We start from the raw sequence: 57,671 nt of genomic DNA, 5'->3' as shown, positions 1-57,671 counted from the left end.
CATTTTTTACTGACGTTACTAACACCGCAACTGCACCATCAACCTCAGTGGTGCAATCAGCCTTGCGGAAAGGGTCTGCAATCATCGGGCTATCCAAGTAATCCTCAAAGGTCAGCGGCTTTTGGATAATCGCACGCTCATTCAGCAGCGCAAACTTTCGCTGAGCAATGGGGACTGCAGCAATATCTTCGATGGTTGCACCTGTCTCAATCATGTAACGGCGTGCCCACATCGCTGCAAAGGAAGGCTGTCCCATATACCCAATCGGATCGCGAAATTGAGCTGCTTCTCCAGCCACCGTCATACCGCCAATTCGTTTGCCGCTTCTGCCATTCAGTGCTCGAAACACCAGGATATTTTCAGCGAGCCCCGCTTCTATGGCCATGGCTGCAAGCATGACAGCATAGGCAGGAGCTTGACCTCCTGTATTCAAATTGAGTATATAATTCTGTTTCGGCAAGGCAAGTGCGGTCGCCACTGATTCACTAGAGACGGAGTCCCCGAGTACACTAAAGCTAACCACTCCGTCTATATCTTTCAATTCCAAACCCGATTCAACGACTGCATTGACACAAGCATCTGACGCAAGTTGAAGAACGGACTTGCCAGATTGTCTTGAAAATTCCGTATAGCCTACTCCTGCTATCGCGGTGTTCCCTAGAAATGATGGACGTTTTTTCGACAACAATATCCCTCCTAAATGAATCTCCTTAATTTACCGAAATGGCTCCTTCATATTCATGGTTAGTTGAGTGATAGAGTTAGAGGAAAAGGAGCCAATGAATGTACACATTATTGTTTGCTGGAAAACTGTCTTACTTCCTGTTTGGCAATTGCCTCCCGGTGAACTTCATTTGGTCCATCAGCTAAGCGAACAATACGAGCGTAAGTCCAATGTCTGGCAAGAGGAAACTCTTGGCTGACACCTCCGCCGCCATGAACCTGAATGGCACGATCAATTACTTTTGTAGCAACTTCAGGGGCAACCACCTTAATCATGGCTATTTCTTTCTTTGCTTCTTTATTTCCTACTTTATCCATCATATCTGCTGCTTTTAAAGTTAAGAGTCTTGCCTGATCGATTTCAATACGTGAATCCGCAATCCATTGACGAATAACGCCTTTGTCAACAAGTGTACCTCCAAAAGCAACCCGCTCTTGGGCTCGTTTTATCATTAGTTCTAGCGCTCTTTCAGCTAAACCAATCATCCGCATACAATGATGGATACGGCCTGGCCCCAGTCTTCCTTGCGCAATCGCAAAGCCTTTCCCTTCACCCCAAAGGATATTACTTACAGGAACACGGACATTCTCAAACAAAACTTCGCCATGTCCATGAGGAGCATCATCAAAACCATAAACATTAAGATTACGAACGATTGTTATGCCTGGAGAATCTGCAGGTACTAGAATCATAGATTGTTGTTCATATGTCGGTGCAGTCGGATCCGTTTTACCCATAAAAATGAAAACTTTACATCGGGGATCTGGAGCTCCAGATGTCCACCATTTACGACCGTTTATGACATACTCATCCCCATCTCTTACAATACTGGATTGGATATTTCTTGCATCAGAAGAAGCAACAAGCGGTTCCGTCATGGCAAAAGCAGATCTGATTTTGCCTTCGAGAAGAGGAACAAGCCACTGTTCCTTCTGTTCCTCAGTCCCATATCGGTCGATTACTTCCATATTCCCTGTGTCTGGGGCACTACAATTAAACACCTCTGGTCCTAAGTAAGGAGAGCGGCCCATGATTTCCATTAACGGAGCAAATTCTAGATTCGTGAGTCCATAACCGTATTTACTATCGGGCAAAAAGAGATTCCATAATCCTTTTTCTTTTGCTTTTTCTTTAAGTTCATCTACGATTGCCGGTATTTGCCATCTAGTCGGGAATTCATTTAATTGCTGCTCATACACTTTTTCAGCCGGATACACATATTGCTCCATAAATTCCGTAACTTCAGCCTGAAGTCTCTTTACCTTGTCTGTGTACTCAAAATTCATCGTTTCATCAGCTCCTTTTTTATAGAACGAAAATATTTAACCCCATATTTCGTGATTTCTTCCACTTCACCGCGCTCCACCAGCAGGTCGAGATGACCTGTTGCTTCATAAACAACTAACATTAATTGTTCCTTCACCGTCTTTGGTGAAAATAATTCCTGAACAATCTCAAACCCAGTTTTGAATTTTTCGCTTATGATACCTTTTATCACGGCTGCACGTTTTTCAATATCGTCCAATCGTTCCTCAACAAGTTCTTGCAGGTTCATCACTGGTGTGCCGTGACCTGTTAATATCGTATCAATGGGGATTTCGACGCATTTTTTTAGATTACTCATGTATTGGATTAACGGAGTTGCCCTATTTTCACTTGGTGTTAGAGGCGGCTCAATCGCTGCATTGGATGAAATGTGTTTAATAATATGGTCTCCTGCAATCAACAACTGATCACTTTCCCGATAGAAGGAAATGTGACTTTGGGCATGCCCCTTTGTCTCAATAATTTGCCACTCGGGTAATCCTGGTATGGAATCTCCTTCATTTAGTTCCACGGTAAGATCCACATTGCTGCAGGACAATTGCTGTAATTTTTCGAAAAACAGTTTGCCTGTTCCACACAGTTGTGCTGGCAAGCCAAATTCAGAAAGAAACCGATGAAAAAATTCATGGTGCCATTCCACAAACTGTTTGTCTGGCAGCAGCCAAGGGCGATTATTCGGGTGTCCTAATATAGGGATGGGATGGCACTCTAAAATACGGTCTAACAACCCAACGTGATCGATATGATGATGTGTCAGCAACACCTGGTCAATATCATGAAGGGTTAACTGCAATTTCTCTAATGACTTTGTCAACATGGCCCAATTTTTTGATAAATTGGCCCCAGTATCGATAAGCGTTAATTTCTCGCCAAATAGTAAATACGTATTTATTGACCCCACGGGTGAGCCAGTGTCGAGTTGTATTAGCTCTATTCCTTTATTGGATATGTCGGACATAGGCATCCACCTCAAGAGTATAAGAATTTTCCAATGTGTTTTTTTAAAACTTAAAAGATGAATCATTTTTCAATATCAGACACTTTGTATGAAGGAGATTTAGCTTATAGGCTAAACAATCCTCCATGCTGTTGAACTCACTTGATATCTACATATGATTAGGCAGCCATAGTGCCATATTAGGAAACAGCACCAACAAAACGAGCATAACGATGATTGGGACGACAAAACGTAATGCTCCCTTGAAGATATCTTCAAGGCGCAATTCTGGTACTGCCCCCTTTAAAACAAAACAATTCATTCCTACCGGTGGTGTAATCAACGCAAGCTCGATAATCACGACAATCCAGACGCCGAACCAAATCAAATCAAAACCCAAAGCTTGGATGATAGGAACGATAATTGGCATGGTAATGACAATCATCGCTAATGAATCCATTACACAGCCCAATACGAAATACATCGCTAGAATCAATAGCATAACAACCCACCATGGAACATCCAATGAAGTAATAAAAGAGGCCAAGTATTTAGGGAGACCTGTTAAGGCCAAGAAATAATTTAAGATAAACGCGCCAATGATAATGGCAAACAGAAAACCCGTGGATCGAAGTGTTCTTTCAAGAGCCGTAATCAAGGATTTTAGGTTCAATTTTCTTTTGGCCATGGCAAGGATGACGGAAACTGCTGCTCCAACTCCGGCTGCCTCCGTTGGACTAAACCATCCCGCATACATGCCGCCTATAACAATAGCAAATAATACCAATATCCAAAGAGTAGACTTTAAGGCTACAAGTTTTTCCTTCCAAGAGTATTTCATATTCATATCAGGAGCTAAATGAGGCTGAAATTTAACTGTAATTAAAATCGTCATTATAAATAGGACAGTTAAAACAATGCCTGGGATGATACCAGCAATCAATAGCTTCCCGATGGATTGTTCTGTCAGGATTCCATAAATGATGAACGCTCCGCTTGGAGGGATTAGAATACCCAATGTGCCTCCTGCAGCGATGGTTCCGCTGCTGAATTTGTCATTGTACCCAGATCTTTGCATCTCCTTGTGAGCGATAACCCCCATGGTTCCTGTGGATGCCACACTCGAACCGGAAGCTGCAGCAAATAAGGCGGAAGCACCGATGGTGGAAGTAGCTAGACCTCCTTTGAAATTGCCAAACCATTTACGAAAAGTATCAAATAAATCCGTGCTGATCCCCGAGATAAATAACAGCTCTCCCATTAACATAAACATCGGAACAGTACTAAATGTATAACTAAAGCTTTGTGTCCATGTAATCGATTCAATGGCAGATTCAAGGGCAACCGGTCCTCGAAGGTATAGAATTCCCAATATGCCAGGCAGAGTCATAGAAATGGCAATCGGAACCCTTAAAAACATTAGTACAAACATTAAAAGAATCGCTAATAGTCCCAACATCTCAAATGACACTGACTTCACTCCCCTCTTGTTCTTGTTCCACAACTTTTCCAGTCGTAAGTTCAACGATGTTGTTGATAATTTTCACCAAGGACTCCAATCCCCAGAGGAAAAAGCCAATTCCTAGTAAAAATTGAAACGGGTAATGCGGAACATGGAGAATCGTGGTAGAAACTAAAAAGGTATGAAGAGCCTTTAATCCTGCTCCAATTTGAATCGTGCCGACAACAAAACAAATGGCACTTACTAAAATGTAACCGAAAATATTAAATGCCGCCTGTACTCGTTTATTAAACCGGTCCACTAACAAACCGACCTTTATATGCGCATCAACACTTTCCGAATAGGCAATCCCTAATCCTACCAAGACGACCATCATTAATTGCACAAGTTCGTAATCTCCAATTATTGGTTTGTTGATAACACCTCTGGAGATTACTGAGCAAGCAATCAATGCCATCATCAAAAAGATTGTTATGATGGCTCCCCAACGAATAATGGCTGTTAAACCCTTAATAACCTTGAATAATAGATTCATTTCAGCACCCCATTTCAACTAGTAAGTTCAATCACTCTTTTACTTCTGATACACTATTTGCAAGGTTTGCTGGAAGCTTCACAGCATAGACAGTTGTTATAGCCCCTCAACTTGGGCCATAATCCGCATCCCCCCATCTACGCGAATGATCTCTCCGTTAATCATTTCCATTTCGTCAGAACAAAGTGTGAGGATGACCTTTGCAACATCCTCAATTTCCATGGGCCGCTTAAAAGGAATGTTCGACTGGGCTGCCTCAATACGTTGGTGAAAATTTGGGTTGAGTTTTCGTAAAGACTCAGTATTTAATGTACCGGGAGAGATGGTGTTGGAGGTTATTCCATATGGTCCGAACTCTACCGCCATATATCGGATAAGAGCTTCCATCGCAGCTTTAGGTACACCGATAGCTGCATAGTTCTTAACAGCTAATTCTGAACCTAGACTTGTGATGGCAAGGATTCTGCCCCACTGCTTTTCTTTCATATGCGGAGTTAATTCTTGTGCCCCTATAAGCAATGGGTTCAAATTAATATTAAATGCATGGCTCCATAATTCAGAATCAATGGTTGAAAGGCTTGATTTAAAAGCGTGAACGGCATTATGTATAAAAATGTCGATACCACCCAATCTTGCTATAGCCGTTTTACAAAGATTAGCCATTTCCTCAGTATTGCCAACGTCAGCTTTAATGATCTCTACCTTTGTTCCAAACTTTGAAACTTCTTTAAATGTTTCCAATGCACTACTTTCATTATGATAATAATTAATGACGACATTTGCTCCATCACGGGCAAAAGCGATGGCTAATTCTTTGCCTAAACCTTTTGAACTGCCCGTTATTAAAACATTTTTATTTTTCATCCCAGCAACCCTCACTTTCTAAAAAACTATATTTTATTAGCTGTTTAAATACAGTATGCGCTTTCAAAATAGAAGGAAACTAATGAAGGCAGCAACACAATTTGATATCTGATTCAAGTTTCACTTATATTCATATTTTATAGCTGCCCATATCAATAGTCAACATTTTTTCTGCCAATTTGAAAAATTATGTTTATTCCAAAAAGTATTTTATAATGCTCCATAAATCTAGAAAAACCCTTTTTTATTGCTTGATAATACCATGCTTCAAGAGATCCATAACCTCATCTAAAAGGGCATCATCTATATCCTCATCATTCCATAATATCCAGTTCAATCCAATATAATTGGTAATTCCCATGATACTATATACAATCACTTCTGGATTTAGGGGTTTAATCTCCCCCTTCCTAATAGCGATTTCTATGGAGCTTATATATGAATCCGCCAGTTTTTCAAACATATTGCGATGAAGTTCCTTGTTTACAAATTCGGCTTGCGGGAATAAGCTATACCAATGCGGTCGTTCCTTGACAAATTCAAATAAAGCTTTTATCCCCTCTCTTTCTATCTCAATTCTATTTTCCAGCCCTGATATTCTTTTCCTAATTAACCCAATTAATTTTTTTTGCATTTCCCACAGAAGTGATTCAAAGATTTCATACTTTGACTCAAAATAGGTGTAAAAATTTCCAAGAGATACTCCTGCATGTTGTGTAATTTCCGTTATACTGCTTTGGTGGTAACCATTTTTTCCAAAAACGTATTCAGCAGACCGCAACAATTTTTCTTTTGTCTTAAGTCCTCTGTTAGTTTTTGGCAATAGATTGTTTTTTTGCACTTTTGGCCTCCTGACTCATGTTTTAATGTTAACTAGGAAGTCATAACATTCATTAGATCTTAAATGGTTTTTGTGTTAATTATTTCGTAGGAATATTCCATTAAGCTATCAATCGATTGATTTAGACTACTAAACCGTGGATCTGTCGCTGAACCCTTCACCCATCTGTAATAAATTTGCTGCATAACCACAGCTGTTTTAAAATAGGCAAAAGCCAGGTAAAAATGTAACGCTGGAATATCTCTACCTGACTTCAAAGCATAACGCTCAATCAGGTCGTTTCTTGAAAGGAATCCAGGTTGGGATGTGACCGAAGGCAAGCTAGTTTTCAACTTTTCACTATCACCCGGTTCTCTCCAATAGCTTAGTGAGATAGCCAAATCAAAAATCGGGTCAGCTATGGTAGACATTTCCCAGTCAAAAATAGCTTCCACCTTTCCCAAGTGCTGATTTGAGAACATCATATTGTTCATTTTATAGTCATTGTGTATAACAGATTCTCCATAAGATAAGGGAATATTGCTTGTGAACCACTTGGCGAGTTTATCAAACTGGGGTACTTCGTGAGTTTTACTATTCTCATATCGTTTTATCCAGCCATGTACTTGTCTCTCTAAAAACCCCTGAGGTCTTCCGAATGACTCTAATCCGATTTCCTTATAATCTAGTTTATGTAACTCAGCAAGTGTATCAATAAATGCATAGGAAATCTGACGACCCCTCTCTTCTGTTAAATGAATACCCGCTGGTATACTTGTATCGAAAACAATTCCATTTTTTCGTTCCATTACATAGAATGGCACACCAATTACTGATTCATCGTCACAAAACAGATAGGGTTTTGGAACATAGGGAAATACTGGATGTAATTTGTTTAATAGTGATGACTCTCTTTCCATATCATGTGCTTTTGGCGGCAATGGTCCACCAGGAGGGCGGCGCATAACAACCTCTTCACTTCCACAGCGAATAAGGTAAGTCCAATTGGAAAATCCAGCAGAGAATTGATTTACCTCAATTGGTTGGTTGGGCCAATCAGGGAAATTTTTTAACATAAATGCATGAAAATTTTCCTCGTTAAAATCCTCTCCTTTTCGTATGGAAGTAATCACATCATTTTGACTTTCCATCTTATTGCCACCTTTCATCTATTTAAATAGTTTTATAATTTTACCTTGTCAAAAAGAACCTCCATTTGTTATCCAAGGAGTATGCAGCAAACAATCTTTGTTATTTGCTGCTTATCCTTTTTACACAAAATGCTAATTGATTCTTTCAATAATAGTTCCATTGGCCATTCCGCCGCCCTCACAAATTGCTTGAAGACCAAACCTTCCTCCTGTTCTTTCTAAATCATTCATCATGGAGATCATCAATTTGGCACCAGTAGCTCCAAGCGGATGCCCCAATGCAATTGCACCGCCATTTGGATTTAGTTTCTGAGGATCAGCCTTTATCTCTTCTAACCAGCACATTGGGACCGAAGCAAAAGCTTCATTTACTTCATACGTATCCATGTCCCCAATGGTCAGGTTTGCCTTTTGCAGGACCTGTCTGGTTGCTTCAATCGGGCCAGTCAACATCAATGTAGGATCCGAACCGACAACCACCCTGGCAACAATTCGGAAACGCGGCTTTAATCCTAACTCTTCAGCTTTTTCCCTAGACATCAACAGGACAGCAGCGGCTCCATCGCTCATTTGACTAGAATTGCCGGCATGGATTTTTCCGTTTTCCATAAATGCCGGTTTAAGTGTTGCTAGTTTTTCAATGGTTGAACCCTTGCGCGGCCCTTCATCCTGTGTAACAACGGTTGTGGTCCCATCCTCGAATGTTACCTCTATTGGCATGATTTCCCGGTCAAAACGCCCTTCTTCTTGGGCCTTAAGTGCACGATGATGACTTTCTAAAGAAAATTCATCTAATTGACTTCTCGTAAATCCCCATTTGTCTGCAATCCTTTCGGCAGATAACCCTTGGTTAATCATCTCATATCTAGTTGTGAGTTCTTCACTCCAGGTGGAATTTTTGCGTGTTGAACCCATTGGCACCCGTGTCATGCTTTCCACACCGCCGGCTATCACAATATCCATGTCCCCGCTCATAATGGCCTGGGCCGCGAAATGAATAGCCTGCTGACCGGAGCCGCACTGACGGTCGATGGTGGTGGCTGGCACGTGAATAGGAAAGTCCGCCATCAATACTGCAGTCCGGGCAATATTATAGGTCTGTTCTTCCGTTTGTGACACACAACCCATAATGACGTCTTGGACCATTCCCGGTTCAATACCTGCACGGTTTACTAATTCCTTTAGGACTTTTGCAGCTAATTCATCTGGACGAACAGTGCTAAGAGCACCCTTTCGTTTTCCAACAGGTGTTCTAACTCCCTCTACTATAACAACTTCTCTCATTTTTCACGCCTCCGAAATTTTATAGCCCCATCCGCTTAGCAATAATCGTTTTCATAATTTCATTTGTGCCGGCATATATCGATATGGCTTGAACGTCTCTAAACCTTCTAGCAATCTCGTATTCTTCCATATAACCGTAGCCCCCATGCAGCTGCATACATTGAGTGGCGACCCTTTTGGTCATTTCGGTTATCCACCATTTCGCCATAGAAACCTGTGTGACGACTTCCTTTTTATTAATATGATTGACAATCAAGTCATCTACAAACGTTCTCGCCATTTGGATCTCTGTTGCCATTTCAGCGAGTTTAAACTGTGTATTTTGAAATTGGCTGATTGATTTTCCGAATGCTTTTCTTTGTTTGACATAATCAATAGTTATTTCGAGCATTTTTTCCGCTTGGGCCACGCTTCCAACCGCAACTAGGAGCCTTTCCTGCTGTAGTTTCTCCATTAAATAGTAGAAGCCTTTTCCTTCCTCACCCAGTAGGTTCTCTGCGGGGACCCGGGCATCCTCGAAAATAAGTTCAGCTGTATCGGAACTGTACTGTCCTACTTTTTTTAGCTGCCTGCCTTTTGAAAAACCCGGAGTATCACGTTCCACTACAATTAAACTAATTCCCTTATAGCCGGGTTCAGCTTTTAGGTCGGTCTTGCATGCCACTACGAATAAGTCACCTGTGATACCGGTTGTAATAAATGTTTTCTCACCATTTAATATATAGTAATCCCCATCTTTAACCGCCGTGGTCCGGATGCCCGCCACGTCGGAGCCTCCTCCCGGTTCTGTCATGGCAATTCCTGTAATAATATCACCGCTTATGCAGCCTGGCAGCCAGCGCTCCTTCTGCTCTTCATTGCCAAACGTGTTAATGTAGGGAACGACAATATCATTATGGTTATTAATTCCCACCAAACCGCTGCCTACTCTTTCCAATTCCTCATTGATAATAATGGAATAGCCGAAATCAGCATTGGCCCCGCCATATTTCTCATCCACCCATGGGCAGAGAAAACCTTGTTCCCCCATCTTCTTCCAAAATGACCGGGGAATCCTTTTTTCTTCTTCCCACTGCTCAAAATGAGGGATTGCTTCTTTTTCTAGAAACTTCTTTAAGGCACGTCTAAAGATTTGGTGTTCTTCATTTAAATAGGTCGGACTCATCATTCTGCTCCTTTTAATAAAATTTGAAATTCTAAGCGTTTTCAACTAATCTACTACTTTACTAAAATCGTTACACAGGAGTTTCCTCCAGCCCCTTCGCTGTGGCTTAACGCAACCTTTGCCCCTTGGACTTGATTAGGGCCGGCTTCTCCCCTGAGCTGCCAAGTAATCTCTGCAATTTGTCCAAGCGAGGATGCTCCCACCGGTTCCCCTCTGGAAAGGATCCCTCCGCTCACATTGATGGGGATTCTGCCACCAAGAGAGGTCTCACCAGCTAACGCCCTCGGCCCGCCCTCTCCGATTGGACAAAAGCCTAATGACTCAGAATAGATAATTTCAGAGCCGGCATCTACATCTTGGATTTCAGCTACATGTATATCCTCAGGTCCCAGCCCAGCCATTTTATAGGCAGATTGTGCTGCCCTTTCCGCTAAAACCGGATAGGAGGCCTGGGCCGGAGCTGATACAGCGGGTACGAACATATCCCGTCTTCTCCTTGTTTCTAGAACAGAAGCTGCTATTGTCACATAATTTTTCGTAAAGCGCTCTGCGGTTTTCTTATTGCAAATAACGGCAGCTGCTCCACCATCATTCGGTGCACACAGCATATACAGTGTCAATGGATCACAGACCATCCGCGATTGGAGGATTTCTTCAACTGATAGTTCTTTTCGGAACATGGCATATCGATTATGAACAGCATGTTTATGACTTTTATAAGCAATATGAGCGAGCTGTTCTTTGGTTGTACCATATTTCACCATGTGCTCATGAATATTTAGGGCAAAATATAGCGGATTCGCCCCTAACCCTGTAGATTCCTGCCAATGGTCATAACCAGCCCCATGCAAGAAGCCTCTCGGACTTTTCTCAAAACCAACTGCCAGGACGATATCGTACTGGCCGGATTTAATGGCTTGGTATGCCAAGCGCACCGCGGAAGCCCCGCTGGCACAGGCATTTTCAACGTTCACGATTGGAATGCCTGGTAATCCTAACCTTTCCAAGACATTGTGACCAGATGCTGATACTTCATAAACATTGGCACAAAATGCCGCCTGAACATCCTTCATACTCATATTTGCATCCTTCAATGCACGCTGCGCAGCAACGGATCCTAAAGTTCGGTAATCCTTGTCATTGTATCTGCCAAACTCGTGCATACCCACACCTGCGATGACGACCTCTGTCAAGCTAATCCCTCCCCGTTATTGAATGGGTTTAAATTTATATGTCAAAAATTCTTTTTCGTCTTCTATAAAAGCGGTATCCATGACAATTTCGATATCCATGCCCGGAATTAAACGGTCAATGTTCTTTTCCGTCATAACCCCTAAAATTCGAATGCCCTCCGGAAATTCTACAATTCCAACCGTATAGGGAACAGTTCCCTTGAATCCCGGCGGAGGTGACGTGATCCCCGTAAAACATACCAATTTACCTAATGAACCTATTGTTTTCTCTTCCATGGTATCTGTACAGCATTCAGGACAATAATCTTGCTTGGGGAAAACTAATTCTCCGCATGCTGAACAACCAGAAACAACTAGCATTGGTGATGGGGATGTCCATTGAAATAAGCCGTCTTTTACAGGTACTTTTACTAAACCTTCCATTAAAGTTCATTCCTCCTTTATTAAGGATCATACTTTTAAAGCCGTTTTATTTGAAACTCACCTTATAATTTAAAAAGTGAATCAACTTTCAATATTAGTCACATCCTTCCAAATTATAACCAAATGAGGGGGGACCCTCCCTGATTTGAGCCTTTTTCAAAGATAGTCTGATTGAAGCGCTTTCTTTTATCTGATATATGAATCAACTTTCAAATTATAACTTAATTTTAATAACTCATTTTATTATTGTCAATATTTTTTCTGATAATTTAGAATTGTCGAGATAAAATATAGTAGATCTCCACCCAGATTGGGTAAAATCTACTATATTTTGATCTCACATTTTTATTCAGACAGGCTACATCGAAAACGGTGGTTCTACTCCTTCTTCTTTCATGATTCGCAAGAACCCATCCATTAACTTTTGCCCATCATAGCCTTTTTTGTTTGCTTCATTGATCCATTGCTTCCATACTCCCTTTGCAGGTTCCATAAATCCTTCTAAATCTTCACTATTTGGTTGAATAACTTCACCTTTCCCTTCTACTTCTTTTGATAGCTGGCTTATGGCCTGGTCCATTGTTTTCAAAAAGCTTCCTTGCCATAGCTCCATTAATTTAGGATTGAATTCCTCATCAAAGCGCTTCTGCATATCTGGGGTTAAGCCTTTGTATTTATCCAAATTCATGATGGCAACTGCAGAAACCCCTGATATCGGCAAATTAGTTATATATGGTGCCGGCTCATAAATCTTAGTAGAATAGGCACCCGCAGGAGCATAAAGACTGACATCCAAGGTTTTCCTGTCAAGAGCAGAATATAAATCTTCGATCGCCACTGATACTGGCGTACCGCCCCAGCCTTTAATAATTGGATCCCAGTTAGCTCCTTGCAGCAAAATCCGTTTCCCCTTTAGGTCCTTGACTGATTTAATAGGTGTTGTACTAAATATGGTTAAGGGGTCACTAGAATAAACACCGAGTAATTTTACACCCATTTTTTCAAATTCCGCTTTAACATATTCATTTACAAGTCGCTCTGCTACTTTTACTTTTTTCTGATAGTGATCTTTCGCATTAATGAAAGCAAATGGTAAGTCTAAAACGGTCATTTTAAATAATGGGGTGTCAGGATAGTACTGGGCAACAGTGTAACCAATATCATAAACCCCGCCACTTACGTCCTGAAGTGATTGTTGAGAACCCCCAAGCACCGATCCCCCTTGCACGTCGATATTTACGACACCATCTGTTTCGTCCCCAACTAATTTTGCCCAAGGTTCAAAAGCGTTTGTTTGTGTATGATGGGTTTCAGGAGTCCAGGATCCAAATTTTAAAGAAATAGATTTTTGTTCACTATTTCCTTTTTCTTCACCTTTCGTTTCATTTCCTGAGGAAGGGTTCCCTCCACAAGCTGCCAAAGCAAAGATCATCACGACGAGTGTAAAAACTGTAAATGTTAATTTAATGGTCCTATTCATCCAACGCACCCCTCTTTTCTATATTTTTAATATTCTGAATTATAAGGGTAAAAATTTTTAGTACCTTGTACGCCTGAAGGAAAAGTGAAACTGCAAAGAATCTACTTTTCCTCTCAAGTTATGAATCTTAAGAAACCTATAACTATATAATTTACAAAACTATGGCGCTGAAATGCCAAATTTGACAAAATCCATAATGTCATCAATTAATTTATCGTCAATTTCTTTTCCATCCCATAATATCCATTTCATACCTAGGTAATTAGTAATTCCCATGAAGCTGTAAACGAGCATTTCGGAATTAAGGCTTCTAATTTCCCCTTTTTCCATTGATTCTTCAATCCGGTTAATATAGGACTTTGCAAATTTTTCCATCGTCTTCCGATGCAGTTCTTTATCTACAAATTCTGCTTGAGGAAATAGACTGTACCAATAGGGGCGTTTTTTTACAAATTCAAATAAGGCTTTAAAGCCTGCTCTTTCAATCTCAATCCTATTATCAATTCCTTCCGTTCTTTCTTTGATAAACAATAATAATTCCCGTTGCATCTCCCAAATAAGCGCTTCAAATATTTGATATTTGGACTCAAAATAAGTATAAAAATTCCCAAGTGAAACCCCAGCATTTTGTGTTATTTCCGTAATACTGCTTTGATGATATCCATTTTTCCCGAATATATATTCTGCAGACCGTAATAGCTTATTTCTAGTCTGTATTCCTCGATTGGTTTTTGGTTTGAGATGATCAATTGACACTTAAGGTGCCACCTCCAAAAAATTATAATATGAATCAACTTTCAATTATTATGATAAAAAAAGAGTTTGTTTAACAAACAATCCTGTAGTGGTTGCTGCTTTCTAACCATTTACAACACTTGAATCGGGTTTCAAATTTATTTTATATAAACAGGTAAGCGCTGTCAATTTTATTTTCCGAATGCTTACAATTCAATTAATATTTATTCCGGTAAGTTCTCTTTTTAAGATTTTTCCGATGGAGGATTTCGGCAGGGAATCTATAAATCTTATAATTCGCGGGATCTTATAATGCACCAGATATTTTTGACAATGGTCTTTTATATCATTTTCATTGAGAGCATATTTGCAAACGATAAAAGCTGCTACTTCTTCTCCTAACCGTTGGTCCTCTAACCCGAGGACTGCACATTCGACAATGCCATCATGCTTATACAGAACCTCCTCTATTTCCCTGGGATAAACATTATAACCTCCACGAATAATTAAATCCTTTTTCCTGTCAACAATATAAAGATAGCCCTCTTCATCTTGATAGGCAAAATCACCAGTGTAGACCCAACCGTCTTGAATCACCTCATTTGTCTCAGTTGTGTTATTATAGTAACCTTTCATTGCATTGGGTCCCCTAAACACCAATTCACCGACTTCGCCCTGAATAACCTCTACTCTATCATCGTTCATTATTTTGACCTCTACCCCTGGAATGGGTAAGCCAACCGAGCCTATTTTTTGTTTACCCTTGTAGGGATTTGTTGTGATTTGAGCGGTACTTTCTGTCTGACCATAGCCTTCCAAAATATCAACTTTCATCAGGTCCTTTACCTTTTTGATTACTTCGGTTGAGATACTGGCTCCGCCCGACGCGCAAATTCTTAACGTAGAAAAATTCAAATCACTTATAATAGGAGATTGGACTAACATGGTGTACATAGTTGGTACACCAAAGTACATAGTGATTTTTTCATTAACAATGGTTTCAAGGACATCATCAGCATGAAACCGTTCTATTATTTGAACAGTTGCGCCTTGTACAAAGGGAGCCAGCATGCATTGAAGATTTCCATAGACATGAAATAACGGCAAAGTACAAAGGACACGATCATTAGAGGATACTTGTAAAATGGCTGCTTCAGTTATGGAAAGCCAATTCAAGTTTGCGTGTGTAATCATGACCCCTTTGGGACGGCCTGTTGTACCTGAAGTATAAATAATGTGTGCTGTATCATCTGGATTGCACCGAACCGGTAGAAAGTCAGCTCCCGATTGTAGCAGGTCATGCCCTTTTATAACTTTTTTCAGATTGATATTCTTTTCGAAACAAACTACTTTTTCTAGTGTCTTAACTTCATTTTGTATTTCCAAGACCGTAGAAATTCCTAGACCATCTGTTAAAATACCAACTGAATCAGAATTATGAAGTATAAAGGTTACTTCATTTGCTTTAAATAAAGGATTAATGGGTACTACCGTTGCTCCGATTGATAATATAGCATAGTAAGAAATGATATATTCAGGGGAGTTTTGCATCATTAAACCAATATTTGTATTTCTCCTAAACCCTTTTCGGTTCAGCCCATCAGCCAAACGTAAAACATCTTTTATTAACTCTTCGTATGTTATGAGTTGGTTTTGAAATTTAATGGCAGGCTGATTAGGTAACCGATTGGCTGTGGAAATTAATAAATCAACGATATTCATCCTATTCCTCCTTTAAATCACCAACCTATTCAGCTGTAACACCGCCATCAATACTAATGGTTTGGCCCGTCATGAAATTAGAGGCATCGGAAGCTAAGTAAAGGGCAATATAGGCAATATCACTTGGCGCTCCTAATTTTCGTAGTGGGATCATTTTCAGCATTTTCTGTAGCAGATGTTCATCTCCAATTTCTTCCGTATTGATATCGGTACTAATTAGTCCTGGAGCAATACCATTAACAAAGATTCCATATCTGGCCCATTCCGAGGCTAGTGATTTTGTTAAATGTATGACAGCCGCCTTACTTGCACCATATGGGGCAATACGTTTAAACGTCTTCAAGCCGCCGATTGAGGAAACGTTAATAATCTTACCGTTCCCTTGTTCCATCATGATTTTTGCTGCTTCCTGACAGGAAAAGAATAATCCCTTAATATTAATGTTAAACATAAAATCCCAATCATCACTGGTAACTTCAACAGATGGCTTCGTAATACTTACACCGGCATTGTTTACTACAATATCCAATTGCCCAAATTCCTCAACAACCGTTTTATACAAGTTTGTAATTTCTTCTAAATTAGCTATGTCACATCTTACACCTAATGCCTTCCCGCCCTTTTGAATAACCTCTTCTGCAGCATTGTTACAGTCATCTATATTTCTGCTTGCAATGACAACTGTGGCTCCCTGGGCTGCAAATGTGTTTACAATTTCTTTACCTATTCCACGGCTCCCGCCCGTAACTAAGGCGACTTTTCCCGTTAAATCAAAGATTGTTTCCAATTCAGTAAACCTCCTACTAATTAATTATGATCTTTGATATTACTTTGGATATAAACGAAAAGTGAATCAACTTTCATAATTAATTTTAAGTCCCAGCTATCGTTCTTGTCAATTTGAATATTGAATATTATAACTTTTCAAAATTATCAGCATAGGATCTTAGTTTTGTCTTTAAAATTTTTCCTGAAGCATTCCTTGGTAACTCTTCTAAAAATTCAACATAGCGCGGTTTTTTATAGCTGGCAATTCTTTCGGCACAATAGTGAATAATATCCTGTTCAGACAGTTTCTTTCCTGGTTTTGGGACGATATATGCTTTTACCGTTTCACCCCACTTTTCATCTGGTACACCAACTACTGCTGCTTCAAAGATATCTGGGTGTGTATATAATACTTCCTCAATTTCCTTCGGATAAATATTCTCCCCACCGCTAATAATCATGTCCTTTTTACGATCTACCACTGTGAGATACCCATCTTCGTCATAGGTAACGAGGTCGCCACTATGAAACCAACCACCTTTAAAGGCTTCTTCAGTAGCAGCCGAGTTATTATAGTATTCCTTCATAACAGTGGGTCCTCGATAAATGATTTCTCCCACTTCCCCCGGACAGCAATCATTCATATCTTCATCTACTACCCTTACTTCTATATTTGAAAATGGAAGCCCAACAGACCCGGATTTAATGAGAGAATCACCAGCCTTCAATGTGGAAGTACTAAAGGTCTCCGTATGCCCAAAAGTATCGTAAACGCTTGCATTTGGAAAGTGTTCCATCAATTTTTTCTTAAGCTCAAGTGGTGTAGTGGCAGCAGCTGTGCAAATAACTCGTATACTCCCAACATGATATTCTTGAAAATTAGGAACTTGTAGTAATAAATTCCACATTGACGGAACCATAAAGGCATATGATACCTTCTCTGCATCAAATGTTTCCAGTATAGCATTGGGGTCAAATTTACTATGTATAATGGACGTCCCGCCAACTAAAACAATCATGGTCATAGCAGAAATTCCGCCGACATGAAACAGCGGGGTGGTAATGAGCTGAACTTCATCTTTGGTAAGTCCACATTCTAGTGTCATATTAACAGCATTCATAAATGCATTTTTGTGAGTCAATACAGCCCCTTTAGGCCTTCCTGTTGTTCCGGAGGTATACACGATAAGCAAGTCATCGTCATCATCCAGATATTCCAGTTTCGGCTTTAACGTGCTTTTAAACATGCTATCATAAAATAAGAATCCATCCTCCTTTAATGCATCAGAGGGATTAACAATGACCACGCCTGATAATTTTGGAAGTTTACTGCGAATTTCCTTTATTACATAGGTAAAATCATCATGAGCTACGAGCATTTTAACATCGGAATTACCCAATATGTACTCTACTTCACTTTTTTGCAATCTAAAGTTTACAGGGACAATGACGGCCCCGATTCGAGCTAAAGCAAAAAGTACCTCAATAAATTCGATAGAATTATAGAGTAGTACGCCTACTTTATCGCCCTTGAATATTCCCCTTGATTGGAACCATCCGGCTATGTTGTCAACCCTGCTTTGAAGCATCCCATATGTCATACGGGTATTATTATGAACTAAGGCAGTTTTTTGAGGAAATCGACGGGCTGATCTATTTAACATTTCATCAGCTAATAATTGCTTTGCTCTTTGATATTCCATCATTTATCCACTCCTCTATTTTGGTCATAACCTTCGTTTAAAAGAAATAAATAATCATATTTTCCCAATCCCATCATTTTATGGAAATAATTATATCTGAATATTCAGTATGTATCAAGCTACATCCTTGCATCATTACGACAGAAGGTTATTCATTTATTTAGATTTAGGTAATGACATGAGTACTTAAACTCCAAATGGAACGATACTAATATGTCCGTCGCCCTACTCTATATGTCATTACCTTTTGAGCAACAAAAAAATCCATGGACATTTACAGCAAACGTTTTATCCCCTTTTATTAATTTGCTAAAGCACCCCCATCAATAGCCAAATAGTGGCCCGTCATATGAGATGCAAATTCGGATCCTAGGAAAAGAACTTTATGTGCAATCTCTATAGCCTCGGCATACCTGCCATCTGGAATCGCTTTTTCCCGTGATGATAAGAAAGCTTCCGGATCGGATGGAGAGACCCCTTTCTCGATGGAACGCATCATACGGGTATGAACAGCACCAGGACAAATGGCATTTACACGAATCCCTTCCCGTGCAACTTCGAGTGCAACTGTCTTTGTCATTCCTATCACAGCGTGTTTACTCGCAGTATAGGCAACAAACCCAGGAGAACCGACCAGTCCTGCGGCCGAAGCAGTGTTAATGATCGCTCCACTTCTTTGACGAATCATTTCAGGTAATACATATTTCAACCCTAAGAATACGCCTCTGACATTAATATCCATCACTTTGTTGAATACTTCTTCCGGATACTCTGTCGTAGGCTTGATAACCCCCTCCCAACCTGCGTTATTAGAGAAAACATCAATTCGATTGAAGCGGGCGATGGTTTGATTCACATAATTTTTTACATCGGAAGAATTGGAAACATCAGCATTGATGAAGAGGCCTTCCCTTCCTTCCTTTTTAATCCGGGATACCGTCTCCTCCCCCATCTTTTGGTCAATATCAACACAAACTACATCTGCACCTGCTTTGGCAAACTCTATACATATAGACCTGCCAATCCCTGATGCTCCTCCTGTCACTAATGCAACCTTGCCGGTATAATCAATCTTCACTTTGTCCACCTCTTTATTTATTTATTTATTTATTACGCGCTAAAACCACCATCAACGTTAATAATTTGACCATTTACATAGCTGGAAGCATCGGATACAAGGAAGTCCACGACATCGGCTATTTCTCTTAGCTGCCCTCTACGTGATAGTGGAGTTTGAGCAAGAACGCTATTTACTAGATTTCGAGTAATGTCATCTCCTGCATCGAATTTCTTATGAATACTGTTCGTTTCGGTTACCCCCGGAGCGACCCCATTCACCCGAATCCCATCTGGGCCATATTCACGTGCAGCCATGCGCAGCAGTCCTTCGACAGCCATTTTTGGAATCGTAGACATTCCATCATATTCAATGGTCCTGCTAATCACATTGGTTAGAAAAAGGACAATCGAGCCTCCCCCCTCTTGCTGGAGTAGTGGAATTCCGTGCTTTAAAATATTATAGGTGCCAATCACATCTGTTTCGATGATGGAGCGAAATAAATCATCATCATAATCTGTAATTTTCTTAATTTTAAATGGTGTGCCGGTTGCGGAAACGATAGAATCAATTCCACCCCATTGGTCTTCTACTAAGTTGTAAAAGGAACGGACAGATTCGGGATCAGTGATCTCAACTTTACCAATTTCAGCTTTGCCGCCTGCCTCACGGATCGCTTTAGCTGTTGCTTCTGCTTTTTCCTTATTGGTTCTATAGGCAATCGTAATCGCTGCATTTTCAGCAAGCTTCGTTGAAATTGCACCACCTTGTGCACCGCTTCCTCCAAAAATGACAATTCGTTTTTGTTTATTAATGTTTTCCATTACTACTTCACCCCTTAATAGATTAATAATTTACACGTTACAAATTAACGAAACACTTGATATCCGACACGTTCACGATCCCATGTGTCGTTCGTAATGCCTTCTTCGCGCAGCTTGTATTTTTGAACTCTTTGAGAAGGCGTCCGAGGGAATTCTGACACGAATCTTACAAAGCGAGGGAGGGCAAAGTAAGCCATTCGTGGCTGACAAAAATCCAGCAGTTCCACTGGTGTTAGCTCTTCCCCTTCTTTTACAATGACAACAGCCAACACTTCTTCTTCACCCAGCTCTGATGGAACACCAATTGCGGCTGAATCAAGGACCTTTGGATGATCATTAAGAACTACTTCCACTTCAAAGGAGGAAATGTTTTCACCACGTCTTCTGATAGCATCTTTTTGCCGATCGATAAAATAGATATATCCATCTTTGTCCATTCGGCCCCGGTCCCCAGTATGTAACCATAAATTTTGCCAGGTTTTTAACGTGGCTTCCGGCATCTTATAGTATTCTGTAAACATGATGCCAGGTTCTTTCGGTCTGACAACGATTTCTCCAGCTACACCTGGCGGGCATGGATTATCCTCTTCATCATGAATCTCAACCTCATAATAAGGAGCGGCTATTCCACAAGAGCCCTTGCGGAAGGATTCGGATGGGTTGTTGGTTACTGTTCCACCCTCAGTTAAACCATATATTTCACTGATTTGAACACCGTATCGGTCTTGGAAGTCATCATATAGGTCGAGTGGAGTTGGTCCACCGAAAGCCTTCCGTACGAAATGTTCTCTATCTTCGGGGCGTTCAGGCTGTTTCATAAGGATGGTGATCAATGATCCCATGAAATTAAAGGCGGTTATTTTCTCGATACGGCAAATATCCCAGAATCTTGATGCAGAGAACTTATCATGTAAAACAACATCGCAATCAGCTAAAAGCGCTGCCATAACGGTCGTATAACGGGCATTTGCATGAAATAGCGGGAATACAGTAAACAATCGGTCATTGGGACCATACTTCATGACATCACAACAGTTTGAAGCATTCTTAAAATTAGACCGATGGGTGAGGACAACTCCCTTGGATGGCCCTGTCGTTCCCGAAGTAAACAGGATGATGGAAGGGTCGGTTGGTTTAATCTCTACCTCTATAGGTGCATCACTTGCTTTTTCAAGCATAGTAGCAAAGGAATGAGTAGAAATCAGACCTGGAACTGCTTTTTCAGTATCTCCTACCACAATGACATGACGGAGATGGGTGAGATTGTCTAGTATATCAATTAATCGATCAACCCATTGTGAAGAAATGATAATGGCTTGACACTCAGCTTTATTTAAAATATACGTCAGCAGGTGCCCACGGAAAGCAACATTAATAGGTACTTCCATTACACCAATCTTAGCCAAGCCTAGCCATGTATATAAAGCTTCCGGACAATTTGGAAGCATCGAAGCACAGGTTTGACCTTTTGTGAGTCCCAAATCGGTGAGATAATGGGCCACTTTATTCCCATTACAATTGAACTGATGATAGGTAACATCCTCCTGTTCGAAGCGGACAAATCTCGTGTGGGGTTTGGCGGACGCACGGTGTTCAACTAGTTTTCCAAATGTTTCGGTTCCACTGTACATAGTTTCACTCCTTTTAACATTCTTCTCCATCCATTTACCGTCGATTATTTTATTTTATAAGCCTATTCAACCTTTCTAGTATATTGGCTTGCGCCTTGACCTCCATCGATTGGAATCACGACACCATTAATAAACGCTGCTTCTCCTGATAAAAGAAAGGCGACTAAACGGGCCACTTCTTCTGGCTTGCCGAGCCGTTTAGCGGGGATTCCCTCAGCATGTTTCTTTGCCAAAGCTTCCCAGTCTTCGGAATTCATAGATTTAAAATTTCCAATCAGCATATTTGTTGCAATTGGACCTGGTGCAATCCCGTTTACGCTTATACCAAACTCTGCGTATTCGATTGCCGCTGCTTTTGTTAATCCGACTACTCCGTGCTTTGCCGCTACATAACCAGGCTTATTTAAGATTCCGCGTATTCCTGCAACAGAAGCAGTGTTAACAATGTACCCCTCACCCTGTTTCTTCATGATCTCAAGTACATATTTCAGCCCATAAAAGACACCATTCAAGTTAACATCTATTAATTTTGAGAATAGCCCGCTGTCATATTCAGCAGTTGGGGCATTTCCACCGGCAATACCGGCATTATTGAAAAAGCCATCAATTTTACCGTACTCACGAATGGTATTGTCAACATATCCTTTTACATGTTCCTCATTGGTAACATCCGCTGTCAAAACGATGATTTGGATATCGGGTGAATTCTCCAAAATCTGACCTTTTGTCTCATGAAGTGTCTCCATGTTTTTGTCCACAAGAGAAAGCTTTGCTCCCTCAGCAGCTAATTGAATCGCTGTCGCACGGCCCAAGCCTGAACCTGCACCCGTTATTAACACAACTTTATCGGTAAACCGTTTAAACATCATGATCAGCCCCCTGCTAGTTTCATTGCATATCAATTCCATTTTTACTATTTTTATAGTCCGGTGAATCATCCTTACATCAATTTCAGATTGTTCTTGCAATCCTATGTGCCTCGAGGATGGCATTGTTGATTCGTCGAGGTGAAACAGAATCACCCACAGCATACATCGGGATTCCTAAACCACTAAGCTCCTTGGCAAGGGTATTTTCTTGCACTCTTCCTGTCTCGATTACGACTAAATCAGCTTTTAAATCAGACTCTTGCCCGGTTAGGATATTACGGACCTTGATAACATGGTCATCAACACTTGCCAATTGGTGGAAGATCATAAAGTTCACTCCTGCAGCCCCAAGTCTTTTGAGAAGTGGCTGGATGCTCTCATGGGGAATGGATGCCCCAATTCCACTCGATTGGGTCACGTAGGTAACGTGAAGTCCATTCGTGGCAAGGCGCTCTGCTACACTTAATGAAGGCCAAAATCCTGACCCATCATCAATAACTATCGCATTCTCACCCGCTAAATCTGAAAAATCATTTTCTTTAAGTGCTTCAATTACCGATATAACTTTCGTAGAAGTATTTCCAGATACTTGAGGGGATTCTGGCACTGCACCAGTAGCTAAAATGATTGAATCAAAGCCGGTTAAATCTTTTGCATTAGCTTGTTGACCGAGATGGATTGTAACACCCAATCTTCTGACTTCAGCTTCCAAGTAATGGATTATTTCTAATAATTCACCACGATGCGGTTCTTTGGAGGCAATGCGAACCTGGCCTCCTAATGAGGTTTCTTTTTCAAAAAGGACAACAAAATGTCCTCTTAAAGCCGCAACTCTTGCTGCTTCTAGTCCAGCCGGTCCTCCTCCGACTATAGCAATTCTTTTGGATGGAAGACTGAGTTGGATATCCTTACCTAATTCACCTTCACGTCCCGTTACAGGATTCACGGTACAAAATAGGTACGGATCAAAGGCACGACATTCTTGATTGCATCCGATACATGGGATGATTTCAGCACTTCGGCCTAGTTTGGCTTTGTTTGGCCATTCGGGATCGGCTATAAATGCACGAGCAGAGCCGACCAAGTCAGCGTAACCGCCTGCTACTATTTCTTCAGCCATCATTGGACTTTTAATCCGTTGACTGACGAGTACCGGAATATTTGTAGATTTTCTAATTGCTCCTGCGGCTTCAACAGCAATTCCTTGAGGTGTAGTCAAATCTTTAACGTACGCTCCACGAATCCCTAAGGTAATATTCAGATAATCTACATGAAAAAGGTCTCCAAGCTTGTTAACAATCTCAAGGGTATCTGACAGATGCAGTCCGTCACTAATCTCTTCATCAGCACTTAAACGGATTCCGAGCACAAATTCAGGATCTGTAGATTGGCGAATAGCTTCAATGATCTCCACCAGGAATCTCATTCGCCCCTCTAAAGAACCGCCATATTTATCTGTTCGATCATTTGTTGCTGGTGAGAGAAATTGGGCCACTAAATAGCCATGGGCAGCATGGATTTCGACACCATCATACCCTGCCTTATTCAGATGTGAAGCTGATATCGCAAAGGCATCAATGATTTCAGCTATATCTTCATGAGTTAATTCAACCGGTCGGTATTGAGCTCGTGGGGATTTGATGGAGGATGGTGCTCTTAATGGATGGTCCGATTCTCCCCCAATCATTTCACGCCCTAGGTGCAATATTTGACCAATTACCTTTGCACCATGAGCATGAATGACCTCTGCCCTTTGGTGGTATTTAGGGACAGTTTCCTCCAGGTATGCTTCACTCAGCATCCGCCGCCGAAGCGTGGAACTCGGGTGAACGACTGTTCCCCCAGTAATAAGGAGCCCAGCTCCACCACGAGCAAGCTTTTCCCAGTAAGCAAGATCTTCATCAGTCGGAAGCCCATCTACTATCTTTGCAGTCGCATGAGCTGTTGCGACAACCCTGTTTTTTAGTGATAGTGAACCAAGTTTAAACGGAGAAAATAAATGCGGGTAATTTGCCACTAGACATTTCATTCCTTTCTGATTAATACTTAATGGTAATATTTTTAAGTTGCTTGTAAGGAAACGTTTTCATCTTTTGGAGCTCTACCATTCTAATAGCTGATTCCTTTTTCTAATTAGCACGTGTTTATTTGAAACAGAGTTTAATTTCTAATACATGTATCACTTTTCAAATTTATTTAGAAAATAACAACTCATTACCCCTCAAAAACTACATAGGTTGATGAGACAAAGTTTTGTTTTAACTAAACTTACCTTTCCTACTCCCTTCATTCACAAGTGAATATACCATTATATGCCAATATATCGGACACCTTCAGGCTCCCACTTTCCTTCAAGCAGCTCGGGTCTTGGCATGTAGGAACGAATGGACAAATAGAAGGGCCCATTTGGAGCTGGAAGCCAATTCGTATTTTCAGTCGAAGGAGTGTGCTGAACTGTAATAGTCACAGAGCCATTTCGTCCGTACTGAAGACCTGTAGTTCTGTTATTGATGCAATAACGGTTCATGTTATTTGGGGAAAGTTCTTTCGTATTTGCATCATATAAGGTAACTGACCAGAAAGCATCAGCGGGTGGCGGAGACTCCATATGCAAGACATATCGTCCCTTGGATCCGTCAAGCGGGTACCCATTTTCATCATAAAATGTTACAAATGACTGATTTTCTTCCACCACATTCGCGCCTAAGCCAACATAATTCACAGCTGCCCTGCTAAGGTAATTGAAGCCATATGCACCTTTACTATTCGTTTTTACCCAATTCGTCTTAAGAGGAATACCTAGCTGGGACTGAGAACTAGAGATCACTTTCATGGCATCTCCATAGCCAGCAATCATGCCCTCCTGACTTTCTGGGTCCAAGTTATCGAAATCGAACGGTATCTGTGTCCTCCAATACCGAGTGTGCGATAACGATAAGTTAGCCCATCCTCTTGCGCTGGCTTCCCGTTTGAACGAAGGACGAAATCTAGAATCTTAAAAAAATCAGCGGGTCCATCCAATTCTGCTTGTGGATAGGTACCACCAAACAGGGAGAGTTCCTCGCTCTCCTGCACATCAGACGCGTAGGGAGTAATATTCACCGACTCTTGAAGGGCGTGGACTTCAGGCAGGTCAAACTCGTTAAGCGGGAAAATCCGCATAAGAATCCATTGATAGGGTGTAGAGACCTTAAACTGCGTGATACCTGGAGAGAGTTCCCCTTGCCAATCTGTTGTTGTGACGAGAAAGCTTCCAGCATTTGATCGATGCGTTCTTTGACTTATGTTTGCTGTATTTCCGTACATGTCCAGTAATTGAAGAGTGTAATATCTCTCCCCAAAAGCAGGTATTTCTATTAGAAGAGGCCCTTTGGTCAAATTCAACCATGCATTTGAGTAAATCGTATCCACGTTCGGTGACTTAAAAGCCTTGTAACCGGGTTTTGCCAACTCTCGATCATGGACAAATTTATTAAAACCAACATAATCAGAGCTTTCATGGTTGATGGCTTGCCGGTACATCTCCCGATACTGATACACACTCACTAAGCCATAAATCGTTGCATCCATGCTTAGCATACGTGTGTATGTGACTCGGGAAGAGCTTTCACTAGGCAAGTTATCCGGGTGAAGCACAGGCGCATATTGCTCCACTTTTGAAACATCATAGCCTGAAGTATAAAAACCCTTTATCTTTTCCATGCAATTTACCCCCTCACGTAATCAATTTTGTCAATGCGACATAAAGTCTGGCAGCCACATGACCATTTCCGGGAATATCAATAGTAAAATAATGACTACCAACTGTATGACCATAAAAATCATGCAACCCTTGAAGATTCTAAAAAGGTTAACATCTGGAGCAATACTTTTTAACGAGTAAACAACAAGCCCAAATGGCGGACTGACCATTCCAACCTCAATCATCCCAACAACGATAACACCAAACCAGATCCCATCATACCCTAACTGGGTAATGATAGGATAGTAGATTGGAATGGTTATGAGCAGCATCGTTACACCATCCAAAAACATCCCCAATACATAATAGGTTGCTAATATTCCCAACAAAATGAGAAAAGGTGGAAGATCTAAATTTGAAACCGTATTTGAAATCAGTAGTGGGAGGCCTGAGAAAATAAGTAGCTTGGAAAAAACATAGGCACCAAGAACTAGAAAGAGAAGTGAAACGGTTATCGAGGCGGATTCCACACAAGCGCTGACAAATTTCTTGAAGAATCCTTTTCCAGTTCTAATTACTAATAAAATCAAAGATATAAAAGCACCCCAGGCGGCTGCTTCTGTCGCGGTAAAAAATCCTGTAAACATGCCGAAAAAGATGGTTCCAAATATCGCGATGACTCCCCATGTCTTCGGCAATACACTAAATTTTTCTTTCCATGTATAAGTTTCATTGACAAGCGGTGCTACACTTGGTTTAACTTTTGCAATCACAATAATACCTAACGTAAATGCAACTACGAGAATAATACCTGGGACAATCCCACCAATCAGGAGCTTTGAAATAGATTCTCCCGTAGCAAGCCCATATAACACCATCATTCCACTTGGAGGAATCATGGAAGCTAGCAGACCTCCTGCTCCACAAGCACCAAAACTTAACGTATCACTATACCCGTTCTTCCTCATTTCTGGAATAGCCAGTTTTCCCATTGTAATAGCTCCTGCTGTACTAGAGCCGGAACAAGCAGCAAACACAGATCCAGCCGCTATGGTTGTAACTCCTAACCCTCCTGGTAATTTTCCTAGCCATCGGCGCGCTACATCATAGCCATCCTTGGCAATCCCTGCGGATAACGCAAACGCTCCAATTAGTATGAACAATGGCAATGCTGCAACATCATTTGATAAGACTCCACTTAATGGAGAAAGGTGAATTACAGAGTTTGCCACATCAAAACCCTTAAGATACCAGATTCCGGCAAACCCAACAATAAATAATGAAAACGATATAGGCACTTGCAGGAATATCAGTACAAGGAGTAGAATTATGGCAAGTATGGAGAACATCATACCTCTGGCACCTCCGGTTTCTCATTCTTCATAGGATCAGTGGACCCGTCATCCGGTTTTGAGAATAGTGCTTTAATCTCCTTTACTAAATCAAAAAATAGCTGAATGGTAAGTAAACCCAAACCCAATGTCATCACCAGTTTCAATGGAAGTATGGGAATCTTGGTAATACCTGCTATGACCTCACCATTGACATACGATTCATAGGCTTTTCCTCCATAGATGTAGGTTATCCAACCAAAAAACACCAAAGATGCGGCGTAAACAACCATAGAGATAAAATGGACGATTACGTTCGGTAAATATTGACCAAGAATGTTAACACTGATATGCTGTTTGTCTGTTTGGGCCTTACTTAGACCAAGAAAAATAGTCATTCCTACTAGGACCCCTTGTAATTCAAATACTCCATAAATTGGTGTTTTTAGCCACCTCATAATGACATCAAGTACAACGGCAAACATCATGACAATAATAATCACTGTCGAAAGAACACTGCAAATATAGGAAATCCGTTCAAATATTTTTTGGGCAAGTCCAAGACCTTTCATCCATTTACCCCCCTGAAAGAAACTCGATTGTTATTAAACATAGAATCTGCTAGCCACACAACTTCCTTGTTGGCAGCTAGCAGTCTATAAAAACGCTGAGGTTAAAGTTCCCCTTTTTTCTCCTTCTCCAAGAATTCTTCAATTATTGTCTTACTTGGGTTCTTCTTGTGGTATTCCTCCAGCAGCTTCTTTGCTTCTTCCACTTTTTTTCTAACATCCTTATATCCAGCTGCTTCTGCAGCTTTTATTGCCGGTTCCCATACAGCAGGCGGGTTAATCGCTTTTTGCCAGCGGGAGGCTTCTTCAGGTGAAAGCTGGACAATACGTACATCATTTTCCCTAGCTAACTTAAGGCCCTCGATCGCATCGTTAAAGTACGCCTCATGTTCCACTTCAGAAGGGAGTGAGCTAATTTCGGCAATAACCTTTTTGACGTCATCAGGCAGGCTGCTATAGACATCTCCATTAAATGCTATTCCAAACCACATAAATGCACCATTATGACGGAAGTCAGTAACCTGCTTTGAAACTTCAGCCATTTTATTTGATAATAGAGCATAGGGTGGAAATGGAACCACGTCAACGGTTCCCTTTTCAAGTGCCCCATAAGCATCCGCAGAAGAAATTTGCACCGGGACCCCACCAAGATTTTTCGCTGCTAAGGAATCTGCTTCCCCAAGTCCTCTTATCCTTTTGCCTTTAAGATCTTCAAGCTTATCAAATTCAAAATTACTCATAAATACATTATTACTGCCGTTAAACCATGCTACTGGTTCAACGTTATATTTTCTCCACTCCTCTTGTAATTCAGGCATTTCTTCCCACAGTTGTTTTTGAATCTCTGCTGCGCTTGTAGCTAAATCCTCAAGGAATACCGGTTGGAGAGCATTCGTCAGCGGTGTTTTAGTTGGATTATAAGCATTTGAAATAAAAGCAACATCAACAATTCCATCCTTTAACCCTTCAAGTGTGCTGGCTGCATCCATGGCCACACCACCATAGGAAATTTGCTCAATTTTGACTTTTCCGTTCGTTCTTTTTTCCAGCTCTTCCGCCCATGCTCTGAGTCCTTTTGACTGTGCAGCACCTTCTAAAAGCGCTGTGGAAACTGTAAGCTTTATCGTTTTTTCGCTATCTTTATTCCCACCTTTAGAAGATTGCTGACTACCACTAGATTCGTTTGAACATCCAACTGCAACTAACATAAAGAGCAAAAGGATCATAAAACTGACGGTCAATTTTTTCATTAATAAATCCCCCTTTTATAAATAGTTAGGCGAAATTTTACATGATTGATAGGATTACTTGTTTGTCTTACTGGTCTAATACTCTTAGGCAGTGTATTGAAAAAAGGATTCGTTTTCTTATTAATAAGTGAATCACCTTTCAGATTAAATACAAAAAAAATACAGGTTAAATTTTTGCTGGCCAATGAGGTTAAGGCATTTAATCCTTGATAATAAACTCATGAATCAAATTAATACATGAATCATCTTTCAGTTTTAGTAATTAAAAAAACTGGTTATATTTTGCTAGACCAATAGGTTAAGGCAATTTAAATCGTGATATATTTCGCAATGAATCAAATTAATACATGAATCATCTTTCAGTTTAAAATAAAAAAAATTGTCGGAAATCCCTTTTTCCAGGAATAACTTTTAAACAGCAATTTAATCAACAATTCCTTTTGATAGCGTTTTCATAAGTTAATATAAAATAGTTTTTGTTAAGCACCACCTACCTAAAATAGTATGGTATTACAACTATACTCTTGGACTACTACGATAGAACGCTTTACTCTAAATTTTTCACTCAACTACTAAAGGTAAAAACTCTAAGGATTATATCCCTCCCTTTGACTTTTAGGAAGTGTCCTTGTTTTTCATGCTACAAATATCATATTAACTTATGATAAATTTGTCAATTATGAATTTTCAGTTTTTTATGAAGATAAACATGAACTATTTAAACTGCTCAAGTAAAATAGTTTTAAACACAACTAGGAAATAATCAGCCACCCCCTGAAAAAGTACAGGGGGTGTTATGAATAGAATCTGCTATTGAATAGTGGCCTTCGGTTTGAGTCTGTGCTTTAACACCTTTCCACTTGCATTTCGTGGTAATGTATCAAGGAATTCTACTTCCGCAGGCAGCTTATATTTGGCTAGTTTGTTTTTGCAATAGGCTGTGGTTTTCAATTATAATTCAGTGTGATAAAAGCGGTCCAGAAATAGACCGTTCCCAATGAGGGGAGCGGCATTTGGCGGGATCAACCGCCAAATCAAGGATGGATTTTGCTTTATAGTTATGAATCACGAATTACGTGGTGAACATTATCTTTCACCCTCGATGCCCCACTGTCATATTTTGCTTTTCTCCAATTCCTAGTTTCTTAGAGAATGATAGGCTTTGTGGCAGTGTGATGGAGGCGAAACTAGCTAGGATCGCTAGGATGCCTGCAGCACTGAACGAAAATAGATGTGTGCCAAACATTTCATAGCCCCAGCCTCCGAGGAATGACCCGATGGCTGCCCCAATCTGGTGCCCAACGAAATAAGCCAATCCATTTAAAATGCCTAATAGCCTAACTCCATATAAATCACTTAAGATGGCGGTGGACATGGCTACAGAACCCGCCCATACCAATCCCCCAACCGCGGAAACAAGAAAGAGCTGCCATGTGGCCATCGACAACACCAACCCGAAAAATCCCAGGCCGCGGACAAAAAATACGAGAAACAAAATGTTTTTTCGCGGAAAACGGTCTGCGAGCTGCCCTAAAAAGATGGTACCGAAGATGGCGACAATTCCGATCATTCCCACTCCAAAGGAAGCCGTCATAGGCGAAAAATGATGGTCCATCAGCATCGGGACCCCGTGGGAGCCCAATAAATTCATTCCAAAGCCGCAAGCAAATAAGGCAAAAACAATTTTCCAATAGGTTAGTGTCTTAAGAGCATCCTTTAAGGTGAGATCCGTCGGGGCTTCCTGTCTAATTTTTCCTCGGGCAGTCCCCGGCCTATCAGCCCCTTCCGGAACATCCTCCTTCATGATAAAAAGGGCTGAAGGAACGACAAGACAAATAAATATTCCGCCAAATAATAGAAGCGTATTGTGCCAGCCAATCATGCCGATCAACCAAGTTTCAACAGGTGTCATCACGGCAATCCCAGCCATACCCCCTGTCGTTAAATAAAAAAGCGCCTTCCCTCTTTGGCGAACAAACCATTTGCTAATAATTGGCGACAAGCTGACACTGCTTAAAAAGCCAAGCCCGATCGACAGGAACACTCCATAAGAAAGCAGAAAGGAAATCATTCCTGTTGATAATACCGTCCATACAATCGAAATACAGACAATAGTCAGCCCAGTCAGCAGCAAAATACGAGTATTAAAGGCCTTTAATAGAATTCCCGCGATGAGCATTCCGATTCCATATGCAATCATTCCAGCCGAAACAATAAGTGAAAATTCAGTCCGTGACAACCCTAAATCACTCATAATCGGATTGACAAAAGGTCCGATTCCCATCCGCATTCCTGTTGTAAGTAAAACAATGATGCCGGCAAAGATGACAATATACCAGCCAAAGTATAGACGTCTATTATGATTCATGGGATACCCCACCTATGAATTTAATGACATACATTTCAAATAACCTCCGGCAGTCGAAATTCTCTTAATACTATGAATATATACATAAATTATCCTTTTGCATAGAAAATGTTATTGAAGTTCACTAGGAACTGTATCTATTTTTGTGTAGGTATGATGTGACTAATTAATAAAGCATATGAAAAGCCAGGTCACATTCCTCAAATGTTATGTTTAATACCATCATTTGGTGGAATGTTCCCTATGCTTATTCTGATTAGAAGAACAAAAAGAAGGTCTAAACATCTAGTACTTAAGACTTTTTTGTTTTCTTTCAAAATAATAAAATATGTCTTTTGTCCAATTACATAATTTTACAAATGAAACTATAATTGTTCTATAACAGAAGTAAAAATTAAAGGAGGATATTATGAAAAGATTCTTATTGCTTTTTACCGTTTTACTTGTTGCCTTGGGCACCGTTCAGTTCCCGGCAACAGCGCAGGAAACTTCAAAGAAGAATTATATCGTGGTGCTTAAATCAGCTCAAACTGACAGTGCTTCAATACATACACTAAAGGAATTAGGCGCGGAAATCATTTTCGAGGCACCTCAAATCGGAGTTGTCAATATCAGCTCGGATGACCCTTCCATTTTGCAGAAGCTTGAAGGAAACTCAAAAGTCCTTGCTGCGGCAGAAGATGTAGTAATCCGTACTGCTGATGAAGAAGCCGAAGCCTTGAACCTTCAGGAAGCTGAAAACGCAGCAAGTGTTCAAGCCGATTTATACGAACAATATCAATGGGATATTAAACGGGTGACTCAAAATGGTGAGTCCTGGAACATCAATCCGGGAAATAAGGACACACTTGTGGCCGTCATTGACACAGGTGTCGATTTTAGCCATCCGGATCTAAAAGATAATCTTGTGTTCGGTAAAGCATTTTTTCCAGGTGCGTTACCAGGGGATGAATTAAAGGATTCCGGCTCACACGGGACCCACGTTGCAGGAACAATTGCGGCAAATGGCAGAGTAAAGGGGGTAGGTCCGGAGCTCGCCATTGCTTCCTACCGTGTAGCAGACAACCGGGGCAGGATGAACTGGACCGGCATATTATCAGCCATCACCACAGCTGCTGACGATGGTTCAGTATCCGCGAACTTAAGCCTTGGTACGTACAGCATTATGAATGATAAACAGGATCGTGCACTCCACTTATCCTCTCAAAGGGCCGTCCAGTATGCACTTCAAAAAGGAATGCTGATTGTCGGCGCCAATGGCAACGACGGAATGGACCTTGGTAAGCGGATGAAAACAGAAAAAGGAACGGGAAAGGTATACGATGGCCCGCTATTCGACACTTTCACGAGTATTCCAGGCGTAGTCAGTGTTTCGTCAACCACGAACCGTGACACTTTGGCATACTACTCAAATTATGGGTCATCCAATGTTCATCTTGCGTCTCCAGGCGGAGACTACGGCCCTTACTGGCCAAACCCGGAGAGTGATACATCCAAGCGTGACCTGGAAGCAAGGACACTTTCCACAATCCCGGTTGCACAAGGCTCTTACGGCTGGAAAATCGGAACAAGTATGGCAGCGCCTAAGGTCGCAGCAGCTGTCGCTCTAGTGAAGGCGCAATTCCCTCAATTAAAAGCACAACAGATTGCCACCCGTCTTCAGCAGACTGCAGAAGATTTAGGAAAACCAGGCCATGATCAATATTTTGGTCACGGGTTGGTCAATGTGTATAACGCATTGCAATAAAAATAAAGGGTAAGGGCGTGTGTTTCGGCACACGTCTTTTTCTTTTTCCTGTTTTAAGTGTCCGCTCCGGATTATTGAACTGCACCCCCATATGCGGATCCAGCCGACAGATAATTCCGTCGACATTTTTCTGCAGACATTCTCGCGGCTATTATAGTCCTTAAAATAGCCGAAATGGGTATGGTGCTCGGCGTTCGTTCGTTTCGTGTACCCAAGTTTCCAATCAAAAATCAACTAAATGTAACCTGATAGTTAAGAACATGAAAACTAATTATGCAATAATTACTATTCGGGGATTGTAAAAAGAGATTAAATCCGCTATTATTGACCCGATATTAACAAGGTAATAGTTTACGAAGTTTTACATCCTAGGTGGTGCTAAATTTGTCACGGAAGAAAAAGAAAAGAATTAGATGGGGTAGAGTGTTTGGGGCTCTTATTCTATCAAGTATCTTTATAGTTGGTCTTTATTCAATCTATCAGTACATAGAAGGAAAAATTAAAGTCCTTAACGAACCGCTTAAAAAAGCAGAGGGAAAACATACTTTTAAAGGAGCACAAACGGAAAATAAGCTAGATGCCATAAATGTTCTTTTATTAGGAAGTGACTCGCGGGGAGAAAAACAGGCCCGAACGGACACGATTATGATTGCCCATTATGATCCGCAAAATAATGCATTTAAACTGATTTCGTTAATGCGTGATATGCGTGTCAATGTCCCTGAACATGGCCAGCAAAAACTAAATGCCGCTTTTTCTTTTGGTGGTCCTGAATTACTAAGGCAAACCATAAAAGAGAATTTCAATCTGGATATTCATTACTATGCCATTGTTGATTTTCAAGGATTCGAAAAAGCGGTCGATCTCCTAGTACCAAACGGAATTGAAGTAGACGTACCCTATGAAATGTCCTATGGCATTGGAATCACAATAGACGAGGGTAAACAACGACTTCATGGTAAAGAGTTGTTAGGCTATGTCCGGTTCCGTCACGATCGTTTAAGTGATTTCGGACGAATTCAAAGACAGCAAGAAGTCCTTTCCAAATTAAAAGAAGAAGCACTAGATACGCAAAGCATTATCAAACTTCCCGAGCTAGTAGGAATTTTAAATAAACACATTGATACTAATATGGATAGTTCCACGCTTATGGCGGTTGGAAAAGATCTTCTCACTAATCATAGTGGCAATGTAGAAACATTACGCATCCCTGAGGATGGCAGTTTTGAAAGTAAACGTTATAAAGGGCTTGGTGAAGTCTTAGAAGTGGACTTCGATCAAAATAAAGAAGCACTTTCTACTTTTTTAGAAGGACAAGGCACTGCACAAACGGAAGAATAATTCCTTCGATCCCGGAAAAATGCCCGCCAAGACATGGCTCTTAGCGGGCATAATTTGTGTTGGTTCACTGCAATGCATCTGTGAAAATTAATGGAGAAAATGATGCTGCCAGAATCGGCCCTCTGGTTCTAATAGTTTTTGATCAGCATTTTATCTATTCCACGAACTTTATCATATGAATTTAATAGTTTCTCCGGTACCAAGGTTCTGCCATATTCCCAGGCATTCTCTTCTATTTGAGATAGAAGCTGTGCTTTTTCTTCATCTCCACCATACAGTAATGTCCTTAAATCATGTTTGTTTTTCTTAAAATCCAAATAATAGCCGAGCTGATGATAAAGTATAAGCTTAACACAGTCTTCATCTGTCTGTTTAATTTTAAAATTTATATTTGCTATGTATCCATTTATTTGCAAGTAGTTAAACTTAATAGTATTGGTCGATACGTTATAACTCATCGGTGCAGGTAATTGATTGTTTATCTCATAATTCATATCCAATTTATGCTCTTCTAAAGTATTTTTTATAATCTCTTCAATATCCCAAATATAAAGCAACTTATCATTCACTTCCCTTCCAAAGACTTTTCATTTTTCTGCCTTCTTCTCATTATTTTTAAGAAAAGCAAGAGTAATGTAAATCCTCCTTTATACCTAGGCAAGTTAAAACGAACCTTCTTCATCCCGGCCAATTCATTTTTAATACCTGCTTCCTCCTGCTAGATGATTCCCTTTTTATCTATTCCAAGTAAAAAATGATGGGCTGCCCGCCCATCATTTCCCAAAGGTATTCAAAAAGATCACCCTGTCTATTTAGCAGTAAGGGCACGAATTTCATCAATTGCACGATTGAAGAAATCCTGCAGTTTTTGTAAAAATGACTGTCCCTCATCTGATTTTAAAAAATTGTTCACCTTTTCTGCTGTATCACTTACCTGGTTCTTAACTTGGTTCCAGTCAATGTCCATGCCCTTCAGTTTGTTGAAGAAATCTACTAAGGTATCTAACTCTTCATTTGTTAAAGTAATCCCAAGCTCGGTGGCAGCTTGTTGAATGATTTCACGAATGTCAGCTTCTGTTTTTGGATCGTTCTGGGCGATTTCCTCTTTGACTTTCCCCATTAGAGCAGCAGCTTTGTCACCTCCAATGGAATCACCAAGCTGTGCGGTTTTCACCATTTCTTCATTGGCTGCTTGTTTCACTTCTTCAGGAATTTGTTTGTTTGTAGATGTTTCATAGGCTTTCATGATTCCTGTCAAAGCCGCAGTACCTGAAACAGAATAAGGCGCGGTAATTTTGATGGTGGCATCCTTTACTCCTGCTGTCATCAAGGCATTAATGTACATTTCATCCGTCACCCATGTGATATTGTTACTTTGAACCTTTAACCCGGAATCCTTAGCATCGATAGTGATGCTAGCTGACGAAATCGCTTTGTTCCCTATTTGAGCCTTCGGAATATACTCTCCTAAATATTCATGCTCTTCTTGATTGGATACGGAAATACTTTGTACGTTTTCCGGTACCCCTAATTCACTCAACATATCATTTTTTTGCTGTGATGTTAGGTTTTCTCCTAAAGTCACAATGACATCTCCTTCAGATGCGTCTGCAAAGCAAATCGAAGGAATAGAAAAAAGCATCGCTATAGCAAGCAGCATTGCCTGAAATTTTAGTTTCATAAATAGACCTCCTTCTTTACGTGTAACCATCCCATTTAAATGGATCGTGTTTCGCTGGGAAGTGGATGCCTCTTTTTCATAAGTGCTTTTTAAAAAAACAACTTCTGAAAATGTGGCTTTGGATTATCATAACATTGGAGGCTTATTATTTCATGATAAGAAAAGGTAACATTTATGCTGATTCCGTTAAGATTCTTTCACGCTAGATAAAAATGTTTCAACCTTTCGATAACCCATAAATAATCTTAAAAAATATGACTATATGATTGCAAATACATGTTAGAGGTATTCTTTTTGTAAAGAAAAAAGCTGCCGGAGCAGCTTCTAAGACAATACTAATTGACCGTTCCTATGAACGCATGATCTTCTAAAGAATTTCTTTTTTAGGAGAGGTGCTGATTAGCTTTAACTCTCCACTTTTCGGGATTAATTCACTGATGTTTTCAGTTTTTTCATCCCATTTTAATTCAATTTTCTCCTCTACGACATATTCCTTATAGGAGCAATTAAAGAGTTTACGAGCCACTTTCCCTTTATGACCAATGAGGTTGAACCAGTTTTGCCCGATATAAAATGGATTGGTTAGGATGTAATCAACGATGAAAGATATACTGTCTTTTTCTTCAGCCTGATCAAATTTGGTTTTAGAAGAAAGAGCCAAGATAAAATAGTTTTTAGACTGATCCAATTCCAATAATTGCAGATGATATTTCCCGACCTGTTTTTGATTGAAATCCATTATGACTGTTCCGATACTTTTTTCAACATCTACTTCAAATTTACTTGCATCTTTCCAGGTCGTCAAACGAGAGTCAAATAAAGACAGTGTTAGAATATAATAGGCCGCATACTTGTTAGGATCATATGCTTCATTCACAACGGTCTTTTCATCTTCTGGTTCAACGATAAACTTTTTATAGTCAGCAAAGAAATTATCCATCAGTCGTATACCTTCTTTCGAACCTTGATTAAACTCCTGGAGTAGATGACTTGTTTATATAATATATTCCCTTAAAAAAACCAAAAATCCTGCTTCTTCCTTCAACAATCTACATCATTCACTATTTTTAATCAAAAAGTCCTATTAACAGGCAACATTAAAAAATCGGTTAATCTAGAATGAGACCCTTTTTTATTTCCATTACTTATAATAGTGACTTCATACGGTGTCTGACCATCTTTATATAATTTTTGTTTCCCAAAAAGCCGCTTGAGCTTCCTTCTGACTCCTCCATTCTTACAATCTCATAAATTGATGTATTGACTGAGGATTGGCTAATGAGTCGATATTTAAGGCTTTTTCTATAGGGGTTCCCATTAAGATTTTCTTGATCGGCACCTCCATTTTTTTGCCATTTAGTGTACGTGGTATTTCTGTAACGGAATAAATATGGTCAGGGATATGCCTTGGTGAACAGCTTTCCTTGATTTGACGGTTTAATGCGTCCTTTAGCACTTGATCTAATTCATTACCGCCTCTTAAAACAACGAAGAGCAATATTGCCGACGTTCCTGTATCATTCGGCACATCCACTACAAGACTATCAAATACGCTGGGATGACTCTCGACTGCAGAATAGAATTCACTAGTGCCCATACGGACTCCTCCACGGTTTATGGTGGCATCTGATCGTCCGTAAATAATGCAGCTTCCTAAAGACGTAATCTTAATAAAATCCCCGTGTCTCCATACATTTGGAAAGTAATCGAAGTAGCTTTGTTTGTATCTTTTATGTTCCGGATCATTCCAAAAATAAATCGGCATCGAGGGCATTGGTTTACTAATCACTAATTCGCCGATTTCTTCCACTACTTCTGCCCCATTTTCATCAAATGCTTGGACAGCTGCCCCTAATGTCCGACATTGAATCTGTCCAGCATATACTGGCTGTAACAGTGTGCCTCCCACAAACCCGGAACAAATATCCGTTCCGCCACTTGAGGAAGAGAGCCAGACATCCTGTTTGACTTTTTTATATACCCATTGGTAAATTTCTGGCGTTAACGGCGAACCAGTTGACCCGATACTTTCTAAATGTGTTAAATTAAAGGTTTTTCCTGGTTCAATCCCATTTTTTATACAGGAAGATAAAAATGTCGGACTTGTACCAAAAAAGGTCATTTTCGTCCTTTCAGCAAATTCCCACAGTCGGGAGGCGCTTGGATAAGCGGGATTTCCGTCATAAAGAAGGATTGTTGCCCCAGACAATAGACCGCTAACCACGACATTCCACATCATCCAGCCGGTCGTTGTGTACCAAAAAAAGCGATCTTCTGGCTTTAATTCCAAATGAAACGCTCCATTTTTTAAATGTTCAAGCAGAATACCACCTTGACTATGTACAATTCCTTTTGGGATGCCTGTTGTTCCAGATGAATACAAAATCCATAGAGGATGGTCAAATGGGACGCGGTTAAATTGTAATTCCCCTGTTGCGTAATCCTGTAAGAACTGATTCCAAAGCAATACACTACATTGGTCTTCTCGGAGTTCATAACTTCGCAAATAAGGAATAATAATCGTTTTTTCAACAGATGGCAAACCTGCAAGCAATTGCTGAATGGATTCACTCCTATCAAAATCTTTCCCATTATACCGATAACCATCGACAGTAAGAAGAACTTTAGGCGTAATTTGTGCAAATCGATCAATTGCACTTTTACTTCCAAAATCGGGAGAGCAGCTCGACCAGATGGCTCCAATACTCGCACAGGCTAAAAAGGAAATTACCGTTTCAGGAATATTTGGAGCATAGGCTGCAACCCGATCGCCCGATTCAATACCAAGTGATTTGAGACCGTTCGCAGCAGCTGCTACACTTTCATATAATTCCTGCCAGGTGATAGACCTTTGAACATGGGATTCTGACTCAAATAAAATGGCCTCTTTTTCCGGATTGAAGGTCCGAAAAATATGTTCTGCGTAATTTACATTTGTACCTGAAAACCATTTTGCTCCTGGTATGGAATGAGGATCCAGAACCTTTGAATACTCTCCTGAATAATGAATCGAGAAATATTCCCAAATCGATGACCAAAACCCATCAATATCGTTTGTTGACCATTCCCACATGGCTTGATAGTCTTTCATAACCAAACCTTTATTCTCTGAAAGCCATTTTAAAAAATTCGAGCTATTTGACTTTGCTTGTCTTTCAGCCGATGGCTGCCAAAGCACTTCTTCTTTGTTAATAATCGCTGTCATATTTAATTCCCTCTTTTCATCTATAGATAATTGTTAACTGATAAAAAAAGTCCTCAGTACCGGTAAAAATGGCTACCTGTATGAGGACTCTACTATTCATAAATAAAAAGTTTATACCCTATCTTTCGCCACCAATCCTGTCGCCTTCGACCCAACAACCGTGGGTTCCATTATTTACTCGTTCAGGCAGGATGATTGTCGCAATCGGACCAGCTGCAATATCTTGTGCATCAAAAATGACACATTCTGAACGATTCTCATTTAAATCCGTTATGATATTAATTAAATACCCATCGTCTTCCTCGGTAGCACCAGGGCGCCGGGCAATTTGCGGTTCACTGCCATATCGATTGTCACCATATTCATATCGGGTTGAATTCCCAGTGAATAGATCATATTTTTTCAACCCGGCAAATAGCCAATCTCCCTTTTTAAACAATGTGTTGTAGCTATACCGATACTGATAACCAACATAATCATTGCTTACGACTGGGAACTCTGTCACTTCATCATCAATACACTCTTCAATTGTCTTACCCGTTCTAAGATTAAACCGCCATCTGTACATATGTGTTTGAGTGGTATGCTTATCAAGGTGGCGAGCAATTTTTTCATAAACATCCCCGCCTTGTTGACCAACATCCGGGCCATGCGGCTGGGTTGATATGCACCCGTCCATAATGACTTCATCCCCCACCTCGTAGGAATTAGAGATATGCAAAATATAGCATGGTGTTGCTTCAAACCAGCGAATCTGTGAGTTATCTCCGAACCTTGGAATTATTCCAAATCGACTTGGCACGTTAGGGAAAAAGCTCAACTTTCTAATACCTTTACTTAGCAAAATCGGATCAAAAAACATCGACAAATCATGAAGGATCGTATAATTCTGGGTAATCCCCATATCATGCGGCCAACGCGCACCAGGCAGTTCAACAGGAACATAATGGACTAGGTTATTATTTCGGTCAACTACACCATAGTTCATATAGGGATACTGTTCACCAAAGTTAAAAAACATCATATCCCCAGTTTTTAAATCCACTTTATAATGGGAGCTAATTCCGAATGGATTAAGTTTTTGTCCCCAAGAATGCACGCCCTCTGTTTCTAATGTAATGGGATCCATCACATATGGTTCTCCGCAGTTTGACATACTGACAATTAACTTTCCATTATGGGCCACCGCATCAACCCCTGCATTATCCTTCATCGCGCCGATTGCACCCCAGCCTCGATAGGTTGCTAAATGTGGTTCCAATATACCCGGCCATAGCGATTTGCCAGCTGCTTGTTCGGCAAGAAAGCCTACTGTCCGTACAAAACGATTACGATATTCAGCTTTCCCGTCCTTAAAGTGAATGGCATGAACCATCCCATCCCCATCAAATGGATGGTAATGTCCTAATGGAGCTTTCACCTGATTATGCGAATTTCTCACATAAATACCATGCAAATCCTTTGGAATTTCCCCAATGACCTGAAGGGTATCAGTTGTCGCTATATATTCCGTATCCATCGGTGCAAAGTACCCATTTAAATATGGATTGTCCGTATCCCTTGCCGTAGCTTCCACTTTGTTATAAACCTCAAGCATCCATTTTCCTCCTTTAGAAATAGTAAAAATTTAATGAATTTATTGAATATTTACTCTAATTATATATAAATATTTGTATATGTCAATATTTATCTATATTTTTATGTTGAAAATATTGGAAAACTAGGACATAAAAAAAGACAAACTACATTGGGTGCAGTTTGTCTTTTTGATTATACCGGTTTTTGAACTTTACTAAGCAATTGTAATACCCATTGACACCATTCAACTTCATCCTGACAGAGTCTCATTCTTCTCTTTAGCAGGATAAGCCTGCTAAAAAAAATAGACGAAGGGTTGTACATATCTGCTCCATTTTCATGTTCCAAAGTCACTAAATCATTCTTTATTTTTTCCAGCTTTACTGAAAAATCATTTTCCCTTTCCGTGAGCAGCATAATGGCATTATCAAGATCTGTAAGCCAAAGAGAAAATACCTTTGTCAGGAATTCATCGCGTGTAACAGGCTTATTTGGCTTTTTTCTCAGCCAGCTTTTAAGGGTTTCAATTCCAAGGTCAGTGATTTGATAATTAATTTTATCCGGCTTTCCTGTTTGCTCTACCCTGAACGAAGTAACATACTCTTTTTCCTCCAGTTTAGCAAGTAACGGATATATTTGGCTAAGTTTAGCAGCCCATATATATTCAAGGTGCTTGCCTAATTCATATCCGGATTGTTGTTTTCTTGAAAGAATGCCAAGAATGGCATATGAAAGAGAATTCAATGATAGTTCCCCCAAATCATTATTGCTTCAACTATAACGAAGCCTATTATTATTTTAAAATAAACTAACAATTTTTTACAATGAAAAGATTGGTAATAACAATTAACTCTTTACCAAAAGCAAGAAATTCCAGTTAAATGAACATTATGTAGATATAATTTTCCTCTTGCCTAATGATACTAAAGATTTACGGTAATGCATATAGACCGACGCCGTTAAACAATGTTTGAATTTAGAAAAAAAAGGAGATTATTCCCCTTTTTCTCCATCCTATTATTCTTTTATTATTCCACTTGCCTTCATTCATTTATGTTGGATATAATCGTTATTTTTCATAAAATCTTAACCATTGCTTACGACACTCTCACACTTCGTACCACCAAGGACTGGTTACATTCCTATCCTTTTTGACAATCAATTTCTTTCGCAAGAATCTTTCAATACCCGATTTTCCAAACCGTGACGCTCCGACCCCGGAAGTCTTAAATGCCGTATAATCAGGAGCCTCCGTAATGACGAATGGAAGCACGCCAGAATCATTAATGCTAACGCCACCAGCATTTATTTTTCTTGCAACATAATATGCTTCATCCTCATCTTGGGAAAATACTGAAGCTGATAAACCAAAAGTGGTATCATTCGCTAAGGAAATGGCCTCGTCGATGCTTGAGAAAGACATAACTGGCATAAGCGGGCCAAATGTTTCCTCATTCATAATTTTCATTCCATGATTTACATTAGACAATACGGTTGGTTTAATCCACAACCCGCCGTCCTTTTTTTCTATTTCGCCGCCGCAGTGAATCTCAGCTCCTTTTTTCACCGCATCATGTAAGTGTTCATCGATAATGGCAGCTTGTTTGTCAAAAATAACTGGGCCAAGTTGGCCTTCTTCCACGTTAGGATAAGCAAGTGAAACCTTTTGTGCCTCATTAATAAGCTGTTCTAAGAATTGGTCATGAATCGTTTCATCCACATAAATTCTTTCAATCGAAAAACATTGATGACCCATCCCGCAAATCGAGCCAAATAAAATTCCCTTCACAGCTTTTTCAATATCAGCTGATTTTAATACAACAGCCGGGTCTTTACCGCCAAGCTCCAGAAATGCAGGAATTAAATTCCCGCCTGCTTTCGCAGCTACTTTCCTGCCTGTAGATACACTTCCTGTAAAGACTATTAAATCAACATGATCAATCATTGCGGAACCCACATCGCCTGCACCTGCTACATAAGATAATACGTAAGCCAGTTCTGGGACATCATTGATTGATTTTTTCAATGGTTCAATAAAACGAGGCGTTACTTCACTAGGTTTTACAATGACTGAACTGCCTGCTAAGAGAGCAGGAATCATATCCATTACCGAAAGAGATAACGGAAAGTTCCAAGGACTGATGACTCCCACAAGAGGATAGGCTGAATAATCTTGACTGATTTCCAAAATGGGAACATACTTTGAATTCTTTGGTTTATCAAGCTCAAATACTTCTTTGGCGACTTCCGACCAGCGTTCTATCCACTTTAGGATGTTCTCATATTCACGAACAGACTCGTTTAAACGGCCCGTATCCGTAATTATGGCCTCCATAATTTCTTCACGTCTATTTTCTAAAGCCGTTTTCCACTTTCTTAACACTTCAATTCGGCCTTCAACTCCAAGACTTTGCCATTTGGTTTGACCTTTTCTTAGTCTAGTACATTCTTCTATCAATTCGTCTTCATTTAGAATTGGAAGTTTGTAATCGTATTCCCCTGTTCTGGGATTTCTTGTTTCATGCACTAAAACACTATCTTTTTTCACAATTATCCACCCTTCTTTTTACCTATTACACTACTTAAATAGTGAAAAGAGGTAAGATAAAAATTTATATTTTTGTTTTTAACGATGTTTCATCTCTATTTAACTAAACTCTTGAAGCCACGAAAGCATTTTATTGGCAATTTCTTTTGGGTTTTCCAGTGGGGCCATATGACCTGCCTTGTTAATCAGACCAAATTCTGCCCGCTTGATCCTATTACTTAGTTTCCTTAGTTCCTCAGTAGGAACGACAATGTCCTGATCACCGCCTAAGATTAACAGAGGGATGTGAAGTGATTCTAAAAGATTGGTCCGATCCGGCCGATTGATACATGCCTGCTGGTGGGCGATAAACCGGTCTGACCCATAATCGGTTACAATCTTTTTGCGCAGTGCATCCAAATCAGGATTATTTTGATTATCGGCATGAAAAACTAGATGTCCCTGTGATAACACCATTTCAAGATGTTTTCCGGATTGTGCAAGGTCGATGGCAGCTTTTCGTTTGTCCTTCTGAATCTGACTATCTTCATATGGCAGACTGCAAAGCAGACTGAAGCCGCTGATTCTTTCAGGCGCTTTCTCTAGCATGGAAAGTGCCACATACCCCCCAAAGGAGAAACCACATAAATGAAACCGATCTGGTAATTGCTTTAGTAATGCTTCGGCAATGTCCTCCACATTTGGTAAGGCAGGACAATTGGGGGTATGACAAGTAATGGTTGGAGGCAAACAGTTTACCACTCCATCCCAAACCTCGCCGGTATTATTTAATCCAGGGATTAAAACCAAATCAGAAATATACTTTGTCACCATACATTCATTCTCCTACGCTCCATGATGAGCAACTCTCCTAAATTAAATTGGGAACTCACATGAATAAGTTATTATTTTACCAAGTTTAATTTTCAGAATATTTTTAACCCATTTATATAAAGAAGTTTACATATGTCAATTTTTATTTATGTTAATAATGCCAGGTTCCATTATTTCAGATGGGTCCTGGCATTTTCTACCACATTTAAAAACTTCTATTCTTTTACTTTTACTTATATAAATGACAAGCTACTGACTGCCCATTTTCTAAGGTTATAAGTGATGGGGATACGGTTCTGCAAATTTCCATGCAACTATTGCAACGAGGGTGAAACGTACATCCATTCGGCGGATTTACAGGGCTTGGGAGGTCCCCTTGCAATATAATACGCTCCCTTTTTTCATCCGGATGTCTAATCGGCTCTGCTGATAAAAGGGCCTTTGTGTAGGGATGAAGTGGATTTTCATACAGATCTTCCGTTTTTCCTAACTCAACAATTTTCCCCAAATACATGACAGCTACCCTGTCGCTAATATGTTTAACCACACTTAAATCATGAGAAATAAAAATATAAGTTAGCTTGAATTCCTTTTGTAATTTAAGCAATAAATTTATTACTTGAGATTGTATTGATACGTCTAAGGCAGATACGGGCTCGTCCGCGATGATTAAATCCGGTTGCAAGATAACTGCCTTGGCTATTCCGATCCGTTGACGCTGGCCACCTGAAAACTCATGTGGATAACAATCCAAATGGGATTCATGCAAACCTACTGTTTCAATGATTTCAACCACCTTTTGATACCGCTCTTCCTGCGTATACAAACCATGTACTCGAAGTGGCTCCATTAAAATTTGCTTGATTGTCTTCTTTGGATTTAACGATGCATATGGATCCTGAAATACCATTTGCAACCTGCGACGAATCTTTCTCATTTCTTTATAAGGGAGTTCGCTAATATCAATTCCGTCAAACAAAATCTGTCCGGATGTAGGTTCATGGAGACGCAGAATCGTCCGACCTGTTGTCGATTTTCCGCACCCACTTTCTCCAACTATTCCAAATGTTTCGCCTCGCGTGATAGAAAATGAGACATCATCAACAGCTTTTACACTAGCTTTTGGCTTAAACAACCCTTTTTTTATTGGATAATGTTTCTTTAATTGTTTAACCTGTAACAATGTGTCGGACATCATTATTTTCCTCCATTTTTGATTGTTCCTCATATAACCAACATCGCACTGGGTGTTTTACAGTTGTTATAGGCGGCGCTTCCACTTTACAGCGATCCGTTACAAACTTACATCGGGTTGAAAAATGGCATCCTTGCGGTAATTCAGATGGCCTCGGAACATTTCCTGAAATAGAGTACAAATCATTTTTTCGTTCATTCATATTCGGCATTGAGGCAATAAGACCCTGAGTATATGGATGAAGCGGCTCGTTAAATAAAGTTCGAACATCTGTATACTCAACGATTTCTCCTGCATACATGACCGCAACTTTATCACATATTTCCGCAACCACACCAAGATCATGGGTAATTAAAATCATTGACATATTTTTTTCTTTTATAATTCTTCGCATTAAATCAAGAATTTGCGCCTGAATGGTGACATCTAGTGCTGTTGTTGGTTCATCAGCGATGAGCAGTTTCGGTTCACCCAGCATAGCCATGGATATCATTACCCGTTGCCGCATACCGCCAGATAATTGGTGCGGATATTCGTTTACAATTTGTTCAGCTCGGGGGATACCTACCATGTGAAGCATATCTATTATTTTTTCTTTCCTTTGACGAGATGTAAGTTTCGTATGCTGTTTAAGAGGTTCACTCAACTGCTCTCCAATTGTATATACAGGGTTAAGAGATGTCATTGGTTCCTGAAATATCATTGAGATATCATTACATCTTAATTTTCTCATCTCTTTTTCTTTCAGGTTAGATATCTTGCGACCTTCCAGATTAATTTCACCACCGCTAATATAGCCATTGGGATATGGCAACAATCCCATGATCGCAAGGGAGGTTAAACTTTTTCCGCTGCCCGATTCTCCCACAATTCCAACCGTTTCGCCTTGTTCCACTGAGAGATTAATCCCATGCACAATACGTAATGACCCATTCTCAGTTCGAAAGGACACTTCTAAATCCCGAATCTCTAGTAAGGGGTGCTGTTTGTTCAAATCCATCCCTCTCTTTTCTCTGATCTTAAATATTTGGATAAATCGTCGGTAATTTAACCATTATTATTGATTTCAGGATCCAGTTCGTCCCTTAACCAATCACCAAATAAATTAATCCCTAGTGTGGTTATAACGATTGCTATGCCTGGAAAAGTTATTAGCCACCAAGAACTTAAAATGAAATTTTTCCCTTCATTAAGCATATTGCCCCATGCTGGAGTTGGTGGCTGCACTCCAAAACCAAGGAAGCTCACGGAGGCTTCTGCGATAATAAATGTTGAGACCTGCAGTGAAGCTAGGACAATCATTGGGGTGAGCAAATTTGGGACAATGTGTTTTACGATTATTTCCCAACGAGGCACTCCGGTTGCATAGCATGAAAGGATAAATTCTTTTTCTCTAATAGCTAGCACCTCACTGCGAACAACACGTGCATAAGTAATCCAACCGACAATGATAAGTGAGAGAATAATATTTTTAAGTCCTGTTCCAAGAACAGCATTAATTATAAGTACTAACAAGATAAATGGAAAGCTCAGCTGTACATCGACAATTCGCATGAGCAGGGCATCAATCCATCCGCGAAAATATCCGGCAATAATACCCACTACCGTGCCGATTATTCCTGCAAAGAATACTGTTGTAAAGCCAATAATTAATGAAATTCTCGTTCCATAAATAATGCGCGATAAGATGTCTCTGCCAAGTTGATCAGTACCAAGCAGATAATCCGTTGTTAAAGGAGGAAGTAACTTTTTAGACAAATCGGTAGCCACTGGATCATGGGGTGCTATAATCGGAGCTGCCACGCCAATGAAACAAACAGCCACGATCACAAGAAACCCCAGTAGACCAAATGGACTTTTAATTAGTCTTTTAAAGAACGTAACTATCTTACGTTCCCTCTTTGCAGCCACTTTTTTTGAAACCATTGTATTTTCAAGTGATATTTGAGACACGTGTAATCCCACCTTACTTTAAACGTATTTGGGGGTTGACAACAGCATAGAGCATATCGGTAAGAAAGTTAATTACAGAATATGTGATCGAGATAAAGAACACCCCTGCTAACACTACCGGGAAATCTCTGTTTAATAATGAATCCATCAGCATCCTGCCTAAACCAGGCCAAGAGAACACCACTTCAACAATAACCGCACCGCCAAGTAACGTTCCTAGTTCAAGAGCGATTAGCGTCAGGATTGGTATCAAGGCATTTCTTAGAGCATATTTCATCAAAATCTTAGCTGTAGGAGTACCAGACGCTTTAGCCGTTCTGATGTAGTCTTTTCGTAAAATATCCAACATTGCTGATCTTGTAAAACGCGCAAATTTCGCAATACTATGCATGGCTAAAGTAACCATAGGAAGGATCATGTGAATCATCGATCCCCCTCCGCCGGAAGGAAAAATATTGAAGCTTACACTAAAAATATAAATAAATATGAGTCCTAGCCAAAAGCTCGGAACAGCCTGCCCTAAAATAGTAAATCCAACCCCAAATCGGTCAATAATTGAGTTTCTTTTATATGCACTAATCACACCGATAGGTATAGCTATTATAATAGAAAGAAACAAAGCCGAAAATGCAAGTTGAAACGTTGCTGGAAGACGTTCAATCACTAGTATAAGAGCACTATCTTTTAAACGAAGTGATTCACCGAAATCACCCTGTATAGCTTTACCTACAAAGTCGACATATTGTATGATTAATGGTTTATCAAACCCGTGCAGTTTACGAAACTCATCGTACTGTTCTTTCGGAGCATCTGCGGGCAGCATGAGCACCGTTGGATCACCAGAAAGGCGAATCAGAAAGAAAACGACAGTAAGTGCCAAGAAAACCACAATTAACATTTGTATCAATCTTTTAATAAAAAAATCTAGCATTTGTATCCTCCTTACCAGGATTAGTTCTAATTCCCCCACTACCGAGCGAGGGAATTAGAACTCGGACATTTTTTATAGATTATTAAACTAATAAAAGTTTTTAGATTGAAATTGCGAGAGCACCATGTTCTTATTGCCCTCTTTTTATTTCAAAGAATTCCAAAGTCTCATTAAACCTTGGTTTGAATTCTATATCTTTCCGTGCACCCCAAATGTCTTCCGTCATCCATAAAGGTATTGTTACTGCTTCATCTCTTAACCGATTCTGAATAGTAGCCATTTCCTTTTGCCGTTCTTCCTGATTAAAAATGCTAAAGGATTTTTGGATTCCTTCTAACAATTCAGGATTGTTATGAAAACGATATACACCTGCAGGGGAGAAATAGAACGAGTAAAAATTTTCCCCTTCCACTGATGCTGCAGAATTAAAGAAATACATATCTTTCATTTTTTGGCTAGTTGCCCGCTGAATATAAACACCTGTTTCAACCTGTTCAACTGTTACTTTTATTCCAATCTTTCCAAGTTCTCCAGCAATAGCCTGAGCAATTTGACTGTCCATAGGGAAATATCCGTTAGTCGTTTCTAATGTCAATTGAATATCCTCAGGTTTAAATCCTGCCTCCTGAATCAATTTCTTAGCTTTTTCAGGGTTATAGTCATATCCATCCACTTCGGTGTAGCTAATATTAAAAGGGGTTAGCGTACTTGTTAGCTTCTCTCCCTTTCCATTCATTACATTTTTAAGCAACGAATCAACATCAATGGCATGATTTAATGCTTTTCTTACTCTTACATCCTGAATCGGCCCCTCATGAAACGTATTTAATGCAATAAAGGCGTTTTTCCCGGTGAGTGCAGAAATAATTTTTGAATTGCTATCTGCTTTTACTCTTTCCACCGAATCTACAGGAACACTTTTAATCAAATCGACATCACCACTTAATAGTGCAGAAAGTCGTGAACTGAATTCCGGAATAACTTTAATGGTTACATTTTTTATTTCGGGTTTGCCTCCCCAAAAATCATCAAAAGCTTCAAAGGTCACATATTCTCCACGTTTCCATTCTTTCACCTTGTATGGACCTGTTCCAATAGGTTTTTTCGAAGCTTCTTCTTTTCCAACTTGTTCAACATATCCCGGCTCCAATGGATGGAAGTCTGTAAAGGCTACAGTCAAGAAATTGGCCATGGGCCTATTCGTAATAAATTGGATGGTATGTTCATCGATAATTTTCACTTCTTTCAGTACCTTCATCCAACGACTACCATACACGGATTTGTTTTCAGGGTTAATCATATAGTCTACAGTATATTTGACAGATTCGGCATTGAAAGGTGCTCCATTATGGAATTTGACTCCTTCACGCAGCTTAAACTCCCATGTAAATTCATCAATATTTTTCCATTCCGTAGCTAGTTTAGGAATGAAATCCCCTTTTCCGTCATAATCTAGCAGCTGGCTATAGATGTTTTGAATGATTCCAGAAGTGGAGGCAACTGGATCCGTACTACCCATTAAAGTGGTTGGCTCTGTGGCTAAACCAATTACGATACTTGAAGTGTCTGTTTTTCCACTTGATTCGCTATCCGTTTCTTTCTTCCCCACATTTGCAGTACCAGCTGTACAAGCCGAAAGCAATAAGCTGCAAATCATAATAAAAGGAATCCATATTTTTCCGTCTCTTATGTTCATTACATTTTGCTCCTCCGCATGAAATTATATTAATTTGTACTTTTCACTTCTGAAAAATTTAATTGTTTTACCAATTAATAAACATGTTTAGGATATTCTTCGTCCACCACTAACTTCTATAATCTCGCCTGTTATATAGTTTGCATGCTCTGAGGCCAAAAACAAAACTGCACCCGCTATATCTTCTGGCAGGCCAGCCCGTTGCATTGGAATATTTTTTAGGATTCCTTCGTGGGTGCTTAATGGAACCTCACTATTATGAAAAGGTGTATCGATAAGTCCGGGAGCTACCCCATTTACTTGAATATTGTAGTCTATCAATTTTTTGGCAAGAGCACGAGTCATGGCATCCACTCCGCCTTTAGCAGCAGTATAGGCAAGATCAAGCTTGGTTCCCCCTGTTCGCACTACACCAGATGTAATATTAATAATCCGTGAATTTTCTCCCGTTTTCAGTAATGGAAGGGCAGCTTTCGTGACAAGAAAGACAGACTTTAAATTAACATCCATAATGCGATCCCAGTCTTCTTCCTCTAACTCTTCAATATTTGCTTTTTTTATAAAAGCGCCTACATTATTAACTAAAATATCAATTCTTCCAAATTTATCCTTGATCATTCCAACTATTTCTTCAACATCTCGTTTAACAGTTACGTCACCATCTACCAGCAATACTCTTGTACCAGCATCTTCCAGCTGCACTGCAATATCCTCGCCATTTTTCCTATCATTAAAACCATGGATAACAACATTAGCACCAAGTTTTGCAAAAGCTTGTATTGTTGCTTTCCCAATGCCTGTAGTACTGCCAGTAACCCATACGACCTTGTTTTTAAAAGATAACATTTAGATTCCTCCCAAATGAATATAAAAGAATTCTGGATTTTTACTATTTTCACTATGACTATAGTTGCAATCGACCAAAAATAAATATATTAGTATGTTTAAAGAAATACCAATATAGGTGGATTTATATATGAATTACATGTGATCTGCTAACTGTCCATCCCGGACCGGCAGTGTCAGGATTTTTCGTGCTTCTTCCGGTGATGCGACTTCACGTCCCAATTCATTAGAAAGATTTACGATTCTCTCAACAAAGTCAGCATTGGACTTGGCCAGTTCCCCTGGTCGATAATATATATGGTCCTCCATTCCAACGCGCACATGGCCTCCTTGGCTAATAGCTATTGCCTGCAATGGTATTTGGTTGCTGAACGCTACGACTCCCCACGTTGAGTTTTCCGGCAGATGATCTAGCATGTGTAGAAGGTTCTTAGGTGTAGCAGGCGTTCCTCCAGGAGCTCCTAGGACAAATTGATAATGGAAGGGGGCAGGAATCAATCCTTCGTTAATAATTTTCTGAGCATTCCCCAGCATTCCCAATTCAAAGATTTCAATCTCGGGTTTTACTTTAAACTCATTCATTCTGCTGGCAATTTTCCGCATGGTATCCTGACTGTTTTGAAACGGAACCTCTCCGAAATTTAACGGACCTGCATTTAACGAAGCAAAATCCGGCGCCAGGTCACATACCGCTAACCGTTCCTCAAGTTCCATATAGAGTTTGCCTGCCGTTGTTAAACTAATCAAAATGTCACATTTATCTTTTATTCTTTCCATCGTTTCCTGATAAAGTTTTGCATCCATTGAAGGCGTTCCATCTTCCTCTCTAACATGAATGTGAGCGATGGATGCCCCTTTTTTCCAAGAAAGATATACTTCTTGGGCAATTTCTTTTGGAGTAATGGGTACATAAGGTGTTTGGGCTCTTGTCGTAATTGTTCCTGTAGGCGCAACTGTAACGATTAATTTTTCCAAACTAAACATCTCCTTTTTTGTGTTAAGATTAAAAACCTCGTGAAAAACCTTCTTTTAGCTGAATTTTTAGAATATTTATTTTTTATTATATAGAAAAATTTATATATGTCAATTTTTATTTAGTAAATATTTTTATATATTATCGGTTGAAAAAAATTTCCTAATGACAGTAACAAAGCAAAAAGAGGCGGATCATAAATCCCCCTCCTTTCCTCTATCAACTAAGTTCTAATATGTTCAATACGCTCCTTTAACGATACTTCATTGGCAATTGTAACAACAGCATTTCTAATTATAGAATCTTAAGTTGAGGACATTGGGTCTGACCCCGCAGCCACCCTTGGAGGATCGAGATTGAGTTTTTCTCTTTTTTCAATTTTTTTGCGAATATGATCCGGAATGATAATGCTTTGTTTCTCGTTCATATCCGTGATTACTATTGTTCCACATCCTGATGCAACGAATCGTTGATTATCTGCAATGTAATACTCCAAATCAATGGATTTCTGACCTAGCTTGGCTGCACGTACCCCCACAGCCAGTGTAGATGGAAAGTATGCTTCACTATGATAATGGCATGCAATGTCAGCAGTTACGGCTCCTAGATTTTCCAGATGAAAACCAAGACTATTTAAGTATTCTGATCTTGCCTGTTCGAAATATAAAAAAAAACTTGTACTATTAACATGACCTAACAGATCGGTTTCACAAACACGGACTTTAATTTCTGTTTTAAAATGAAATCGCTTCAACCACTCATCAAGAAATGGCTTAATATAATTGGCTCTGGCCATATAAACTCTCCTATTTCCAACGATTTCCGACATCTATTGCAAAATCCGCATAGGGACGAATAGGAAGCATTTCCTCAATTTCTACATACTCAGATAAGGGCAGCCCGGCCATAAAGGTTCGATCCAGTTCATCATGAGAGGAAGCATCATAAATAAGCACAACTTTTCTCTGTCCGGAAATCTTATAGGCCCCGACGATTTTCTTTCGCTCAACTGCTTTCAGACAAAGTTTTGCTTCAGCCTCCCATTTTTCCCATAACTCATCCATAGAAAGATCCTTTTGAATAACTGCAGCTTTGATTAAAAATAACAAGATACACGCCTCCTTTGTTTCATTTCACTATTTAAAATTATACTCTTTCTATGATCAGCGCCGTGCCTACTCCTGCTCCTCCGCTTATGGCAACAAGTCCTCGTTTCTGATTGCGTCTTTCTAATTCATCCAACAATGTACAAATGAGCATGCCTCCCGTTGCCCCAAGTGCATGCCCCATCGCAATCACACCGCCGTTAGGGTTTAACTGATCCCGTTCTAGACCAAAATCACGTTGGAACTTTAGTACCGTCGCCGCAAAAGCTTCATTAAACTCAAACAAATCAATATCCTCGATTGTTAATCCTGATTTCTTCAGAACCACTTCAGCTGCCTTTTGCCCACCGCCTAGTAAGAATGGGTTATCCGCGACGCTAGCGGAAGCCACAATTCTGGCTCGGGGTGTTAAGCCCAGCTTTTTACCTTTTTCTTCCGAACCAATGAGAATCAAAGATGATCCGTCGGCTAAGGATGGAGAGTTCCCGGCATGATGGAGATGGGAAATTTCCTTCAACTGAGGGAATTGCAGTTTTATTCGACTCTCCATTCCACTTATATGTTTTTCTGAAAACGATGGCTTTAGAGCCGATAATTTTTCCATTGAAATATCAGAACGCACGAGCTCGTCCTTTTCTAAAAATTCTTGATGTTCTTGATCATAGACAGGGAGTAAAGAACGGTTGAAATATCCTTGCTGATACGCATTCTCGGCGCGTTCATGCGATTCAAAAGCATATTGGTCAAGCTCTTCACGAGTAAATCCCGATAACGATGCCATAATATCAGCAGATACCCCCATATGGACATAATTTGTTTTATCCATCACTTCGGGAGTAGAAAACCACGATCCTTCATCAGAAAACATGGGAACTCTCGAGGAAGACTCCACGCCCCCTGCAATGACAAGCTCATCCATTTCCCCCTTCACTTTTGCAGCAGCAATTAGAACGGCATCTAAACCTGACGCACAATAGCGATTGACCGTCATGCCGGGAATGGTATTCGGTAATCCAGCAAACAAAGCTGCCACCTTAGCGATATTGGCCCCTTGTTCGCGAACCTGTGTAGCACAGCCTAAAACAATATCGTTCACTTCCGATAGACTCAGTGCGTTCCTGGTTTCAAGCGCATGGAACAGTTGTGAAACGTAATGGATGGGATTCACTTCAAGCAATGATCCATTTTTCTTCGCTGCCCCGCGTGGTGTACGGATTGCATCATAAATATAAGCCTCTATTTCCCCTCACTCCTTTCTTATAAATAAAGTTCCTTAATTAACTCGTTCACCCTTCACCATCTCCCGGAGCTGATTCTTCAAGATTTTCCCTACCGGATTTCGCGGCAGCTGATCTAACAGAACCAAGCGCTCCGGCAATTTATAAGAAGCGATCTGTTTCTCCCGTAAAAATGCAACAAGTTCCTCCAGCTTGATTTCGGCAGACTCTCTCGGAACGATGCAAACGCATACATTTTCACCCATAATCGGGTCCGGATAAGAGACGACAGCCACATCTTCCACCATTGGATGGCCTTGAAGCAATCCTTCCAGCTCCTCAGGTGATATCTTTAGGCCCCCGCGGTTGATTACATCCTTGACTCGCCCAACAACTCGATAATATTGATTTTGATCTCCGGCAATCTCAAATAAATCCCCTGTACAAAAGTATCCGTCTTGATCAAATGACGTTTGATTCATTTCTTCTGACTTCCAATATCCTGAAAACAGACTAGCCCCTCTAATCCGCAGCTCGCCAGGGTGAAGTGATTCTGAAATTTCCTCCCCTGTCTCTAAATCTACAATCTTACTTTCAATCCTTTCAGAAATTCGGTTGTCCCAGTTGAACCCTTTGACTCCAAATCTCGGAAAATATTTCGATCGCATTTTTGGATCGGGAATATCATTCGGACTACTTAAAAATGCGGCCCCTTCGTTAGAGCCAAAGAAATTGATAATGTCCACGCCATACTTTTCCTTCCAACCGGCAATCATCCATGCGGTCAAAGGAGCTGATCCTGTTCCCACAGCCCTCAGTGAGGTAATGTCCTTACCATTTAACATGGCTTGAGTTTTTAGCATCATATTTAGTAAGGCAGGTGGAATGAGTGTGTACGTAATCGTTTCCTGTTCAACCTGCTGTAGGAATGAGGGTAAATCGAAGGGATGGTGCAGCACCAATTTCCCCCCTGATAATAACCACGGAATCAGCATCCCACCGATACCCGCCATATTCACCATCGGAAAGGTATTTAAAATGCGGTCATCTCCTTTTAGTTGAGCGGCATCTACCGTTCCATAAGCATTGATAAACCATTCATTATGGCTTCTTGGGACGCCCTTTGGTTTACCCTCTGTTCCAGATGTCCAGCAAACGGTGAATATATCATCCGCTGTTATTTCAATCGTTTCACGATAGGCTTTCAATCTCGAAAACTCTGAATCAACTTCGTCTGTATGAATCGAAATCGCCCCTTTGGGAACATCATCCCCAAATACAAAAACATGTTGGACCGATGGGACTTGCTGTTTTATATTGACATGCATGGCTGCATATTCACGTTGATTCATTTTCTCTAGCGTAATCACTGCTTTTGCGCCTAACATCTTCAGCTGTTGGGAACATTCAAATTCACGATATTGAACCGGAAATGGACTGGAAATCGCCCCTACTCGCAAAACCGCCAAATATGTAATCACAAGTTCCACGATATTAGGTAAATGTATCGCCACAATATCATCCTTCACAATGCCGTGGTCTAGGAGAATTTCCGCTAATTGACTCACCCTATGATCCAATTCTTTATAGGTTAACCTTTGCATTAGACCTCCACATAATGAACCCCGGTTAATCGGATCGACAATAGCTTCCTTATCAGGCCATTGTTCAACGTGCTGAAGAAAATACTCCTCTATGGTGGCAGTTCCCCACCAACCTTTTTCTACATACTCTTTTATTCGTTCGTCTGATGATAGAATCATATTTTTACCGTCCCCTTCTATCACGTTTATATTTTGGAAGGCCCACTTCTCTTTTCTTTAGAAAAAGTAAGCCCTTCCCAAAAACAGGTCAAACTTGCCTGCCCTCTCTTGGGCTTGTTACGTGAAAAGCTTTTTCCCGTTAATCCAAGTAGCATGGAAGCCCATTGGGATATGTTGTGGCACAAGGAGTCTTGCAATCGGGCCAAGTTCAAATTCCTTCGCATCCATAATAATCAGTTCCGATCGATTCTCACGCTGATCATGAACATATGTCACCAAATAACCATCATCCTCAGCTTTGGCATTAAGTTTCGGTGCGTAGGCCCCCTCCGTACCATAACGGCCTTCTCCGAACATGTACTTCTTCGATTGCCCCGTCCATGTGTCATATTTTACCAAACCGTCAAATTGTACCGTTTCCCCAGGACCGATATGAACATTATAGGAATAACGCGATTTATGCCCCATATAATCAAGATTAATCACCGGAAACTCAGTGTTCATGTCACATAGCTCGCCCTCTTTTACTTGCCCTGTTTTCAAATTAAAGCGCCAGTAATGAAGCTGGGCATCTATACGGAGAAAAGCCAGCATTCTTTCAATTGGACCGCCCCTTTTTGTACTTGGAGGAACAGGTTCTTTTACCCGGCATCCCGTTAAAACAATCTCGTCTCCTTCTTCCCAAGCATTAATCACATGGTAAATATAGCAAGGGCTTGCTTCAAACCAGCGAATGGACTCGGCTCCGCCATAACGTGGAATTATGCCAAAACGGCTCGGCAATTCGCGGAAAAACTTGACGCTGTATCTTCCTAATTTTGCGGATTCAGGGTCATTAAACAATGGCAAATCCATCAAGATCGAGTAATTTTTTGTAATCGCCATATCATGCGGCAGACGCGGTCCAGGAAGCTCAACCGGTGCAAAATGCATCAGCTCTCCTGTTGCCGAAGCAACGCCATACATCATATACGGATACACATTTCCATAATCGAAAAAAATAAACTCGCCCGTAGCCTCATCTACTTTCGAATGGGCCGAAATATTGCAAGTCAGACGGCCGCCAAAATCTTCTACTCCGATTGTCTCCAAAGTTCTTGCATCGACTTTGTAGGGTTGGCCGGAACGATACCAAAGTGTCAGCAAATTATTGTTATGAAAGACGACATCCGTATTGGATGTATTTTTTTCTTTTTCAAAAAACG

50 protein-coding genes and 1 pseudogene (2 of these 51 cut by a window edge) are annotated in these 57,671 nt (G+C 40.3%); 2 read left to right on the top strand and 49 right to left on the bottom strand.

Annotated features, from left to right (window positions below; genetic code table 11):
- The 29 genes and pseudogenes from AR334_RS01620 to AR334_RS01485 form a co-directional block, all read right to left on the bottom strand.
- On the bottom strand, nt 1–685 hold the 5' portion of the coding sequence (locus AR334_RS01620; RefSeq protein WP_066304219.1) for a hypothetical protein. The gene continues 485 nt to the left of window position 1, outside the view; 685 of the gene's 1,170 nt are visible here — the first part of the coding sequence; the start codon lies at nt 683–685; its stop codon lies off the left edge, out of view.
- Nucleotides 686–792: 107 nt separating this feature from the next.
- The gene (locus tag AR334_RS01615) at nt 793–2,010 is read right to left on the bottom strand and encodes an acyl-CoA dehydrogenase family protein (RefSeq protein WP_066304218.1); all 1,218 of its coding nucleotides are present in this window, start codon (nt 2,008–2,010) and stop codon (nt 793–795) included.
- Complete coding sequence (locus AR334_RS01610) at nt 2,007–3,008, bottom strand: MBL fold metallo-hydrolase (RefSeq protein ID WP_066304217.1); 1,002 nt, start codon at nt 3,006–3,008, stop codon at nt 2,007–2,009. Before AR334_RS01610 ends, AR334_RS01615 begins: the two co-directional genes overlap by 4 nt.
- A gap of 148 nt (nt 3,009–3,156) precedes the next feature.
- A complete protein-coding gene (locus AR334_RS01605) occupies nt 3,157–4,458 on the bottom strand; it encodes a TRAP transporter large permease (protein WP_066304216.1) in 1,302 nt (433 codons plus the stop codon).
- Complete coding sequence (locus tag AR334_RS01600) at nt 4,448–4,984, bottom strand: TRAP transporter small permease subunit (RefSeq protein ID WP_066304215.1); 537 nt, start codon at nt 4,982–4,984, stop codon at nt 4,448–4,450. Before AR334_RS01600 ends, AR334_RS01605 begins: the two co-directional genes overlap by 11 nt.
- Before the next feature lie 96 nt (nt 4,985–5,080).
- The gene (locus AR334_RS01595; protein WP_066304214.1) at nt 5,081–5,848 is read right to left on the bottom strand and encodes an SDR family oxidoreductase; all 768 of its coding nucleotides are present in this window, start codon (nt 5,846–5,848) and stop codon (nt 5,081–5,083) included.
- 244 nt (nt 5,849–6,092) lie between these two features.
- On the bottom strand, nt 6,093–6,689 hold the full coding sequence (locus AR334_RS01590; protein WP_066304207.1) for a TetR/AcrR family transcriptional regulator: 597 nt from the start codon (nt 6,687–6,689) through the stop codon (nt 6,093–6,095).
- Nucleotides 6,690–6,748: 59 nt separating this feature from the next.
- A complete protein-coding gene (locus AR334_RS01585) occupies nt 6,749–7,819 on the bottom strand; it encodes a phosphotransferase family protein (RefSeq protein ID WP_066304205.1) in 1,071 nt (356 codons plus the stop codon).
- Nucleotides 7,820–7,951: 132 nt separating this feature from the next.
- Entirely contained in the window at nt 7,952–9,103 is a 1,152-nt protein-coding gene (locus AR334_RS01580) for a thiolase family protein (protein ID WP_066304203.1), read from the bottom strand.
- A 19-nt stretch (nt 9,104–9,122) separates the two neighbouring features.
- Entirely contained in the window at nt 9,123–10,268 is a 1,146-nt protein-coding gene (locus AR334_RS01575) for an acyl-CoA dehydrogenase family protein (RefSeq protein WP_066304202.1), read from the bottom strand.
- Between the two features lie 53 nt (nt 10,269–10,321).
- Entirely contained in the window at nt 10,322–11,461 is a 1,140-nt protein-coding gene (locus tag AR334_RS01570; RefSeq protein WP_066304200.1) for a thiolase family protein, read from the bottom strand.
- A 15-nt stretch (nt 11,462–11,476) separates the two neighbouring features.
- Entirely contained in the window at nt 11,477–11,884 is a 408-nt protein-coding gene (locus tag AR334_RS01565; protein ID WP_066304197.1) for a Zn-ribbon domain-containing OB-fold protein, read from the bottom strand.
- Nucleotides 11,885–12,242: 358 nt separating this feature from the next.
- Nucleotides 12,243–13,364: a TRAP transporter substrate-binding protein gene (locus AR334_RS01560; protein WP_066304193.1), complete on the bottom strand. Its 1,122-nt coding sequence runs from the start codon at nt 13,362–13,364 to the stop codon at nt 12,243–12,245.
- Nucleotides 13,365–13,523: 159 nt separating this feature from the next.
- Nucleotides 13,524–14,120, bottom strand: a complete 597-nt coding sequence (locus AR334_RS01555) for a TetR/AcrR family transcriptional regulator (protein ID WP_066304189.1) — start codon at nt 14,118–14,120, stop codon at nt 13,524–13,526.
- A 192-nt stretch (nt 14,121–14,312) separates the two neighbouring features.
- Entirely contained in the window at nt 14,313–15,821 is a 1,509-nt protein-coding gene (locus tag AR334_RS01550) for a long-chain fatty acid--CoA ligase (protein ID WP_066304186.1), read from the bottom strand.
- Between the two features lie 25 nt (nt 15,822–15,846).
- Nucleotides 15,847–16,608 carry an SDR family NAD(P)-dependent oxidoreductase gene (locus AR334_RS01545; protein WP_216638001.1) on the bottom strand — a complete coding sequence of 254 codons (762 nt, stop codon included), beginning with the start codon at nt 16,606–16,608 and terminating at the stop codon, nt 15,847–15,849.
- A 127-nt stretch (nt 16,609–16,735) separates the two neighbouring features.
- Complete coding sequence (locus tag AR334_RS01540) at nt 16,736–18,295, bottom strand: class I adenylate-forming enzyme family protein (RefSeq protein ID WP_253701156.1); 1,560 nt, start codon at nt 18,293–18,295, stop codon at nt 16,736–16,738.
- A 298-nt stretch (nt 18,296–18,593) separates the two neighbouring features.
- Complete coding sequence (locus AR334_RS01535; protein WP_066304177.1) at nt 18,594–19,370, bottom strand: SDR family NAD(P)-dependent oxidoreductase; 777 nt, start codon at nt 19,368–19,370, stop codon at nt 18,594–18,596.
- Between the two features lie 32 nt (nt 19,371–19,402).
- Nucleotides 19,403–20,173, bottom strand: a complete 771-nt coding sequence (locus AR334_RS01530; RefSeq protein ID WP_066304174.1) for an SDR family NAD(P)-dependent oxidoreductase — start codon at nt 20,171–20,173, stop codon at nt 19,403–19,405.
- Between the two features lie 44 nt (nt 20,174–20,217).
- A complete protein-coding gene (locus AR334_RS01525; protein WP_066304172.1) occupies nt 20,218–21,804 on the bottom strand; it encodes an AMP-binding protein in 1,587 nt (528 codons plus the stop codon).
- Between the two features lie 62 nt (nt 21,805–21,866).
- The gene (locus tag AR334_RS01520; protein ID WP_367576347.1) at nt 21,867–22,673 is read right to left on the bottom strand and encodes an SDR family oxidoreductase; all 807 of its coding nucleotides are present in this window, start codon (nt 22,671–22,673) and stop codon (nt 21,867–21,869) included.
- Between the two features lie 82 nt (nt 22,674–22,755).
- Nucleotides 22,756–24,690, bottom strand: a complete 1,935-nt coding sequence (locus AR334_RS01515) for an FAD-dependent oxidoreductase (protein ID WP_066304170.1) — start codon at nt 24,688–24,690, stop codon at nt 22,756–22,758.
- 291 nt (nt 24,691–24,981) lie between these two features.
- The gene (locus AR334_RS01510; protein ID WP_066304168.1) at nt 24,982–25,530 is read right to left on the bottom strand and encodes a DUF1214 domain-containing protein; all 549 of its coding nucleotides are present in this window, start codon (nt 25,528–25,530) and stop codon (nt 24,982–24,984) included.
- Nucleotides 25,527–26,375, bottom strand: a complete 849-nt coding sequence (locus AR334_RS01505; protein WP_066304167.1) for a DUF1254 domain-containing protein — start codon at nt 26,373–26,375, stop codon at nt 25,527–25,529. Before AR334_RS01505 ends, AR334_RS01510 begins: the two co-directional genes overlap by 4 nt.
- Nucleotides 26,376–26,405: 30 nt before the next feature.
- The gene (locus AR334_RS01500) at nt 26,406–27,707 is read right to left on the bottom strand and encodes a TRAP transporter large permease (RefSeq protein ID WP_066304161.1); all 1,302 of its coding nucleotides are present in this window, start codon (nt 27,705–27,707) and stop codon (nt 26,406–26,408) included.
- On the bottom strand, nt 27,704–28,258 hold the full coding sequence (locus tag AR334_RS01495; protein WP_066304158.1) for a TRAP transporter small permease: 555 nt from the start codon (nt 28,256–28,258) through the stop codon (nt 27,704–27,706). The genes AR334_RS01500 and AR334_RS01495 overlap by 4 nt, the downstream gene beginning before the upstream one ends.
- Before the next feature lie 101 nt (nt 28,259–28,359).
- On the bottom strand, nt 28,360–29,505 hold the full coding sequence (gene dctP, locus AR334_RS01490) for a TRAP transporter substrate-binding protein DctP (RefSeq protein ID WP_066304155.1): 1,146 nt from the start codon (nt 29,503–29,505) through the stop codon (nt 28,360–28,362).
- An 810-nt stretch (nt 29,506–30,315) separates the two neighbouring features.
- Nucleotides 30,316–30,444: pseudogene (locus AR334_RS30725) on the bottom strand (hypothetical protein); the annotation flags it as partial.
- A 154-nt stretch (nt 30,445–30,598) separates the two neighbouring features.
- Nucleotides 30,599–31,873: an MFS transporter gene (locus AR334_RS01485; protein ID WP_066304153.1), complete on the bottom strand. Its 1,275-nt coding sequence runs from the start codon at nt 31,871–31,873 to the stop codon at nt 30,599–30,601.
- Between the two features lie 409 nt (nt 31,874–32,282).
- Here AR334_RS01485 and AR334_RS01480 point away from each other — a divergent pair, with 409 nt between their 5' ends.
- Together AR334_RS01480 and AR334_RS01475 are read left to right on the top strand one after the other, a co-directional pair.
- Nucleotides 32,283–33,620, top strand: a complete 1,338-nt coding sequence (locus tag AR334_RS01480; RefSeq protein WP_066304151.1) for a S8 family serine peptidase — start codon at nt 32,283–32,285, stop codon at nt 33,618–33,620.
- A gap of 384 nt (nt 33,621–34,004) precedes the next feature.
- Nucleotides 34,005–34,961 carry an LCP family protein gene (locus tag AR334_RS01475; protein WP_066304150.1) on the top strand — a complete coding sequence of 319 codons (957 nt, stop codon included), beginning with the start codon at nt 34,005–34,007 and terminating at the stop codon, nt 34,959–34,961.
- Nucleotides 34,962–35,089: 128 nt separating this feature from the next.
- On the opposite strand, the gene AR334_RS01470 is transcribed toward AR334_RS01475, so the two are convergent.
- The 20 genes from AR334_RS01470 to AR334_RS01375 form a co-directional block, all read right to left on the bottom strand.
- Nucleotides 35,090–35,530 carry a hypothetical protein gene (locus AR334_RS01470; RefSeq protein ID WP_367576346.1) on the bottom strand — a complete coding sequence of 147 codons (441 nt, stop codon included), beginning with the start codon at nt 35,528–35,530 and terminating at the stop codon, nt 35,090–35,092.
- A 239-nt stretch (nt 35,531–35,769) separates the two neighbouring features.
- Nucleotides 35,770–36,642, bottom strand: a complete 873-nt coding sequence (locus AR334_RS01465) for a DUF1002 domain-containing protein (protein WP_066304149.1) — start codon at nt 36,640–36,642, stop codon at nt 35,770–35,772.
- Between the two features lie 367 nt (nt 36,643–37,009).
- Complete coding sequence (locus AR334_RS01460) at nt 37,010–37,582, bottom strand: hypothetical protein (RefSeq protein ID WP_066304148.1); 573 nt, start codon at nt 37,580–37,582, stop codon at nt 37,010–37,012.
- 297 nt (nt 37,583–37,879) lie between these two features.
- On the bottom strand, nt 37,880–39,847 hold the full coding sequence (locus AR334_RS01455; RefSeq protein WP_066304147.1) for an acetoacetate--CoA ligase: 1,968 nt from the start codon (nt 39,845–39,847) through the stop codon (nt 37,880–37,882).
- Nucleotides 39,848–39,965: 118 nt separating this feature from the next.
- Complete coding sequence (locus AR334_RS01450) at nt 39,966–41,444, bottom strand: carotenoid oxygenase family protein (protein WP_066304145.1); 1,479 nt, start codon at nt 41,442–41,444, stop codon at nt 39,966–39,968.
- A gap of 173 nt (nt 41,445–41,617) precedes the next feature.
- On the bottom strand, nt 41,618–42,169 hold the full coding sequence (locus AR334_RS01445; protein ID WP_066304143.1) for a PadR family transcriptional regulator: 552 nt from the start codon (nt 42,167–42,169) through the stop codon (nt 41,618–41,620).
- Between the two features lie 364 nt (nt 42,170–42,533).
- Complete coding sequence (locus AR334_RS01440) at nt 42,534–43,973, bottom strand: aldehyde dehydrogenase family protein (protein ID WP_216638000.1); 1,440 nt, start codon at nt 43,971–43,973, stop codon at nt 42,534–42,536.
- A gap of 99 nt (nt 43,974–44,072) precedes the next feature.
- A complete protein-coding gene (locus tag AR334_RS01435; protein ID WP_066304141.1) occupies nt 44,073–44,786 on the bottom strand; it encodes an alpha/beta fold hydrolase in 714 nt (237 codons plus the stop codon).
- A gap of 229 nt (nt 44,787–45,015) precedes the next feature.
- Nucleotides 45,016–45,981: an ABC transporter ATP-binding protein gene (locus AR334_RS01430; protein WP_066304140.1), complete on the bottom strand. Its 966-nt coding sequence runs from the start codon at nt 45,979–45,981 to the stop codon at nt 45,016–45,018.
- Nucleotides 45,956–46,975, bottom strand: a complete 1,020-nt coding sequence (locus AR334_RS01425) for an ABC transporter ATP-binding protein (protein WP_253701155.1) — start codon at nt 46,973–46,975, stop codon at nt 45,956–45,958. Before AR334_RS01425 ends, AR334_RS01430 begins: the two co-directional genes overlap by 26 nt.
- Nucleotides 46,976–47,028: 53 nt before the next feature.
- Nucleotides 47,029–47,934 carry a nickel transporter permease gene (gene nikC, locus AR334_RS01420; RefSeq protein WP_253701154.1) on the bottom strand — a complete coding sequence of 302 codons (906 nt, stop codon included), beginning with the start codon at nt 47,932–47,934 and terminating at the stop codon, nt 47,029–47,031.
- A 13-nt stretch (nt 47,935–47,947) separates the two neighbouring features.
- Nucleotides 47,948–48,865: an ABC transporter permease gene (locus tag AR334_RS01415; RefSeq protein WP_066304136.1), complete on the bottom strand. Its 918-nt coding sequence runs from the start codon at nt 48,863–48,865 to the stop codon at nt 47,948–47,950.
- Between the two features lie 130 nt (nt 48,866–48,995).
- Complete coding sequence (locus tag AR334_RS01410; protein WP_066304133.1) at nt 48,996–50,561, bottom strand: ABC transporter substrate-binding protein; 1,566 nt, start codon at nt 50,559–50,561, stop codon at nt 48,996–48,998.
- An 87-nt stretch (nt 50,562–50,648) separates the two neighbouring features.
- Nucleotides 50,649–51,407, bottom strand: a complete 759-nt coding sequence (locus AR334_RS01405; protein ID WP_066304130.1) for an SDR family NAD(P)-dependent oxidoreductase — start codon at nt 51,405–51,407, stop codon at nt 50,649–50,651.
- Nucleotides 51,408–51,542: 135 nt separating this feature from the next.
- Nucleotides 51,543–52,382 carry a 3-keto-5-aminohexanoate cleavage protein gene (locus AR334_RS01400; RefSeq protein ID WP_066304129.1) on the bottom strand — a complete coding sequence of 280 codons (840 nt, stop codon included), beginning with the start codon at nt 52,380–52,382 and terminating at the stop codon, nt 51,543–51,545.
- 302 nt (nt 52,383–52,684) lie between these two features.
- Nucleotides 52,685–53,176, bottom strand: a complete 492-nt coding sequence (locus AR334_RS01395; RefSeq protein WP_066304127.1) for a thioesterase family protein — start codon at nt 53,174–53,176, stop codon at nt 52,685–52,687.
- 10 nt (nt 53,177–53,186) lie between these two features.
- The gene (locus AR334_RS01390) at nt 53,187–53,489 is read right to left on the bottom strand and encodes a muconolactone Delta-isomerase family protein (RefSeq protein WP_216637999.1); all 303 of its coding nucleotides are present in this window, start codon (nt 53,487–53,489) and stop codon (nt 53,187–53,189) included.
- A gap of 37 nt (nt 53,490–53,526) precedes the next feature.
- On the bottom strand, nt 53,527–54,714 hold the full coding sequence (locus AR334_RS01385) for an acetyl-CoA C-acyltransferase (RefSeq protein WP_301337149.1): 1,188 nt from the start codon (nt 54,712–54,714) through the stop codon (nt 53,527–53,529).
- Nucleotides 54,715–54,759: 45 nt separating this feature from the next.
- Complete coding sequence (locus AR334_RS01380) at nt 54,760–56,466, bottom strand: class I adenylate-forming enzyme family protein (protein ID WP_066304122.1); 1,707 nt, start codon at nt 56,464–56,466, stop codon at nt 54,760–54,762.
- Between the two features lie 117 nt (nt 56,467–56,583).
- Nucleotides 56,584–57,671, bottom strand: partial view of a carotenoid oxygenase family protein gene (locus AR334_RS01375; RefSeq protein ID WP_066304119.1) — the 3' portion only. It continues 334 nt past the right edge of the window; only the last 1,088 of its 1,422 coding nucleotides appear in the window; the start codon falls outside the window, past its right edge — the gene reads right to left on this strand; the stop codon is at nt 56,584–56,586.

Source organism: Bacillus sp. FJAT-29814 (assembly GCF_001510715.1).
Lineage (GTDB): Bacteria > Bacillota > Bacilli > Bacillales > Cytobacillaceae > Neobacillus.
This window is presented reverse-complemented; position numbering and strand designations above follow the sequence as displayed.

What these genes read in the sequence shown, in the direction of transcription:
- AR334_RS01495 (WP_066304158.1), bottom strand. Translation starts at nt 28,258, where the DNA reads ATGAAAGGTCTTGGACTTGCCCAAAAAATATTTGAACGGATTTCCTAT.
- AR334_RS01600 (WP_066304215.1), bottom strand. Translation starts at nt 4,984, where the DNA reads ATGAATCTATTATTCAAGGTTATTAAGGGTTTAACAGCCATTATTCGT.
- AR334_RS01575 (WP_066304202.1), bottom strand. Translation starts at nt 10,268, where the DNA reads ATGAGTCCGACCTATTTAAATGAAGAACACCAAATCTTTAGACGTGCC.
- AR334_RS01480 (WP_066304151.1), top strand. Translation starts at nt 32,283, where the DNA reads ATGAAAAGATTCTTATTGCTTTTTACCGTTTTACTTGTTGCCTTGGGC.
- AR334_RS01435 (WP_066304141.1), bottom strand. Translation starts at nt 44,786, where the DNA reads ATGGTGACAAAGTATATTTCTGATTTGGTTTTAATCCCTGGATTAAAT.
- AR334_RS01540 (WP_253701156.1), bottom strand. Translation starts at nt 18,295, where the DNA reads ATGATGGAATATCAAAGAGCAAAGCAATTATTAGCTGATGAAATGTTA.
- AR334_RS01565 (WP_066304197.1), bottom strand. Translation starts at nt 11,884, where the DNA reads ATGGAAGGTTTAGTAAAAGTACCTGTAAAAGACGGCTTATTTCAATGG.
- AR334_RS01510 (WP_066304168.1), bottom strand. Translation starts at nt 25,530, where the DNA reads ATGATTGCTGGCTATGGAGATGCCATGAAAGTGATCTCTAGTTCTCAG.
- AR334_RS01460 (WP_066304148.1), bottom strand. Translation starts at nt 37,582, where the DNA reads ATGGATAATTTCTTTGCTGACTATAAAAAGTTTATCGTTGAACCAGAA.
- AR334_RS01585 (WP_066304205.1), bottom strand. Translation starts at nt 7,819, where the DNA reads ATGGAAAGTCAAAATGATGTGATTACTTCCATACGAAAAGGAGAGGAT.
- AR334_RS01610 (WP_066304217.1), bottom strand. Translation starts at nt 3,008, where the DNA reads ATGTCCGACATATCCAATAAAGGAATAGAGCTAATACAACTCGACACT.
- AR334_RS01580 (WP_066304203.1), bottom strand. Translation starts at nt 9,103, where the DNA reads ATGAGAGAAGTTGTTATAGTAGAGGGAGTTAGAACACCTGTTGGAAAA.
- AR334_RS01465 (WP_066304149.1), bottom strand. Translation starts at nt 36,642, where the DNA reads ATGAAACTAAAATTTCAGGCAATGCTGCTTGCTATAGCGATGCTTTTT.
- AR334_RS01410 (WP_066304133.1), bottom strand. Translation starts at nt 50,561, where the DNA reads ATGAACATAAGAGACGGAAAAATATGGATTCCTTTTATTATGATTTGC.
- AR334_RS01505 (WP_066304167.1), bottom strand. Translation starts at nt 26,375, where the DNA reads ATGGAAAAGATAAAGGGTTTTTATACTTCAGGCTATGATGTTTCAAAA.
- AR334_RS01380 (WP_066304122.1), bottom strand. Translation starts at nt 56,466, where the DNA reads ATGATTCTATCATCAGACGAACGAATAAAAGAGTATGTAGAAAAAGGT.
- AR334_RS01560 (WP_066304193.1), bottom strand. Translation starts at nt 13,364, where the DNA reads ATGAATAGGACCATTAAATTAACATTTACAGTTTTTACACTCGTCGTG.
- AR334_RS01485 (WP_066304153.1), bottom strand. Translation starts at nt 31,873, where the DNA reads ATGAATCATAATAGACGTCTATACTTTGGCTGGTATATTGTCATCTTT.
- AR334_RS01550 (WP_066304186.1), bottom strand. Translation starts at nt 15,821, where the DNA reads ATGAATATCGTTGATTTATTAATTTCCACAGCCAATCGGTTACCTAAT.
- AR334_RS01615 (WP_066304218.1), bottom strand. Translation starts at nt 2,010, where the DNA reads ATGAATTTTGAGTACACAGACAAGGTAAAGAGACTTCAGGCTGAAGTT.
- dctP (WP_066304155.1), bottom strand. Translation starts at nt 29,505, where the DNA reads ATGAAAAAATTGACCGTCAGTTTTATGATCCTTTTGCTCTTTATGTTA.
- AR334_RS01530 (WP_066304174.1), bottom strand. Translation starts at nt 20,173, where the DNA reads ATGGAAAACATTAATAAACAAAAACGAATTGTCATTTTTGGAGGAAGC.
- AR334_RS01525 (WP_066304172.1), bottom strand. Translation starts at nt 21,804, where the DNA reads ATGTACAGTGGAACCGAAACATTTGGAAAACTAGTTGAACACCGTGCG.
- AR334_RS01520 (WP_367576347.1), bottom strand. Translation starts at nt 22,673, where the DNA reads ATGATGTTTAAACGGTTTACCGATAAAGTTGTGTTAATAACGGGTGCA.
- AR334_RS01450 (WP_066304145.1), bottom strand. Translation starts at nt 41,444, where the DNA reads ATGCTTGAGGTTTATAACAAAGTGGAAGCTACGGCAAGGGATACGGAC.
- AR334_RS01500 (WP_066304161.1), bottom strand. Translation starts at nt 27,707, where the DNA reads ATGATGTTCTCCATACTTGCCATAATTCTACTCCTTGTACTGATATTC.
- AR334_RS01415 (WP_066304136.1), bottom strand. Translation starts at nt 48,865, where the DNA reads ATGCTAGATTTTTTTATTAAAAGATTGATACAAATGTTAATTGTGGTT.
- AR334_RS01405 (WP_066304130.1), bottom strand. Translation starts at nt 51,407, where the DNA reads ATGTTATCTTTTAAAAACAAGGTCGTATGGGTTACTGGCAGTACTACA.
- AR334_RS01455 (WP_066304147.1), bottom strand. Translation starts at nt 39,847, where the DNA reads ATGACAGCGATTATTAACAAAGAAGAAGTGCTTTGGCAGCCATCGGCT.
- AR334_RS01430 (WP_066304140.1), bottom strand. Translation starts at nt 45,981, where the DNA reads ATGTCCGACACATTGTTACAGGTTAAACAATTAAAGAAACATTATCCA.
- AR334_RS01395 (WP_066304127.1), bottom strand. Translation starts at nt 53,176, where the DNA reads ATGGCCAGAGCCAATTATATTAAGCCATTTCTTGATGAGTGGTTGAAG.
- AR334_RS01595 (WP_066304214.1), bottom strand. Translation starts at nt 5,848, where the DNA reads ATGAAAAATAAAAATGTTTTAATAACGGGCAGTTCAAAAGGTTTAGGC.